The sequence below is a fragment of the Variovorax beijingensis genome (assembly GCF_003951285.1).
GTDB classification, from domain to species: Bacteria; Pseudomonadota; Gammaproteobacteria; order Burkholderiales; family Burkholderiaceae_C; genus Variovorax; species Variovorax beijingensis.
In genome coordinates this window covers 55,573-97,513 of record NZ_RXFQ01000024.1, presented here as the reverse complement: position 1 = coordinate 97,513, position 41,941 = coordinate 55,573, and the positions used below count along the sequence as shown (strand labels likewise).

General features: G+C 63.7%; 41 protein-coding genes (1 of these 41 cut by a window edge). 34 read left to right on the top strand and 7 right to left on the bottom strand.

Annotated features, from left to right (window positions below; all coding sequences use genetic code 11):
• Positions 1-44: 44 nt before the first annotated feature.
• The gene (locus tag EJO66_RS32715) at positions 45-365 is read right to left on the bottom strand and encodes a hypothetical protein (protein ID WP_164547935.1); all 321 of its coding nucleotides are present in this window, start codon (positions 363-365) and stop codon (positions 45-47) included.
• A 78-nt stretch (positions 366-443) separates the two neighbouring features.
• Positions 444-782 carry a hypothetical protein gene (locus EJO66_RS32710; protein WP_164547934.1) on the bottom strand — a complete coding sequence of 113 codons (339 nt, stop codon included), beginning with the start codon at positions 780-782 and terminating at the stop codon, positions 444-446.
• A 31-nt stretch (positions 783-813) separates the two neighbouring features.
• Here EJO66_RS32710 and EJO66_RS29100 point away from each other — a divergent pair, with 31 nt between their 5' ends.
• From EJO66_RS29100 to EJO66_RS29090, 3 genes are all read left to right on the top strand, one after another.
• Positions 814-1,557, top strand: coding sequence for a phosphatase PAP2 family protein (locus EJO66_RS29100; protein ID WP_240648870.1), 744 nt, complete (start codon positions 814-816; stop codon positions 1,555-1,557).
• A gap of 82 nt (positions 1,558-1,639) precedes the next feature.
• Positions 1,640-2,314, top strand: coding sequence for a response regulator transcription factor (locus EJO66_RS29095; RefSeq protein ID WP_125966817.1), 675 nt, complete (start codon positions 1,640-1,642; stop codon positions 2,312-2,314).
• A complete protein-coding gene (locus tag EJO66_RS29090; RefSeq protein WP_125966816.1) occupies positions 2,311-3,660 on the top strand; it encodes a sensor histidine kinase in 1,350 nt (449 codons plus the stop codon). Before EJO66_RS29095 ends, EJO66_RS29090 begins: the two co-directional genes overlap by 4 nt.
• Before the next feature lie 92 nt (positions 3,661-3,752).
• Here the strand turns inward: EJO66_RS29090 and EJO66_RS29085 are convergent, their stop codons facing one another.
• Positions 3,753-4,610 carry an AraC family transcriptional regulator gene (locus EJO66_RS29085; protein ID WP_125966815.1) on the bottom strand — a complete coding sequence of 286 codons (858 nt, stop codon included), beginning with the start codon at positions 4,608-4,610 and terminating at the stop codon, positions 3,753-3,755.
• A gap of 223 nt (positions 4,611-4,833) precedes the next feature.
• Here EJO66_RS29085 and EJO66_RS29080 point away from each other — a divergent pair, with 223 nt between their 5' ends.
• The 3 genes from EJO66_RS29080 to EJO66_RS29070 all read left to right on the top strand — a co-directional run bounded on the left by EJO66_RS29080 (position 4,834) and on the right by EJO66_RS29070 (position 7,899).
• On the top strand, positions 4,834-5,703 hold the full coding sequence (locus tag EJO66_RS29080; RefSeq protein ID WP_125966814.1) for a fumarylacetoacetate hydrolase family protein: 870 nt from the start codon (positions 4,834-4,836) through the stop codon (positions 5,701-5,703).
• An 8-nt stretch (positions 5,704-5,711) separates the two neighbouring features.
• Positions 5,712-6,494: an alpha/beta fold hydrolase gene (locus EJO66_RS29075; RefSeq protein ID WP_125966813.1), complete on the top strand. Its 783-nt coding sequence runs from the start codon at positions 5,712-5,714 to the stop codon at positions 6,492-6,494.
• Between the two features lie 64 nt (positions 6,495-6,558).
• On the top strand, positions 6,559-7,899 hold the full coding sequence (locus tag EJO66_RS29070) for a metal-dependent hydrolase family protein (protein WP_125966812.1): 1,341 nt from the start codon (positions 6,559-6,561) through the stop codon (positions 7,897-7,899).
• A gap of 89 nt (positions 7,900-7,988) precedes the next feature.
• Here EJO66_RS29070 and EJO66_RS29065 read toward each other — a convergent pair whose 3' ends face one another.
• The gene (locus EJO66_RS29065; protein WP_125966811.1) at positions 7,989-9,530 is read right to left on the bottom strand and encodes a short-chain fatty acyl-CoA regulator family protein; all 1,542 of its coding nucleotides are present in this window, start codon (positions 9,528-9,530) and stop codon (positions 7,989-7,991) included.
• A gap of 134 nt (positions 9,531-9,664) precedes the next feature.
• On the opposite strand from EJO66_RS29065, the gene prpC reads away from it, so the two are divergent.
• The 6 genes from prpC (at position 9,665) to coaD (ending at position 16,644) form a co-directional block, all read left to right on the top strand.
• Positions 9,665-10,819 (top strand): bifunctional 2-methylcitrate synthase/citrate synthase, encoded by a 1,155-nt coding sequence (gene prpC, locus EJO66_RS29060; protein WP_125966810.1) that lies wholly within the window; start codon positions 9,665-9,667, stop codon positions 10,817-10,819.
• A gap of 78 nt (positions 10,820-10,897) precedes the next feature.
• The gene (gene acnD / locus EJO66_RS29055; protein ID WP_125966809.1) at positions 10,898-13,525 is read left to right on the top strand and encodes a Fe/S-dependent 2-methylisocitrate dehydratase AcnD; all 2,628 of its coding nucleotides are present in this window, start codon (positions 10,898-10,900) and stop codon (positions 13,523-13,525) included.
• 11 nt (positions 13,526-13,536) lie between these two features.
• Complete coding sequence (prpF, locus tag EJO66_RS29050) at positions 13,537-14,724, top strand: 2-methylaconitate cis-trans isomerase PrpF (protein WP_125966825.1); 1,188 nt, start codon at positions 13,537-13,539, stop codon at positions 14,722-14,724.
• 15 nt (positions 14,725-14,739) lie between these two features.
• Entirely contained in the window at positions 14,740-15,600 is an 861-nt protein-coding gene (locus EJO66_RS29045; RefSeq protein WP_125966808.1) for an isocitrate lyase/PEP mutase family protein, read from the top strand.
• A gap of 67 nt (positions 15,601-15,667) precedes the next feature.
• A complete protein-coding gene (locus EJO66_RS29040) occupies positions 15,668-15,892 on the top strand; it encodes a hypothetical protein (RefSeq protein ID WP_125966807.1) in 225 nt (74 codons plus the stop codon).
• Positions 15,893-16,137: 245 nt separating this feature from the next.
• Positions 16,138-16,644: a pantetheine-phosphate adenylyltransferase gene (gene coaD / locus EJO66_RS29035; RefSeq protein WP_125966806.1), complete on the top strand. Its 507-nt coding sequence runs from the start codon at positions 16,138-16,140 to the stop codon at positions 16,642-16,644.
• Between the two features lie 94 nt (positions 16,645-16,738).
• On the opposite strand, the gene panD is transcribed toward coaD, so the two are convergent.
• Complete coding sequence (gene panD / locus EJO66_RS29030) at positions 16,739-17,119, bottom strand: aspartate 1-decarboxylase (protein WP_125966805.1); 381 nt, start codon at positions 17,117-17,119, stop codon at positions 16,739-16,741.
• 295 nt (positions 17,120-17,414) lie between these two features.
• Here panD and EJO66_RS29025 point away from each other — a divergent pair, with 295 nt between their 5' ends.
• From EJO66_RS29025 to EJO66_RS29000, 6 genes are all read left to right on the top strand, one after another.
• Entirely contained in the window at positions 17,415-18,095 is a 681-nt protein-coding gene (locus EJO66_RS29025; RefSeq protein ID WP_125966824.1) for a nitroreductase, read from the top strand.
• A 274-nt stretch (positions 18,096-18,369) separates the two neighbouring features.
• On the top strand, positions 18,370-19,158 hold the full coding sequence (locus EJO66_RS29020) for an enoyl-CoA hydratase/isomerase family protein (protein ID WP_125966804.1): 789 nt from the start codon (positions 18,370-18,372) through the stop codon (positions 19,156-19,158).
• 11 nt (positions 19,159-19,169) lie between these two features.
• A complete protein-coding gene (locus tag EJO66_RS29015) occupies positions 19,170-20,339 on the top strand; it encodes a thiolase family protein (RefSeq protein WP_206168902.1) in 1,170 nt (389 codons plus the stop codon).
• A 1-nt stretch (position 20,340) separates the two neighbouring features.
• Positions 20,341-20,772: a Zn-ribbon domain-containing OB-fold protein gene (locus tag EJO66_RS29010; RefSeq protein ID WP_125966803.1), complete on the top strand. Its 432-nt coding sequence runs from the start codon at positions 20,341-20,343 to the stop codon at positions 20,770-20,772.
• Positions 20,773-20,781: 9 nt separating this feature from the next.
• A complete protein-coding gene (locus EJO66_RS29005) occupies positions 20,782-22,326 on the top strand; it encodes a class I adenylate-forming enzyme family protein (RefSeq protein WP_125966802.1) in 1,545 nt (514 codons plus the stop codon).
• Positions 22,327-22,373: 47 nt separating this feature from the next.
• On the top strand, positions 22,374-23,504 hold the full coding sequence (locus EJO66_RS29000) for an acyl-CoA dehydrogenase family protein (protein WP_420856709.1): 1,131 nt from the start codon (positions 22,374-22,376) through the stop codon (positions 23,502-23,504).
• Positions 23,505-23,511: 7 nt separating this feature from the next.
• On the opposite strand, the gene EJO66_RS28995 is transcribed toward EJO66_RS29000, so the two are convergent.
• Positions 23,512-24,129, bottom strand: a complete 618-nt coding sequence (locus EJO66_RS28995) for a TetR/AcrR family transcriptional regulator (RefSeq protein WP_164547933.1) — start codon at positions 24,127-24,129, stop codon at positions 23,512-23,514.
• Between the two features lie 118 nt (positions 24,130-24,247).
• Here EJO66_RS28995 and EJO66_RS28990 point away from each other — a divergent pair, with 118 nt between their 5' ends.
• From EJO66_RS28990 to EJO66_RS28965, 6 genes are all read left to right on the top strand, one after another.
• Entirely contained in the window at positions 24,248-25,741 is a 1,494-nt protein-coding gene (locus EJO66_RS28990; protein ID WP_125966799.1) for an NAD-dependent succinate-semialdehyde dehydrogenase, read from the top strand.
• A gap of 390 nt (positions 25,742-26,131) precedes the next feature.
• The gene (locus EJO66_RS28985) at positions 26,132-27,247 is read left to right on the top strand and encodes a thiolase family protein (protein WP_125966798.1); all 1,116 of its coding nucleotides are present in this window, start codon (positions 26,132-26,134) and stop codon (positions 27,245-27,247) included.
• Positions 27,248-27,251: 4 nt separating this feature from the next.
• Positions 27,252-27,686, top strand: a complete 435-nt coding sequence (locus EJO66_RS28980; RefSeq protein WP_125966797.1) for a Zn-ribbon domain-containing OB-fold protein — start codon at positions 27,252-27,254, stop codon at positions 27,684-27,686.
• Entirely contained in the window at positions 27,683-28,447 is a 765-nt protein-coding gene (locus EJO66_RS28975; protein WP_125966796.1) for an enoyl-CoA hydratase/isomerase family protein, read from the top strand. Before EJO66_RS28980 ends, EJO66_RS28975 begins: the two co-directional genes overlap by 4 nt.
• Positions 28,444-29,550 (top strand): CoA transferase, encoded by a 1,107-nt coding sequence (locus tag EJO66_RS28970; RefSeq protein WP_125966795.1) that lies wholly within the window; start codon positions 28,444-28,446, stop codon positions 29,548-29,550. The genes EJO66_RS28975 and EJO66_RS28970 overlap by 4 nt, the downstream gene beginning before the upstream one ends.
• A complete protein-coding gene (locus EJO66_RS28965; RefSeq protein WP_125966794.1) occupies positions 29,547-30,683 on the top strand; it encodes a CaiB/BaiF CoA transferase family protein in 1,137 nt (378 codons plus the stop codon). The genes EJO66_RS28970 and EJO66_RS28965 overlap by 4 nt, the downstream gene beginning before the upstream one ends.
• 11 nt (positions 30,684-30,694) lie before the next feature.
• On the opposite strand, the gene EJO66_RS28960 is transcribed toward EJO66_RS28965, so the two are convergent.
• Positions 30,695-31,633: a LysR family transcriptional regulator gene (locus tag EJO66_RS28960; protein WP_125966793.1), complete on the bottom strand. Its 939-nt coding sequence runs from the start codon at positions 31,631-31,633 to the stop codon at positions 30,695-30,697.
• A gap of 114 nt (positions 31,634-31,747) precedes the next feature.
• Between EJO66_RS28960 and EJO66_RS28955 the strand changes: the two genes are divergently transcribed.
• The 10 genes from EJO66_RS28955 to EJO66_RS28910 form a co-directional block, all read left to right on the top strand.
• Positions 31,748-32,734: a Bug family tripartite tricarboxylate transporter substrate binding protein gene (locus EJO66_RS28955; RefSeq protein WP_125966792.1), complete on the top strand. Its 987-nt coding sequence runs from the start codon at positions 31,748-31,750 to the stop codon at positions 32,732-32,734.
• A 7-nt stretch (positions 32,735-32,741) separates the two neighbouring features.
• Complete coding sequence (locus tag EJO66_RS28950) at positions 32,742-33,938, top strand: PrpF domain-containing protein (protein WP_125966791.1); 1,197 nt, start codon at positions 32,742-32,744, stop codon at positions 33,936-33,938.
• 161 nt (positions 33,939-34,099) lie between these two features.
• Positions 34,100-34,423, top strand: coding sequence for a 2Fe-2S iron-sulfur cluster-binding protein (locus EJO66_RS28945; RefSeq protein ID WP_125966790.1), 324 nt, complete (start codon positions 34,100-34,102; stop codon positions 34,421-34,423).
• Positions 34,420-35,727, top strand: a complete 1,308-nt coding sequence (locus tag EJO66_RS28940; RefSeq protein WP_125966789.1) for an NAD(P)/FAD-dependent oxidoreductase — start codon at positions 34,420-34,422, stop codon at positions 35,725-35,727. Before EJO66_RS28945 ends, EJO66_RS28940 begins: the two co-directional genes overlap by 4 nt.
• A complete protein-coding gene (locus tag EJO66_RS28935) occupies positions 35,724-37,241 on the top strand; it encodes an aldehyde dehydrogenase (RefSeq protein WP_125966788.1) in 1,518 nt (505 codons plus the stop codon). The genes EJO66_RS28940 and EJO66_RS28935 overlap by 4 nt, the downstream gene beginning before the upstream one ends.
• 85 nt (positions 37,242-37,326) lie before the next feature.
• On the top strand, positions 37,327-38,472 hold the full coding sequence (locus EJO66_RS28930) for a cytochrome P450 (protein WP_164547932.1): 1,146 nt from the start codon (positions 37,327-37,329) through the stop codon (positions 38,470-38,472).
• A 3-nt stretch (positions 38,473-38,475) separates the two neighbouring features.
• Positions 38,476-39,333 carry an SDR family NAD(P)-dependent oxidoreductase gene (locus EJO66_RS28925; RefSeq protein WP_125966786.1) on the top strand — a complete coding sequence of 286 codons (858 nt, stop codon included), beginning with the start codon at positions 38,476-38,478 and terminating at the stop codon, positions 39,331-39,333.
• A 19-nt stretch (positions 39,334-39,352) separates the two neighbouring features.
• Positions 39,353-40,189: an SDR family oxidoreductase gene (locus EJO66_RS28920; RefSeq protein WP_125966785.1), complete on the top strand. Its 837-nt coding sequence runs from the start codon at positions 39,353-39,355 to the stop codon at positions 40,187-40,189.
• A 39-nt stretch (positions 40,190-40,228) separates the two neighbouring features.
• Entirely contained in the window at positions 40,229-41,431 is a 1,203-nt protein-coding gene (locus EJO66_RS28915) for an ABC transporter substrate-binding protein (RefSeq protein ID WP_125966784.1), read from the top strand.
• A gap of 10 nt (positions 41,432-41,441) precedes the next feature.
• Positions 41,442-41,941: the beginning of a thiolase C-terminal domain-containing protein gene (locus EJO66_RS28910; protein WP_125966783.1), read on the top strand. Its footprint extends 595 nt past the window's final position; the window shows 500 of its 1,095 coding nt (coding positions 1-500); it begins with the start codon at positions 41,442-41,444; the stop codon falls past the right edge of the window.

Genomic DNA, 41,941 nt, shown 5'->3' with positions numbered 1-41,941 from the left:
GTTCGAACTGCGCTGACTGTTGGGTTCAGGTCAACTCAATTCAATTAGCGGTAGCCGTCGGGAACATAGCGCCGCTGGCCGTAGTCGTCCTGCCAGTACCGGCGACCTCTGTCGTTGTAGACGCGGCGTTCGCGCCCTTCATGAGTTATGACACCTACAGCAGCACCACCAGCCGCTCCGATCGCAGCGCCTGCAGCCACATCTCCGCCTGTCATTGCGCTGATCGCTGCGCCTCCAGCTGCACCAATCAGAGCTCCCTTGATTGCCGCGCGTTGTTCATGTCGATCCACCGCACAGCCTGTCAACGTGAGCGTCGACGCCGCTACAACTGCAAGCACTAGAAGATTGCCCTTCAACTTCATCATTCAGCTCCTTATAAGATCGCCGCGCGATCCGCGATCTGCGAATCGGTTGGAGACAGACGAGAAGACTACCTATGAGGGTTACGCGAGCATTGCGAGAAGGGTCGCCTCCTTATGGGTGGCCGATCGGTCGATCTGAGTCTTGGCGCCTTTCGCGATGCGCTCGTAGTCTTTGTCGATGTACGTGGAAATTTCGGCGGGAGTGCTTGTGGATGGCACAAAGCCGCGAAGTCCGCGGCGCTCGGCCGCGAACGGAGACCGCCGGCCTTGGCAAGCTCCGCTAAAGTCGCTCGAGAATCGCTGCACACCGCTTTGGCGGTGCCACACCACGATGCTGAAGACGGGGTCGCGTCGATGATTACGCAGATCCGCCCGCTTCTGCCCGCCGATCTGCGTAATGTTCGCGCAATCTCGGTCCATAGGATGGTCCTCCGACCCCTGTGGACCTCAGATGAAATACATCCAACCTGCGCACGTGCCTTTTTCCTGGACCGGAGCCCTCTGGTTTCGAATCCGGACACTCTGGTTCCTGAAAATGATCGGTACGGTCACGGGTATCGCCGCATTCTTCGCTGTGTACTTCTGGACCATGGAAGAGACGGCGGGCCGGGCGATCACGATGCCGATGACGTGGATCGATCAGTGGATCGGCGTCAACGAGTTTGCGTTCGTACCTTACGTATCGCTTTGGGTTTACGTGTCACTTGCCCCCGCTTTCGCGTTGAACGCAGGCGCGCTGCGCGCCTACGCCGCGGGAGCCTTGGCCATTGCTCTCCTGGGCATCGCATCATTCTGGCTCTTTCCCACCGTCACACCGCCGTTCAGCGTTGACTGGTCCCAGGTTCCGATGCTCCGCCTTCTGAAAGAGTCCGACGCCAGCGGAAACGCATTCCCCTCGCTGCACGTGGCATTCGCCGTGTACAGCGCGTACATCATTTCGAGCCAGCTGAAGAGCATTCGCTCGCCGCACTGGGTCCGAGCTTTCAACTGGTTCTGGTGTCTCGCTATCATCTATTCGACGCTTGCGACCCGCCAGCATGTCTTCATCGACGTGGCCGGCGGCATACTCGTGGCCTGCTTGGCGCGGGGCGCGGCGTGGAGCCCGTGGGGGCGCGCGATATGGAAACGTCCCACGGGGCTGGCTCGCTCCAGACGTCCGGCGGAGCAGTTGGATGGCCGGCGACTCGCGGACTGACGTTCGATCGGGCAAACGGCTTCCGGTTTGCCTAGATGGGGTTCGATAGCCTGCCCCGTTTGACCCAAAGTATGGTTCGCCCTTGAAAATCCTTGTAGTTGAAGACGATTCCGATCTGGCGCAGGCGCTGGCGTCCGCCCTGCATGACCACTCGATGGTGGTGGACATCGCTTCGTCATTGCGTGAAGCCATGCATCTCGCAATCGATGCGGACCACGATATATTCATCGTGGACAGGGGCCTGCCCGATGGCGACGGCCTTGCCCTCATTGAATTTCTTCGAAGCTCCGGCCGGTCAACGCCAGCGCTGGTCTTGACCGCGATGGGCGAGGTAACGGAGCGGGTTCGCAGCCTGGACCGTGGCGCGGATGACTACCTGGCCAAGCCGTTCTCCATCGACGAACTGATGGCCCGGATTCGGGCTCTCGCGCGCCGGCCCGTTGTGCGTGCGCAGCAGATCAGCGTCGCCGGGCGGCTGCATTTTGACCACGAATCACGCCAGTTCCAAGTCGGGAACGAACCGCTTGCCTTGACGCGACGCGAGCTTCTGGTGCTCGAAACCCTTCTCCTGTCGACAGGCCGTACAGTATTTCGGCAGCGGCTGCTGGAGCGCATTTATGGAGATGCGGATGACATACGCTCGAACTCCTTGGACGCCCACGTATCCAGAGTTCGATCCAAGCTGGAGCGATCGGGCGCAGGCGTGGAAATACACGCCATTCGTGGGGTCGGCTATCTACTGAAAACTTCCGCATGAAACCAAGATCCCTGCGCTGGCGACTGGTCGGAAATCTCGTCCTCCTGCAGGTTGTCGCAAGCTTGCTGGCGCTTCTCGGCGTGATCGCGATTTTCGGCGCGGTAGGAAGACTCGTGGACGAAGGCGGGGAGCGTACGGCGCAGATCATCGGCAGGTCGATTCGGCACACTCCCGACGGAAAGCTTGTGCTGGGAACGGCCTCGGAAGTGCAGCGGTTGTTGGGCGCTGCACCGAACCTCTGGTTTGCAGTGCGCAATTCGCAGGGATACGAGTTGCGGCATGGTGATGTCCCTCCTCGCTATGTCGAGTTGCTTCGAGTCCTGGATGGCGAGGAACGGTCGGCGTTGGATCTCGCCGAAACTGTCGGCCGGCCTGTGGCTCGTTTCGAGCGGATCGATACGGATGAAGGAGCTGTCAACGTCATAGTGCAGGCTGGTGCGCCGCTGGCTTTGGTAGACAAGTTCAAATGGATAGCGACGGCCTACCTCGTACTGGTAGCTCCCACCATGCTTGTGACGGCACTGGTGGTGCTTGTGGCTACGCCATTTGTCATCCGTCGCGGATTGGCGGGAACGGTGGCTACTGCGGCCAAGGCAGAACATATCGACATAGATCGCCTTGAAACGCGCTTGCCAATGACTGAAGTGGCCACCGAGATCCAGCCGCTCGTGGCGGCTGTCAACCGAGCCTTCGACCGTCTCGACGAGGGTTACAAGCGCCACGAAAGATTTTTGGCGGACGCGGCACATGAGCTGCGAACGCCCATTGCAACGCTGCGCATACAGATCGAATCCTTGCCCAATGAAACCAGGGATAAGGCGCGGTTGGTTCGGTCTACAACGCGGTTGACGACACTGGCTGAGCAACTGCTTGATCTTCAAAGGCTTACACGCGAACCAGCATCCATCGATTCCGTCGACCTTCGGCTGCTCTGTGAGCGGGTGGTCGGTGATCTTGCCCCTCTGGTAATTATGAATGGCTGTTCGGTTGCGGTCGATGCTCCCGATGCCGTACGCGTCCGCGCCGACGTGACTTCTATTGAGCGCGCGGTGGCGAACCTGATTCAGAACGCCATTGAACACGGTGGCGAAGGATGCGAGATTCGTGTCGGCGTCTACCCACCCGCGACGATCGAGGTGTCCGATTCCGGGCCCGGCATTCCGGAGGATCAACGCGGGCGGATCGTCGAGCCTTTCTACCGGCTTCGAGCCCGCGGGAGCGGAGCCGGCCTTGGTTTGCACCTCGTCTCCGAAGTGGCCCGCATCCATCAAGGGCGACTCGAAATTGGGTCATCCGACCTTGGAGGGGCAAGCATGCGTCTGGAGTTGGGCGAGCTTGGGACTTGAGAGCGACGGCCGAAGAGCAAGACTTGCGGAAGGGTGATGTCTTGGCTGGAGCGGCGGGGCAACCTGCCCCAGCGTGATGCGCACGCATGCAGCTAGATTTTTGGCTCCCGCGGAATTCCAGTCACGGTTACTGGCATAGGCTCTCGCGCTGCCCGCTTGAAGATCGATGGCGAGACCCCGGTGTGCTCCTTGAAGAAGCGAGAAAAGTTTCCAGGCGCAGAGAAGCCGAGATCCAGCGCCACTTGGGTCAAAGCGCTGCCTTCGGCCACGCGACGCATAGCTTCCTCGACGCGCACGCCGCTCCAGAAGACCTGCGGCGTCGTGTTGAGCTGGTCCCGGAACAGGGCGAAGAAGTGACCGCGCGAGAGCCCCACCTTGGCGGCGATCTCGTCAATGGTGGTGATCTCGGAGACATGCTCTCGCATATATGAGATCGCTCGGCGTAGCCGCTGGTCGAGCATCATGACGCCGGCAGGCGTGTCGTCGGCGCCGGCGGCCGAAGTCGCAATCGCCGCCTCCAGCAGCCGTTCCACCTCGCTGTCCACTGCCGAATGGGCCTCTTGCGCGGAGATGATCAGGTCGAGCACACGCCAGCACGAGCGGCGAAGCACGCCGTTGATTGGAACGCGAGGCGACGGAAACCGAAAGCTTCGTCCCTTTGCGTTTCCAAGATCGTCCAGCCATTGCCGCGAGATCATGAAGACCAGGAAGAGGCAGGAGCCGCCGCTGCTTTCCATGACCATGTCGTGCGCTTCGAAGGCATTGACGCCGAGCGCGACGTCTTCGCCATAGGGCACGACTTCGCTACCCACGTGGGCGACGGCGCGCGTGCCGCCGAGCCACAGTGCAAGCTGCGATTCTGAATGCGCGTGCGCGACCAGGTTCGCACGTGATTCCAGAACGATCGCCGTACCGAACGCCCCTTCGTGCAGTGCGTATGCCTCCGACATCTTTCGGGTCCTTGAATCATGGGTCAAAGGCGCAATTGTTCGTCCGGACCGGTCTGGCAGGGAGCCGTCCCCGGGTAACTCCCTAGCACTTCACCTGACTCCCCGATACGTCGCCGGATGCTTCGATAAGCCCTCGAAGGCTCTTTTTTCTACAGTTGATCCGTCCCTGCGGCACGTCCATCGGCGCCGCGGCCAGCAAGGCAAATCCCAGGAGCAAACCGAAATGCGCATCGCAACCTTCATCATCGACGGCACCCGGAAAGTGGGCGTGGTTTCCGGCGACGGACTGTCAATCCAGCCCCTCGACCTATCGTCCGCGCAGTCGGATGCGGGCATCTTGAGCATCATCGAAACAGTGGCCGGGGGCGGCGCGCTGCCTTCGTCGAGCGGCCCCAAAGTCAAGATGGCCGAAGTAACGCTCGACGCGCCGCTGCCCAAGCCGCGCCGCAATCTCTGGTGTGTTGGGCGCAACTATCACGCGCACGCCAAGGAACTCTCGGCCTCGGTCTTCAAGGACAACAGCGCCAAGACCGACGAGTGGCCGATCGTTTTCACCAAGGTACCGGAATGCGTGGTCGGTCCGCATGACGACGTGCTGGTTCCCGCCGAGGTCTCGACCCAGATCGACTACGAGGCCGAGCTCGCCGTCATCATCGGCAAGGGCGGCAAGAACATCACGCGTGCTGCGGCGATGGACCATGTCTTCGGCTACACGGTGATCAACGACGTGACGGCGCGCGACGTGCAGATCCGTCACGGGCAGTGGGACCTCGGCAAGTCCTTCGACACCTTCTGCCCGATGGGGCCTTGGGTCGCGACAGCGGACGAATTCGACGGCACCAAGACGCGCGTGCGCTGCTGGGTCAACGGTGAGTTGCGTCAGGATGGCCCCACGGAGAACATGATCTTCGACATTCCGACGCTGATCGAAACCATTTCGCGCGGCATCATGCTGTATCCGGGCGACGTGATCGCCACCGGCACGCCGGCAGGAGTCGGCATGGGAATGACGCCGCCGCAGTACTTGAAGTCTGGTGATGTGGTGCGCGTCGAGATCGATGGCCTCGGCATCATCGAGAACAAGTTCGTCTGAGCCGCACCATGGCGACACAACTCATCCGTGGTCTGGCCGTCGAGATCGATGGCGACGGTGATGCACTGCTGTGCATCCACGGGCTCGGCGGCTCGTCGAACACTTGGACGCCGCTTCTTGCAGCGTTGTCAGATTTCAAGGTGATCCGGCCGGACTTGCCCGGCAGTGCCCGCTCACCGCTCTTGCAGGAGCCGCTCTCGATCGAAGGCTACGCATTGCAGCTCGAAGCCTTGCTCTCGGCGCTTGGCATCAAGACGGTGCATGTCGCCGCGCACTCGCTCGGGACCATCGTTGCACAGCACCTCGCAGTTCGCAATCCCGCCAAGGTCAAGTCGCTGGCGCTTTTCGGCCCACTGGTTGCGCCGCCTGACGCGGCCAGGCCGAACATCCTGGCGCGCGCGGCGGCCGCGCGTGGCGGGGTGGCGGCGATGCAGGAGATTGCCGATGCCATCGTGAAAGGAGCCACCAGCCGGGAGACGAAGGCCGGGCAGCCCGCAGTGCTCGCGTTGGTGCGTGAAAGCGTGATGCGTCAGCCTCCCGAGGGATATGCGCAAAGCTGCGAGGCGCTGGCTGCCGCGCAGTCGGCGGAGATCGAACAGATCGGCGTACCCGCCTTGCTCGTGACCGGCGATCAGGACGGCGTCGCACCGCCAGCCAATGTCGCTGTGATGGCTGCACGCATTGCCGGATCGCGACAGGTGGTCTTCGACGGCTGCGGCCACTGGACGACCTTCGAGAAGCCGCAACGCTGCATGCAGGAACTCGAACGGTTCCATGCATCGTTGCGTTGATTTTTTTCCAGGTTCTTAGGTTTCATCCACCATTTCCGGCATCCACGACCGGAGGAGACATGTCATGACCCGCACTGCATTCACCAATGTCCGCATCTTCGATGGCACCGGCGAGGACCCCTATGTGGGCGATGTTCTTGTCGAAGGAAAGCGCATCCTCGAAGTTGCGCGCGCACCGCAGAAAGTCAGCACCGACGACGCCCGAGTGATCGAGGGCAGGGGCCGCTTCCTCATGCCCGGCATGACCGAGGCGCACACGCATTTCTCATGGAATGACCAGCCTTCGCTCGCCGCGATCCAATTCATGCCGCCCGAGGAGCACATGCTCTGGTGTGTACGGGTAGCCAAGCGCTATCTGGACATGGGCTGGACTTCCGCCATCGGCGCGGCGGCCGCCAAGCCGCGGCTCGACGTGGTGCTGCGCAATGCCATCGACGCCGGGGAGTTTCCCGGCCCGCGCTATCTCGCGGGCAGCCAGGAAATCACGACGATCGGCGCGCTCGGGGACAACACGCTGCCGCACATGAAGTTCGAGGAGCTGAGCTTCGGCAGCGTCTGCAGCGGACCCGAGGAAATCCGCAGATCGGCGCGTACTTTCATCAAGTATGGCGTCGACCATTTGAAGATCAACCTTTCCGGTGAGTACATCGCGGGCCTGCCGGCGGAGATGTCCCCGTTTGCTGAGGACGAGGTGGCAATGCTGGCGCAGGAGGCCAAGCGCTATGGCAAGCGCATGGCAGCGCACGCCCGGTCCAGCGAATCGGTCAAGCAGTGCGTGCGCCACGGCATCGAAATGGTCTACCACGCCAGTTTTGCTGATGCCGAGGCGCTGGACATGCTCGAAGCCGCGAAGGACAAGCACTTTGTCGCACCGGGCATCGGTTGGTTGATCCGTACCACTTACAACGCCGCCGAATACGGAATTACCGAGGCCGTGGCCACGCAGATGGGCTACAAGCGGGAACTGGAAATTGCGTCAGCCTCGCTGCGCGAAATGCACAAGCGCGGAATCCGCATCCTTCCGGGCGGCGACTATGGCTTTGCATGGATGCCGCACGGCACCAATGCCAACGATCTCCAGTACTTTGTCGACTACATCGGCATGACGCCCAAGGAGGCCTTGCTCGCTGCAACTCAGCTCGGCGGCCAGATCATGCAAAGGCCCGACGAACTCGGCCAACTGAAAGCGGGCTGCTTGGCCGACATCGTTCTGGTGGATGGCGATCCCCTCAAGAATCTCGCGCTGTTGACGGACCCGGCGAAGATTCAGCTCGTGATGAAGGATGGGGTCATCCACAAGGACTGCGCAACGCCGGTGCCTTCCGACGCGGCGCTGCATCGGAACGGCGCGGACTCTCCGTTGCGGGAGCAAGGTGTCAGTGAAGCGCTTGCGGAGCTGACCTGAGGCGAGCGGTAGGAGCGTGCGCGGCATCCAATCTCCCGGGCACTTGCAGAGAGCAAGGAGCAGACTTTGGAGCAATCCAGTCGTGCTTCTCAGGTGCGTTGCCTGCGTGCAAGTGGCTCCGGTCGCACCGTGCGCATCGCTTTGGGCTCTGTCTGAGGCGCGTTGGCATACGGTGCGAACTGGCGCACGTTCTCGTTGACCTGAAGCTCTCGGCCGATGGCTGGGAACGCCCTCTGGGCACAGTCCTCGCGCTCACAGACCTTGCAGCCGGCACCGATCGGCGTTGCGGCTGTAGGATCTCGGAGGTCGAGTCCGGTTGCGTACACGAGCCGGTGAGCGTGCCGCACGTCGCATCCCAACGCGACGGCAAAGGTGCGCGCGGGCGCTGCGAACCCCCCTCGCCGGCGTGATATGCACCGCGCGATCCACAAGTAGGTACGCCCGTCGGGCATCTGCGCGAGTTGCGTCAGGATCTCACCGGGCTGGGCGAATGCCTGGTACACATTCCACAGTGGGCAGGTGCCGCCCGTGCGCGAGAAGTGGAAGTCCGTGGCGGATTGGCGCTTGGAGATGTTGCCGGCGCGGTCCACGCGCACGAAGAAGAACGGAATTCCCTTCGCGTCCGGTCGCTGCATGGTTGAGAGGCGGTGGCACACGGTTTCAAAGCTCACTCTGAAGTGCTGGCTGAGCAGGTCGATGTCATAGCGCAAGGCTTCCGCCTCGGCCAGGAAGCGGCGATAGGGCAGCAGCAGGGCGCCCGCAAAGTAGCTGGCAAAGCCGATGCGGGCCAGCGCGCGGGCTTCGTCGCTGCCAAAGCTTTCATGGGTTGCGAACGATTCGATCAGATCGGCCGCATCGAGTCGCGCGATCTGTGTGGCGAGTTGAAATGCCCGTTGGCCTGGCTCTATGTCGGCCGAGAGGCTCAAGGTGCGGCTTGAAGGGTCAAATGCACGGACGACCTCGGCGTCGTTGCCGCTACGGCGTGCGTTGATTGTGGAGACGCCATGCCGTTTGGACAGGTGCCGTTCCAGCAACGCGACCAAGTCGCCTCCGGCGATGGGAGCGCCTTCGTCGGTGATTTTGCTCGCTCGCTCGGCGTTGGCATCGCGGTGCAATTGTTCGAACAGCTGCTCTGCGCGTTCGTCTAGCACCGCCATATGGTTGTGCCGTTCATAGAAGAAATCGCGCACCTCTTCGTAGGGCTGCAACGGCATCGCGGAGCGCTGGGGATTGTGATCGCCGTCAATGCCGTCGGCCAGGAGCATCAGGCGTTCCTCGGCATTCCGGCAACGCTTGTGCAGACGCACCAGGACCTGCGCCATGGCTGGCAATTGACCGACCATGGCTTGCACCTCGGCCATGGAAACAGGCTCTTGCGCACCAGCCTCGGCCACCACTTCCCGTAGTTCCGAGATGAGGCGGGCCTCTTCATCTTCCGAGAAGAACTGCAGGTCGACCCCAAGGCTTGATTGCAGCCGCAGCAATACCGGCACCGTCAGGGGCCGTTGGTTGTTCTCGATCTGATTCAAGTAGCTGGGTGACAGGCCAAGTGTCTGCGCCAGGGCGGCCTGTGTCAGTCCGCGCTGCTCCCGCAGAGTCTTGAGGCGCACGCCCATGAATGTCTTGTGCATCGTGAGTGGTACTTCGCAAACATTGCAACTTGGCTGAAAGGCTTTCACAAATCTACGCCAATTCAACACTAGTCAGCCTCATTGTCCGCTGCGAAGATTGCAAACACAACACGAGATCGAAAGTGAGCCTTGCGATGACCGAAGCCCCTACCGCGTCCTTCAAGCCGAAGAAATCCGTCGCTCTGTCCGGCGTGACGGCAGGCAATACCGCGCTCTGTACCGTCGGGCGCACCGGCAATGACCTGCACTACCGCGGTTACGACATCCTCGACATCGCGGAAGTCTGCGAATTCGAAGAGATCGCGCACTTGCTCGTGCACGGCAAGCTTCCGAGCGGCCCGGAACTCAAGGCCTATAGGGCAAGGTTGCGCGCCATGCGCGGTTTGCCTGCCAGCGTGAAGGAGGCACTCGAGAAACTACCCGCCGGCGCACAACCCATGGACGTGATGCGAACCGGCGTTTCGGCGCTGGGCTGCATCCTGCCGGAGAAGGATGACCACAGCCTGCCCGGTGCGCGTGACATCGCCGATCGCCTGATGGCGTCGCTGGGATCCATGCTGCTGTACTGGTATCACTGGAGCACCCAGGGCAAACGCATCGAGGTGGAGACCGAAGACGATTCGATCGGCGGCCATTTCCTGCACCTGCTGCACGGCGTGAAGCCCGCACAGGCGTGGGTGCGCGCGATGCATACCTCGCTGAACCTGTACGCCGAGCATGAGTTCAACGCCTCAACCTTCACGGCGCGTGTGATTGCCGGCACCGGCAGCGACATGTACTCGGCCGTCGCCGGCGCGATCGGTGCGCTGCGCGGGCCAAAGCATGGAGGCGCCAACGAGGTGGCGTTCGAGATTCAGAAGCGCTACGACAACCCCGACGAGGCAGAGGCCGACATCCGCCGGCGCGTTGAAGCCAAGGAAGTCGTGATTGGTTTCGGCCATCCGGTCTACACCGTGAGCGATCCCCGCAACGTGATCATCAAGGGCGTGGCCAGGCAACTGTCGGAGGAAGCCGGTTCGACCAAGATGTACAACATCGCCGACCGACTGGAATCGGTGATGTGGGAGGTCAAGAAGATGTTCCCCAACCTGGACTGGTTCAGCGCCGTGAGCTATCACATGATGGGCGTGCCAACCGCGATGTTCACGCCACTCTTCGTGATCGCCCGTACCAGCGGCTGGGCCGCCCACGTGATCGAACAGCGCATCGACAACAAGATCATCCGTCCGAGCGCCAACTACACAGGTCCCGAGGACCAAAAGTTCGTGCCGATCGAGGATCGGCGCTGAGCTTCCGTTTTGGCCCGAAAGCGATCGGGCTGTCATGCATCCACAGGCCTTAACCGCCGCCATGTTTCCTCTCGCCCCATGAACACACCCTACAGAAGACGCCTCTCCGACACGGCGCTGGATTACATCGACGCGCGCGCGGCCGTCGATGCGCTGCGCCCCGGCGCGTGGAACGGTCTGTCCTACACCGCGCGAGTGCATGCCGAAAACTTGGTTCGTCGTTGCGAGCCCGATATCCTGGACGAGTGCCTGCTGCAGATCATCGAGCGGCGGCGCGACCGAGACTTCCCGTGGTATCCGGTTCGGGTGGTGTGCCACGACATCCTGGGCCAGACGGCCCTGGTGGACCTGGCGGGCCTTCGTGATGCGATCGCGGCCCAGGGCGGCGACCCGGCGCAGGTCAACCCCGTGGTGCCGGTGCAACTGATCGTGGACCACTCGCTGGCCGTGGAATGCGGCGGCTTCGAGCCTGATGCCTTCGCCAGGAACCGGGCGATCGAGGACCGACGCAACGAGGATCGCTTTCATTTCATCGACTGGACGAAGCGGGCTTTCGCGAACGTCGAGGTGATCCCGGCGGGCAACGGCATCATGCACCAGATCAACCTGGAGAAGATGTCACCCGTGGTGTACGTGCAGGATGGCCTGGCGTTTCCCGATACCTGTGTGGGCACGGACAGCCACACGCCGCATGTCGATGCGCTCGGCGTCATCGCCGTGGGGGTCGGCGGCCTGGAAGCGGAGAACGTGATGTTGGGCCGCGCCTCGTGGATGCGTCTGCCCGACATCGTTGGTGTGGAACTGAGCGGGCGGCGGCAGCCGGGGGTGACCGCGACTGACATCGTGCTGGCACTGACGGAGTTCCTGCGCAAGGAAAAGGTGGTTGGGGCCTATCTCGAGTTCTTCGGCGAGGGTGCACGCAGCCTGACCATCGGCGATCGTGCGACCATCTCCAACATGTGCCCCGAGTACGGCGCGACGGCCGCGCTGTTCTACATCGACGAGCAGACGCTCGAATACCTACGCCTGACGGGCCGCGAGGAGGCACAAGTCCAACTGGTCGAGAGCTACGCCAGGTTGGCGGGCCTTTGGGCCGACACGCTGCGGGATGTTTCGTACGAGCGAGTGCTGCAGTTCGACCTCTCGACCGTCGTGCGCGCCATGGCGGGCCCTTCCAATCCGCATCGGCGCCTGCCCACCTCCGACCTGGCTGAGCGCGGCATCGCCGTCGGCCTGGACGAGGCGCGCGCGCAGGAGGCCGAGGGCCTGATGCCAGACGGTGCCGTGATCATCGCGGCCATCACCAGTTGCACCAACACCAGCAACCCGCGCAACGTGATCGCGGCGGGCCTGCTGGCGCGCAACGCCAACCGGCTGGGGCTCGTTCGCAAGCCCTGGGTGAAGTCCTCACTGGCGCCCGGTTCGAAAACCGTGGAGCTCTATCTGAAAGAGGCCGGCCTGCTGCTTGAACTGGAGAAGCTCGGCTTTGGCATCGTGGCCTTTGCGTGCACGACCTGCAATGGCATGTCGGGCGCGTTGGATCCGGAGATCCAGCAGGAGATCATCGACCGCGATCTGTACGCGACCGCCGTGCTGTCCGGCAACCGCAACTTCGACGGCCGCATTCACCCCTACGCGAAGCAGGCCTTCCTGGCATCGCCGCCTCTGGTCGTGGCCTACGCCATTGCAGGCACGATGCGCTTCGACATCGAGCGAGACGTGCTGGGCGTTGTAGACGGCCGGGAGATCCGGCTGAAGGACCTCTGGCCGGCCGATGAGGAGATCGATGCCGTGGTCCGGGCCAGTGTGAAGCCCGCGATGTTCCGTCAGGTCTACGAACCCATGTTCGCCATTCGCGCCGATGGCGGCGAAGCGGTGAGCGCCCAGTACGATTGGCGGCCGATGTCTACTTATATCCGCCGTCCTCCCTACTGGGATACCGAGGGCGTCGGGGCACTCGCGGCGAACCCGCGGACCCTCCAGGGAATGCGTCCGCTGGCCCTTTTGTCGGACAACATCACAACCGACCACCTGTCGCCCTCCAACGCCATCCTGCCCGACTCGGCCGCCGGCGAGTACCTGGAAAGGATGGGCTTGCCCGAGGAAGACTTCAATTCCTACGCGACCCATCGCGGCGATCACCTCACCGCGATGCGTGCCACCTTCGCCAACCCCACGCTCAGAAATGAGATGGTGCGCGACGCGAAAGGGCAGGTGAGGTCCGGTTCGCTTGCCCGCGTTGAGCCTGAAGGCAAGGTCGTGCGCATGTGGGAGGCTATCGAAACCTACATGGATCGACAGCAACCGCTGATCGTCATTGCAGGCGCCGACTATGGCCAAGGCTCGTCGCGCGACTGGGCCGCCAAGGGCGTGCGTCTGGCCGGCGTAGAGACGGTGGTGGCCGAGGGCTTCGAGCGCATCCACCGCACCAACCTGATCGGCATGGGCGTGCTGCCGCTGGAGTTCAAACCCGGCATCAGCCGGTTGACGCTGGGGCTGGACGGCACTGAGACCTACGACGTGATTGGCCAACGCGCGCCGCGAGCCGAGTTGACTCTCGTCATCCACCGAGCGAAGGGCGAATCGCTGCGAGTTTCCGTCAGCTGCAGGCTGGACACTGCCGAGGAAGTCTCGATCTACGAGGCAGGGGGCGTGCTGCAGCGCTTCGCTCAGGATTTTCTGGCCGAGCGCAAGCCGGCCGCGTGAGGAGCATCGCCATGTCATTCCAACCCCAGATCAGGATTCCCGCCACTTATCTTCGCGGCGGCACCAGCAAGGGCGTGTTCTTCCGCCTGCAGGACCTGCCCGAGGTCGCGCAACGCCCCGGCCCGGCACGTGACAAGCTGCTCCTGCGCGTGATCGGCAGCCCCGATCCCTATGGCAAGCAGATCGACGGCATGGGCGGGGCGACCTCATCCACCTCCAAGACGGTCATCGTGGCGGCATCCTCGCGACTCGATCACGACGTGGACTATCTGTTCGGCCAGGTGTCTGTCGACAGCGCTTTCGTGGACTGGTCAGGCAACTGTGGAAACTTGTCGGCCGCCGTAGGCCCGTTCGCGATCGCCAACGGCCTGCTGCCGCCCGGACGCATTCCCGAGAACGGGTTGTGCACGGTTCGCATCTGGCAGGCCAACATCGGCAAAACGATCGTCGCCCATGTGCCCATCACCGACGGAATGGTGCAGGAGACTGGCGATTTTGAACTCGACGGAGTGACTTTTCCTGCTGCCGAAGTGCAATTGGAGTTCCTCGACCCCGCCGAAGGGGACGATGGCGGAGGGGCGATGTTCCCGACCGGTCGCCTGGTGGACGACCTGGAAGTCCCCGGCGTCGGCACCTTCAAGGCGACGCTGATCAACGCCGGCATCCCGACCATCTTCGTCAACGCGACGGACATCGGCTACACCGGCGCCGAGCTGCAGGATGCGATCAATGGCGACGCCAAGGCGCTGGTGCGATTCGAGCTCATCCGCGTCCACGGTGCCATGAAGATGGAGTTGATCCGGGACCCTGGCGAAGCCCTGAAGCGGCAGCACACACCCAAGATCGCCTTCGTTGCACAGCCTTCCGACTACGTTGCCTCGAGCGGCAAGGCCGTGAAGGCCGAGGAAGTCGACTTGCTCGTGCGTGCGCTCTCCATGGGCAAGCTGCACCACGCGATGATGGGCACGGCGGCCGTGGCCATCGCGACGGCCGCTGCCATTCCCGGCACCTTGGTCAACATCGCTGCCGGCGGAGGCACTCGTCAAGCGGTGCGCTTCGGCCACCCTTCGGGCACGCTGCGCGTGGGCGCCCATGCCGAGCAGATCGACGGCCAATGGAAAGTGACCAAGGCTTTGATGGGCCGCAGTGCGCGAGTACTGATGGAAGGCTGGGTCCGTGTGCCCGGCGACAGCTTCTGAACACAGAGAAACAAAATGTCAACTCGCAAACAACTCAAGTCCCTGGTCGAAGCTCGACGTGGGATGCTGGTGCCGGGCGCTTTCAATGCCCTGTCTGCCAAGGTGATCGAGGATCTGGGCTTCGAGGCCATCTACGTCACCGGCGCCGGTGTCACCAACATGTGGTTCGGCATGCCGGACCAGGGTTTCATGGGATTGTCGGAAATTGCCGATCACACAGCGCGCATCCGCGATGCCGTGTCGGTGCCGTTGATCGTCGATGCCGATACAGGATTCGGCAACGCGCTCAACGTGCATCACACGGTGCGCACACTGGAGCGTGCCGGCGCGGACTGCATCCAGTTCGAGGACCAGGTCGCCCCTAAGCGCTGCGGCCATTTTTCGGGCAAGGAGGTGATCTCGACCGAAGAGGCAGTAAGCAAGATCAAGGCTGCTGTCGATGCGCGCCGGGACTCCGATCTCATGATCATGGCCCGAACGGATGCGGCTGCCACCCACGGCTTCGAGGCCGCTGTGGAGCGTGCCCAGAGATTCGCGGAAGCCGGCGCAGATATTCTGTTCGTCGAGGCCGTAACCACAGCGGCCGAGATTCGCGCGCTGCCACTGCGGCTGGGCAGTCCCCAACTGATGAACATGGTGATCGGGGGCAAGACTCCGATCTTCAATGCGAACGAACTAGCCGAGATGGGCTATGGCATCGTGCTGTACGCGAATGCGGCGCTTCAGGGAGCCCTGGCCGGGATGCAGAAGGCGTTGGCTGTGCTGCGGGATGAGAAGGAAGTGCAGGAGTCCAGCGGACTCGTGACGCCATTTGCCGAGCGCCAGAGACTGGTGGATAAGCCGCACTGGGACACGCTCGAGAAGCGCTACAGCTGAAGTTTTCATTTGGCGTCTGCTGTGTGAAATCACTCGCAAGCGGGTGGTTCGGCGGAAAAATTAACCGATGACTCAACTCGGCGAACTTTCCGATGCCGACCTGCAGGAGCGGGCGCGCGCGTGGCGTCGGCTGGCCTTGCAGGGTGTGCTGCATGCCAGGGGCTATGCCCATGAGCACGAGACAGAGCTTCGTCGCCGCAATCGAGGACCGATGCCGTTGAGCGACCGACTGGGGACACCCTTGGCTACATCACCTGCTCTGCGGCGCTGGTGGCGCTTCTGGCAAGGCTGAATGCTACGGGCGGATCACTCCTGGCTTGTCGTGAGCCTTCATCCCCGTGAGTGAATTTCATACTTTGCGGGCGCGTGCTTCCTCCTGAACGATGGGATCTCGCCGTGAGAGATTTACTCACACCCCTGAGCAGGTAAAGTCCGGTCGACCAGACTTGCCTTCGCCTTGCGCACAGCGACGCGGCAGTGGTTTGCCGATGATCGACGCGAAACGTCGGTTCGCCGGCTGCACATCGGAAATGCACCATGACCAGATCCTGCCCCCTGATCGCCGTCTACCCCGGCACCTTTGATCCCATGACGCTCGGGCATGAGGACGTGGTGCGTCGCGCGACCCAATTGTTCGACCGGGTGATCGTCGCTGTGGCCGCCGGCCACCACAAGAATGCGATGTTTACGCTACCGGAGCGCATCGATATGGCCCGCCAAATGGCAGAGAGCTATCCGCAGGTGGAGGTGGAGAGCTTCTCCGGGCTGTTGCGGGATTTTGTCGTCGCGTGCGGTGGCAAGGCAATGGTTCGGGGCTTGCGCGCGGTAACTGACTTCGACTACGAGTTCCAGCTGGCTGGGATGAACCGGTGCTTGATGCCTGAGGTAGAGACCGTCTTCCTTACCCCCAGCGACAAGTATCAATTCATTAGCAGCACGTTTGTGCGAGAGGCGGCGATGCTTGGCGGTGAGGTCGACAAGTTCGTTTCGCCAGAGGTCCAGCTGTGGCTCTCCGCAAAAGTGCAAGGCCTGCAGAACTCCTAGCTTCGGTCCCTGTTCGCCACTGTCGCGGGTGCCGCGAGTGCGGCCTGCGCGCGGTATGGATGTTGAGCGTGTCGCGCTCGTGGCCCGTCCGTAGTCATTGCTGCTGAACGGGAACGAATTGCCGCTCGCCAACCTGGCGGTTCGCCTCGTCCACGAACACCAGTCTAGGCTTGTGCGCTGGTGCGTCTGTTTCGCTGACCTGTGCGAAGGTGGCGATGATGATCAGGTCGCCAACTGCTGCCCGTCGCGCGGCGGAGCCGTTCACCGAGATCATTCCGGAGCCACGCTGGCCCTTTATCGCGTAGGTGACGAAGCGCTCGCCATTGTCGATGTTCCAGACGTGGATCTGCTCATTCTCGACAATGCCTGCGGCTTCCAGAAGGTTCTCGTCGATTGCACAGGATCCTTCGTAGTGCAACTCGCAGTGTGTCACTGTGACCCGGTGGATCTTGGAATTCAAAAGGGTACGCAACATTCGTCATCCTTCAAAGGCGAATTGAGTGGGGCAGCGAGGTACGAGGCACGCCTACATGCCACCAAATGTCGGTCACCGAGCCATGCAGAGCATCTTGATTCGAGCATGTCCGCGAGCAAGAAATCCCCATTGGAACAGCAGGCAGCAATGCCGGGACAGTTGAGCGCGTCAAGAAATCTCATGCTCCATGAGTCTTTCTTGTCGCGCGTTCGGCGCAAACTCGATTCGCTCTGAACGAAGCTGGCTGTTCTCTTGAAAAATGAGCAAACGAATCCGCATGCATGACTCCTCCGTTTTGTCCGTAGCGCAGGCCGTCCGCTCGCGCAGGAGCGTTCGCGCTTTCCTCGACCAGGATGTGCCGCGGCCGCTCCTCGAGGAGGTGCTGACCTTGGCGGCCAGAGCCCCTTCGGGCGGAAACCTACAGCCCTGGCGATTGCGCCTCCTTTCCGGCGAGGCGATGTGCGCCTTCAAGGCGGTGATGCGGTCGCGCGTGCGCGAAGCGCCGGAAGGCGAGGCTCCGTTCGAGTACGAGATCTATCCGAAGGGGCTTGGCGAGCCTTACCGCACCAGCCGTTTCGACATCGGCGAGCGCCTGTACGCATCCATCGGGGTGGCGCGGGACGACGCCCCCGGCCGACGCGGGCAATTCGTGCGCAACTTCGATTTCTTCGGCGCCCCTGCCGCCGTGCTCTGCTTCGTGGACAGGCAAATGGGCCCGCCGCAGTGGGCCGACCTTGGCGTGTATCTGCAGACGGTGATGCTGCTCTTGCGTGAGCACGGCTTGCACAGCTGTCCGCAGGAGGCTTGGTCGCTCTACCACCGCACGGTGCGCGCCTTCGTGTCCGCGCCCACCGAGTGGCTGTTGTTCTGCGGAATGGCGATCGGCTACGAGGACCCCGCAGCCCCGGTCAATGCGATCGAATCGCCGCGTCTCGCCTTCGAGGAATTTGCGGCCTGGGTTCCGCCTCCGGTGTGAATTTGCCGGCATTTTGAGTTGGCCGTGCAGCTGCGCATGTCGACGAAGGAGCGCCCGTTCAGGTGCCGATCGGCTGCTGCGGCACCGAAAACTCATGCCGCGACGTGATCGCAGGTTTCACGAGTTTGTATTGGACGGCTGTATCGCGGCGGTCGACGATTCACCCCATCAAGAAAACTCACGCCGCGCGAATCTTTCTCATCGCACGTTCGTGCGATTGAGACTTAAAGTTCGGCCGACGCTTCAAGTGCAACCGAACCCGTAAAGGAATCCCATGCAAGACATCATCGTCGAGCGCAACGAGCAGTGGCTCGAAATCACCATCAACCGTCCCGACAAGCTCAATGCCATCCGCGAGCAGACCGCCGTCGAAATCCTGGAGCAGATCGAGCTGGCGGAGGCCGACCGTAGCTGCCGCGCAATCCTGATCAAGGGTCTGGAGAAGGCCTTCTGCACCGGCGTGGACACGAGCGAGCAGAAGCTGAACCCCGACGAGATCTACGAGCTCTGGCGTCGCCGCAAGCGCAATCGCAAGGTAAATCAGATGTTCCGCGCGCTGCCGGAAGTCACCAAGCCAGTCATCGCGGTCGTCGAGGGCTTCGCACTGGGTGGGGGGTTCGAGCTGGCGCTCCTGTGCGACATCGTCGTTGCTGCGGAGGGCGCACAGTTCGGCCTTCCGGAAGCCAAACTGGGTCTGATGCCCGGCGGTGCTGGAACGCAAACGCTCCCGCGCCTGGTGGGAAAACCGTTGGCCAAGGAGCTGATGTGGACGGGGCGCCGCCTCTCCGCGCAGGAAGCGCTGGGCCTTCGCATCGTCAACCACGTTGCGGAAAAGGGCAAGGCCATCGAGAAGGCGCGTGAACTCGCCAAGTCCATTGCGGCCCAGGCACCGCTGTCCGTGATGTTCAGCAAGCAGGCCGTCGAGCGGGGCTTTGACGCAGCGCTTTCGGAAGGCATGAACATCGAAGCCGACTCCTTTTTCGCTCTGGCGTTCTCGACCGACAAGGAAGAGGGTCTGGCCGCGTTCAAGGACAGGCGCGTCGCCAACTTCGTCGGCCGTTGAAGGAGCAAATCATGGCAAAGAAGAAGGATGTCGCAATCGTCGGCTACGGCGAAACGCCCATCGTGCTGCGCGGAGGGCGCAGCTCGTACGACTTGGCGAGCGAAGTGCTTGAGCAGATCTTGAACCAGACCGGTGTCGAGAAGTCCGAGATCGACGGGATCTGCGTGTCCGAGACCATGAGCGAGACGAGCAACCCGTTCTGGGCGGTGTTCCTCGCTGAGCATCTCGGCCTGCAGACGAACTGGACTCAGATCAACGGTATGGGCGGTGCGTCGACCGCGGCCGGCATCATCCGTGCCGCCTCCGCCATTCGCGACGGCCTGTGCACAACCGTGCTGGTGGTCGCTTCCGACGCGCAGTCCAGCTACCCTCCGACAGAGCAGGGTGGGCCGCGCTGGGAGTTCCAGTACCCCGTCGGCCTGCGCGGGCCCACCGGCGTGTTTGGCATGCTGATGCAGCGCTATGAGCATCAGTATGGGCTGAAGTACGAAGCGCTGGCGAAGCTCGCCGTCACCCAGCGCAACCATGGGCTGATGAATCCGAACGCCACCGCAAAGCTCAAGGCGCCGCTGACGGAGAAGGAGTATCTCGATTCGAAGTTCGTTTCTACCCCGTTGCGCGTTCTGGACAGCGTGATGGTGTGCGACGGCGCCAATGGCGTGCTCGTGACGTCCACGGAGAACGCGAAACGCCTGGGCTTGAAGAAGGCCGTCTATCCGGTGGGTTACGGCGAGGTCACCAACTACAAGGTGGACGACCTACTGGCCGACATCACGGAGAGCGGCTTCACGGTGGCAGGCCCACGCGCGCTGGCTCAAGCCGGCATGACTCCCCAGGATGTCCGGATGTTCCACCCTTACGACGACTTCCTGATTGCCATCATGCTGCAGCTCGAGCAGATCGGCTTTTGCGGCAAGGGCGAGGGATCGGACTTCATTCTGAATACCGACTTGAGCCACAAGGGCAAGCTGCCCCTGAATACGGGCGGCGGCCAGATCTCGGCAGGACAACCGGGTCTCGCGGGCGGCGGCCTCAACCTGGTTGAAGCCGTCCGGCAGATGTTCGGCGAGGCGGGCGAACGCCAGGTGAGCGACCCGCGCAATGCGATGGTGACTGGCATCGGTTCGATTCCGTATGCCAAGAACTGGAGCTGTTCCAACGTGCTGATCCTGGAGCAATGACATGAGCGAAGCGAAGACAGAACCCAAGAAGCCCGTGCGCCCACTGCCGCGGCCCGACATCTACACGAAGACGACGCCGTTCTGGGAGGCGGCCAACGAGGGAAAGCTGCTGTTGCAATACTGCAAGGACAGCGGAAAGTACCAGTGGTTTCCCCGCGCAGGCAGCATCTACAGCGGCAAGCGCAACGTCGAGTGGCGCCAGGCCTCGGGTCGCGGTACGGTGTATTCGTACACCGTGAGCGTCGCTGCGTGGCCGGGCCACGAAGACCGTGTTCCGTACATCTGCGCTTATGTGGAGTTGGAGGAGGGCGTCCGCATCCTCGCCAATCTGTTCAACGTGAAAGGCGAGGACGTGAAGGTCGGCATGCCCGTCAAGCTGATGTTCGAGCGCCTTTCGGAAAAGTTCAACTATCCGGCCTTCGAACCGGCCTGAAGGCGCACCATGAAGTTCGCTTCATTCCTCGCCTCGCATGCCGCAACCATGGGTGGCAAGGATGCCGTGGTCTGCGGTACGGAGCGATTGAGCTTCGCAGAGTTGGACAAACAGACCACCCGACTGGCCCAGGCACTGCGTGATCAGGCGAACGTGACGCCAGGACAGCGGGTGGCGATCTACTTGCCCAATAGCGTCGCTTTCGTACGGGCTTTCATTGCGGTGATCAAGGCGGGCGGTATCGCCGTGCCTGTGAACCTTCCGCTTTCGGTGCCGGAGGTCGCGCACATCCTCTCCGATTGCGCACCTCAGGCCGTCTTCATCAGCGAAGCCACGCGGGTCAACTTCGCCCGCGCTGCCGAGGCAGGGCCGCACATCCTCTCCATCGCATGCGGTCCGGGTTGCGAAGCAGACTTGCGGCAGGATGAACTGTTGGATGCCGGCGAGCCGCGAGCACCGCTCGACATCCCTTTCGATGCCGATGCCTGCATGGTGGGCTACACCTCTGGGACGACGGGTCGTGCGAAGGGCGTGGTGCTCACCCAGTCCAACTACGCGTTCGTCAACGGATACCTGAATGGCTGGCATTGGCATCTGACCTCCAATGACCGGCACCTGTGCACCACGCCGCTGGCGCATCGCACCGGGATGGCGCGCCTGATGAACATGATCCTGCATGGCAGCACCCTGGTGGTGATGCCGCGCTTCGACGCATCGGAAGCGGCCCGACTGGTTCGGGAAGAACGCATCACGGTCCTCGGTATGGTGCCGACCGTCGGGCGGATGATGCTCCAAGAGGTCGAGGCGCGGCCCGAGGATTTCGCGTCGCTGCGCGTTGCCCTGGTGACTGGTGAGGCGTTTCCCCTGGTCGTGAAGCGTCGGCTTTGCGATGCGTTGCCGCACGTGCGCTTCTACTCGTTCTACGCCATGACCGAGGCGGGGGCCATTGCCTGGCTCGATAGCGATGAGCAATTCACTCACCCTGACTCGGTCGGGCGCGTGTGGCCCGGAGTGGATGTCAAACTCGTTGGCGACACCGGCGAGCAGGTCCGGGTAGGCCAAGTCGGAGAGATCTGGGTAAGAAGCGGGGAGCCGGGCTGCTTCTCAACGATGCGCGAATACTTCCATCGTCCGGAAGACACAGCCAAGACCTTGCGCAACGGATGGGTGGCCACGGGCGACATGGGCCGGTTCGACGAGGGCGGCTATCTGTACCTGATGGACCGCAAGAAGGACATGGTGCTTTCTGGCGGCTACAACATCTATTCGAAAGAAGTCGAGCAGGCGATCCAGACCCATCCAGCCGTTCGCGACGCTGCAGTGATCGGCGTTCCCGATCATTTGTTCGGCGAAGCCGTCGCCGCCTACGTGGAGCTGGACGATGGCGCTCATCTGGACGCCCAGGGCGTCATCGACCATTGCAGGGAACGCATTGCGAGCTACAAGAAGCCCAAGTACGTTTTCTTCGTTCCGGCGCTGCCTCGCAACAGCACCGGAAAAGTGATGAAGACCCAATTGCGCGAGCTCTATCACTCCGAAACCACCGCCGCCTGAAAGCGGCCCCCACGCAATCCATACACATGTCTTACGTATCCCCCTGGATGACCCCCGAGCTCGAAATGCTGCGGGATGCCGCTCATCGCTTCTTCGAGGCTGAGTTCGTTCCCAACGAGGAGCGCTGGGCCAAGGATTTGCTGATGGACCGCGATGCCTGGAACAAGGCCGGCGCCATGGGTCTTCTGTGCGCGAGCATTCCGGAGGAATACGGCGGAGGCGGCGGAACGCTGGCCCACGACATCGTGGTATTCAGCGAGCAGGCGCGCAGCATCATCGGGAGCTTCAGCAATACGGTCCACAGCGGCATCGTGGCGCACTACCTCCTGCACTACGGGACAGAGGAACAGAAGCTGCGCTGGCTGCCCAAGATGGCGAGCGGCGAGTATGTAGGTGCCATTGCCATGTCCGAGCCCGATGCGGGGTCCGATCTGCAATCGATCAAGACCCGTGCTCGTCGCGATGGCGACGCGTATGTCATTGATGGTGCCAAGACGTTCATCACGAATGGCTATCACGCCAATCTGGTCTGCGTCGTGGTCAAGACCGACCCGGGCCAGGGCGCGAAGGGAATTTCGATCGTCGTCGCCGAGACCGAAGGGCTGGAGGGCTTCCGTCGCGGCCGCGTACTGGAGAAGATGGGTAACAAAGGATCGGACACCGCGGAGTTGTTTTTTGACGGATGCCGGGTTCCCGTCGAGAACCTGCTTGGCCCAACCGAAGGAATCGGCTTCTCGCAACTCATGGCTCAGCTTCCCGTGGAGCGTCTCTACATCGCGATGAATGCGGTGGCGCAAATGGAGCGGGCGGTGGCCCTGACGGCGGACTACGTCCGTTCGCGGCGCGTCTTCGGCAAGAACCTGTCTGAACTCCAGAACACTCGCTTCAAGCTGGCCGAGTGCCAGACCGAAGCCACAGTCGCACGGGCGTACGTCGATAATTGCGTGGTGCAGGCCCTCAGTGGAGACCTGGACAATTCCGGCGCCGCGATGGCCAAGTTGTGGGCCACGCAGAAGTGCGTGGAAGTGGTGGATCGCTGCCTGCAAATGCACGGTGGCAACGGTTTCATGATGGAGTATCCGATTGCCCGCATGTACACGAACGTGCGGGTTGGCCCGATCTACGGCGGGTCCAACGAGATCATGAAAGAGATCATCGCGCGCGCGCTGCTGAAGTGACTGCTACTCACCGACGGAAGCTGTCGAGGCGCGCACCGAGCAGTGCCCGGGCTTCGGCGCGGACTTCCGCTTGCGGATTCACCAGCTGGCGAACCAGCAGCCCATGTGCCAGCGGCAACAGCTGTTCCGCCTCGTGGCGCGGATCGAGAGAGGCCTTGAATTCTCCAGCAAGGATGGCATCGCGAATCAGGTGGGCCCAGAAGCGCTCCTGCCGCAGATAGCGGGTCCTTTGGTGCGCCGACATCTCCTCGTTGCGCGTGCTGGCCGCTAGATAGTTGATCCAGAATCGCCAGAAGCGGTCTCTCGATGTGCGGCACACATAGCCGAGCACGAGCCGCCGCAACTGCGTCGCAGGCGAGCCGCGGTATTGTTCCCAGTCGGACGGCAGCTCGTAGGCACTTTCGAGCGCCGCGATGAGCAGGCTCTCCTTGTTGCCGAAATGGTAGTTGATCGTGCCCGTGGAGAGGCCGGCCACATCCGCGACCTGCCTCATGCTGATGCCTTCGATGCCATGTTCGGAAATCAGCTCATAAACCGTCTCGAGCACGTGTCGGCGCGTCGTTTCCTGACCAGGTCGTGGCCGGGATCGCCTTGCGGCAATTGCATCGTTCGCTTGGCTGTTCACGGTGCGATTGTCAGTGCGCACGCCGGTGGCAGAGGCGGCGCAAACGTGAGATTGTCTGGTGCGACGTGAGTATTCGTCGATTGAGCGCTCACGGGCTCTGCGGAGAATGCGTCGAGCCATGACGCTCAAAATATCCCAATTCCAAACCCTCGCAGATCGACTCGCCGACAAGACGCTGCTGCGGCAGCTCAATCTGATCGATGGCGAATGGCGCAGCGCCGCCTCCGGCGAACTGCATCCGGTCGTCAATCCCGCAAACGCCGCCCGGTTGGCACACGTGCCTGCTTCGGGCGCGCAGGATGCCACCGCGGCTGTCGAAGCGGCGCACCGCGCCTTGCCAGCCTGGTCCGCGCTTACCGCGAAGGAACGTGCGGCTGTCCTGCGGCGTTGGTTTGAATTGATCCTTGCGCACCGAGAAGATCTCGGCCTCATCCTTGCCAGCGAGCAGGGCAAGCCATTGGCCGAGGCCATTGGTGAGGTGGTCTATGGCGCGGGCTTCGTCGAGTGGTTCGCAGAGGAATCCAAGCGCGTGTACGGCGATGTCATCCCGCCGCACGTTCGTGACCGCCGCCTCGTCGTCGTGAAGCAGGCCGTCGGCGTCGCGGCGATGGTCACACCCTGGAACTTCCCCAGCGCCATGATCACCCGCAAGGCGGGGCCCGCCCTGGCGGCTGGATGCACGGTGGTGCTCAAGCCTGCGGAGGACACGCCGTTGTCGGCGCTGGCGCTCGGTGAGTTGGCGCTGCGCGCGGGGGTACCGGCGGGTGTGTTCAACATCGTGACCACGGCAAAGCCGGCACCGGTAGGCGAGGTCTTTACTACGCACCCTGCGGTGCGCAAGCTGTCCTTCACCGGCTCCACACGTGTGGGCAAGCTGCTCATGTCGCAATGCGCAGGTACAGTCAAAAAGGTGTCGCTCGAACTGGGCGGCAATGCGGCCTTCATCGTGTTCGACGACGCCGATCTGGACGCCGCACTGGCGGGCCTGATGGCAGTGAAATTCCGCAACACGGGGCAGACCTGCGTCAGCGCCAACCGCATCTTCGTGCAAGCCGGCGTGTTCGACCGTTTCTGCAGTATGCTGAGCGAGGCGGTCGCCGGCATGAAGACTGGCGATCCACTCACGCCGGGCATCCAGCAAGGTCCGCTGATCAACCAGGCCGCCCTGGAAAAGGTGCAAGTGCTGGTGGGCGATGCCTTGGCCCGCGGTGCCAAGGTGGAAACCGGCGGCACCGTGCATCAACTCGGTGGGCTCTTCTTTCGGCCGACGGTGCTCTCCGGAATCACGGGCGATATGCGCATGTGCCACGAAGAGATATTTGGGCCGGTGGCACCCCTGCAACGTTTCGAGCATGAAGCCGAGGTTGTCGCCCAAGCCAATGACACGCCTTACGGCCTGGCGGGCTACTTCTACAGCCGGGACGTCGGCCGCGCATGGCGGGTTGCCGAGGCCCTGGAGGTCGGCATGGTGGGTGTGAACGAGGGCGGCATATCCACCGAACTTGCTCCATTCGGAGGCGTGAAGGAATCCGGCATCGGGCGCGAAGGCTCGAAGTACGGGATCGAAGAGTACGTCGAGACGAAGTACATCTGCTTCGGCGGCATCGCTTGAGGCCCGATCGTAGGGGCTATTCTCTCCAGACTTGATGCGCACGAGCTGATCCCACTTGCTCGTGGAGACGGAGTGTCGACATCGGTCGGCACTGGATCCGCTCATGCCAATCCGAGGATGTCGAAATGATCCCCGCGTCGGCATCGCGCGGCCTTGCAGTGGCGCATCCGAAGGGCAGCTGAAGTCACCCCACGGACGGGGGCGCTGTCTGCCGTTCAAGCAATCTCTGCATTCGGCGAGATGGACGTCCGCCGGTCTTGACGAGTCGATCTCCGGCGGCCCTATTCCGTTCGGTTATGCGGCTCCTCAAGCCTTTCTATTGGACTGCGAAAGAGCCCTGAGCCACGATTCCCTTGTACGCCATCCGGCGTTCAACCTGAGAGGAATCAAATGTCAGACTGGTCGCTTCGCGACAGGGCCTGTGTCGTCGGCGTAGGAACGACGGCCTATGGATCCTTCCCCGAATCGGATGCCTATGGGCTGGGCGCGGACGCGCTCCAGCGTGCCGTTGAAGACGCCGGCCTGAAGCCGGAACAGATCGACGGGCTGATCGTCAGCCGCATCCCATCGTTCGAGCGCTTCGCCGAAGTCGCAGGGCTCAATCCGCGCTTCACCATGCAGACGCCTGTGCATGGCCGCTTCGCCTCGATCTCGCTCGAGCTGGCGGCCAACGCGCTTGCCTGCGGCGAGGCCAACTACGTCGCCCTGGTGTATGGAAACAACGGGCGCTCGCAGCGGATGAACTATGGCGGTGGCGACGCCACCTGGTCGCCCTGGGGGATGACCTCGCCGGGCGCGCTGCACGCGATGATGTGGCGCCATCACATGAACCGGTACGGCTCACGTTCAGAAGACCTGGCCCACGTGGCGGTGGCGTTCCGCAAGCACGCCATACTGAACCCGGACGCCGTGATGCGGGAGCCCCTGACCGTGGAGCAGCACCAGGCAGGGCGCTTCATTGCGGATCCGCTGCGGCTGAATGACTATTGCCTGATCAACGACGGTGGCGTGGCCTGGATCATGACCACGCCCGAGCGGGCCCGCGATCTGCGGTGCAAACCTGTGTTCGTGAGCGGCTATGCCCGCCGCGACACCTACGACAACAGCTCCACCTTCCACCCGGACCTGTGGCATCCGGCCCTGCAGGAGGTTTCCCGGGAGGTGCATGCGCGTTCGGGAATCTCGCGCGACGACCTGAGCGGCCTGATGATCTACGACAACTTCACGCCCACCGTGCTTTTCGCGCTCGAGGGCATGGGCTTCTGCGAACGCGGCGAGGGCGGCGCATTCGTGCGTGACGGCATGCTCGAACTCGGGCGCGGCCGCTGGCCCACCAACACCAGTGGCGGCCACCTGTCGGAGTCATACATGCAGGGCTGGGCATTGATCGCCGAGGCCGTACGTCAGCTGCGCGGCAGCGCGGGCGAGCGGCAGATCCCGGATTGCAAGGCCCTCCAGTACATCTGCGCGACCAACTGCGCCACTTCCATCATCTTCAGGAACTGAGTCCATGAGCGAAACATCGACTCTCTACCGCAAGCCGCTCCCCGTCGTCGACGTCTGGAGCAGGCCCTTCTGGAATGCCTGCCGCGAGCATCGCCTGCTGATGCAGCGCGACAAGGCGACCGGCGAGTTCTGGTTTCCGCCTTCGCCGGTCGCGCCGCGCACGCTCTCCAAGGAATGGGAATGGGCGGAGCTCTCTGGCCTTGGCACCGTCACGTCGTGGGTGGTCTTCCATCAAAAATACTATGCCGGCTTCGCTGACGAGCTGCCGTACAACGTGGCAATGGTCCAACTGGACGAAGGGCCGTTCATCTTCACCAACCTGGTCGGCATTGCGAACGACGAGATCCGCATCGGCCAACGTGTTCGCGTGACGTTCCGCGACGCCAACGAGCAGGTTTCGATCCCGGTGTTCGAGCCGGTGGGGGAGGACGCTCGATGAGCACGCCGCAAGAACCTGTTCTGCTGGAAGATCGTGGCGACTACGGACTGATCCGGCTGAACCGCCCGGCCCAGCGCAACGCCATGAACAGCGCGGCCCGTAAAGGACTGCTTCAGTGCCTCGAACGGGCTCGCAGCGCACACAAGGTCTTGGTCATCACGGGGCAGGACGGCAGCTTTTGCAGCGGCGTGGACTTGAAGGAGGTCGCATCTGCCACCCAGCGCGAACGGGAGCTGGCTCCGCGCGAGTGGGTGGAGGTGTTGCTGGCGATCCGGCGTCATCCAGCCGTCTTCATCGCGGCCATCGGAGGCTATGCACTGGGCGGCGGCGTGTCGTTGATCAACGTGTGCGACCTCGCGATTGCCGCACACGAAGCGCAGATCGGCATGCCCGAGCTCGGCTTTGGCATGTATCCCGCAATGGCAGGGCCTTCTACGCAGATGATGCTGCCATCAAAGCGCGCGGCCTGGATGGTGTTGACGGCTGATCGCATCGACGGCCGCACGGCCGCCCAGTGGGGACTGGTGAACGAGAGTGTGCCGTTGCCCGAACTGGAGGGCGCCGCGGACGCTCTGGCGAAACATATTGCCCGGCATGACGCCATCGCACTCTCCGAGAGCAAGCGCGCGCTCGAGATGATCCCGAAGCGAATCACCGAACTGGAACCGGCGTTCGACTACGCGATGGCCCTCAACGTCGGGATTCGGACGCGCACGACGGCCCAGACCGAAGGCATCGCAGCGTTCAAGGACAAAGCATGACGAAGCTGCTCCAAGGCCGTGTTGTGCTCGAGGCCGTTTCGCCGCGCAGCAGTTGGGGTGTGCGGCTCGCTGCGGCTTTCGCGGGTCGAATCGCTGCCGACCTCGGCGCGCAGGTTGTCTGCCTGCAACCTGCCGGCGAGGCCGCGCTGCCGGATACGAACGCTGCGATCGAAGAGGCCTCGGCGCTCCATTCGTTCCTTTCTGCAGGCAAAAACGTTGTGACGGGCGTCGGGGGCGACGCGGCCTCGACACTGGCGCGAGAAATCGCAGGCGGTGCGAATGCCTTGCTCGGGGACGATTGGCTGCGCAATGCCGCGGCCGAAGCGCTCGGCCAGAAGCTGGCTGCCGGTGCTCCGCGCGCTATCGTCCAGGTGGGCATGCTGCCCCGCCAGCGAGGACACGAACCGCCGGCCAGCGAGTTCACCGTCGAAGCGGAGAGCGGCTTGCTGGATCTGGTCGGCGATGCATGTCGCGAGCCCGTGCGCCTTGCCGGCCACCAGGTCGCTTACTCCGCCGGGCTGGCGGCGTATACCGGCATGGTGGCGGCGTTCTGTCGCCGCGGGCCGCAGCCGCCAGTCGTTCGGGTGAGCCTGCTGGAAACGGCACTGTGGCTGAACTGGAAGAACCTGGCAACGGTTTCCATTGGCGAGACGCCTGCCACGCGGTCCGGCCAGGCGATGAGCTGGCCGGTGGTGCGGTGTGCGGACGGCTGGGTGGCGGTGGTCTATCAACCCCACGAGTGGGAGACGCTGCGCGACACGTTGGGTGATCCGCGCCTGCGAGATCCCCGGTTCGGTACCCCCGCGGGCCGTGCTTCGCACGCGTCCGAACTTGCGGCGCTGTTCGAAGGTTCGCTGGCCAGATTGACGCGGGGCGAGGTGAACGCGCTCGCCGCGCGACACCGGTTGCCTCTGGGGGTCGTGCAAAGCGCCGGTGAGCTGGCGGACGATCCGCACTACCGCGCGCGGAGCTTCGTGCGCTCCGTCGCGTCGGATGCAGGCAGTGTGTCCGTGCCGCGCCTTCCAGTTCTCTGGAGTGGTGAGCTGTTCGCGCCGGGGCGAATTCCGGCGCGAGGCATGCAGGAAGAGGAGACTTTGGCATGACCGGTCCTCTCGCAGGCTGCAGGGTCCTGGACCTGGGCATCATCACCGCTGGCGCGGCGACCTCGGCCATGCTCGCCGACCTCGGGGCCGATGTGATCAAGGTGGAATCGCCGGGCTACCACGATCCGTTCCGTCGCTGGAGCGGACCCGGTGGCGCTGACGATTCGCCATTCTTCCGGTTCACCAACCGCAACAAGCAGGGAATCGGTATCGACATTAAACGGCCTGAAGGCAGGGCGGTGTTCATGCGCCTGGTCGCCCGTTCCGACGTGGTGGTGGAGAACTTCCGGCGCGGCGTGCTGGCCAAGCTAGGCATCGACTACCCGCAACTGCGCGCAGTGCGGCCTTCCATCATCCTGGCCTCATTGTCCAGCCATGGCGAGTTCGGCCCGGACGCCGACCGCGTATCGTTCGGCACGACGCTCGAAGCGATGTCGGGTCTTGCGGCGGAGACAGGGTACGTGGGCGGAACGCCGACGGTGAGCGGCCGTGACCTGAACTATCCCGACCAGGTCGTCGCGATCTTCGCGGCGGGCATGGTGATCACAGCCTGGCATGCAGCCCAGGGCCGCCAGGGAGTGCACCTGGACCTGTCTCAGCGCGAGCTGACGAGCTTCCTGCTTGGTGAGCGCTTCGTGCAGGGCGCTTCGGGCCGGCCCCGGGGCAATGCGGATCCGCTCTATGCGCTCCAGGATTGCTATGCGTCTCGGGACAACGTGTGGATTGCCGTCAGCGTGGAGCAGCGGCAGCTGCCGATGCTGGCCGGACTGGTGGCCGATTCAGCCATCGGACGGATCCAGGACCGCCTGGAGCGGTGGATGGCCACTCGCACGGCTGAAGAGGCCGTCGAAGCACTGGCCGCGCTGGGCATGGCCTCTGCGCCCGTGCGGGACGGGAAGGAAGCCGCCCAGGGGCGGGGTGTCTCCTGGTGGGAAGCCGTCGGGACCCTGCCTGATGGCTCTCTCGCCAAGGGCTTCCCGTTTCAATTCGAGGACGAGCCGATGCAATTGACTCGGCCCGCACCCTCGATCGGGCAGGATACCGCGCAGGTCTTGCAAGATCTCGGCGGCTACACGCCGCAGGAGATCTCGGCCCTGCGCAAGGACGGCGTGATCGAATGCGCCGACGCCTGATTCCGTTCGCGTCAGTCTTCGCCGATCCAGGTGGCACCCACCCAGCGGCCTTCCTGGATCAGGGTGCGGGTGAGTGCGTTCAGTTCATTGGCAACGGCGCGAACCGCCAGGGAGTTGCGGCGCATCATCGACACGGCAATTCCGGTGCGGCGCTGCAGCTCCTCGTTGGCCAGCGGCGTGAACTTCAGTTGCCCGCTGGCCGCTTCCGCGGCGACGATGTTGATGGGCAGAACCGCGTAGCCGAGGTTCAAGTGCAACATCTCCTTCTGCACCCGCGTGTCGTTCGTTTCGGCGATGACGTTGAGCTTGACGCCCTGGGCCTCGCTCGCGTGGTCGAGGATCAGGCGCAGCCCCCGGTAGAAGGTCGGCAGGATCAAGGGCAGGCTCACCAGGCGCTGCAGACCAATGGGCTCGCGTCCATGGTCTTCCAAGGCCGGGCCGCCAACCAGGCACAGCTGTTCCGCAAAGAGAGGCTGCATGTCCAGCTGGCTCGACTGCTTGTAGTCGGTCAACATCGCGAGGCCGACGTCGCCCGATTCCAGCCACTCGCGCAGCCGGTCCGAATAGCTCGTGAATATGCGCAGCAGCAGGTCCGGATGGCTGGTCCGCAACGCGGCCACCAGCGGGGCGGCAATCATTTCGCTCTGGCTCGTCAGGAGCCCCAATTCCACCGTGCCGCGCACCGCACCCGGACTGGCGGCAAGGATGTCCGTGCGTGCGCCGTCGATTTCCCGAAGTGCCCGCCGCGCCCGGTCGATCAGGCGCGCGCCGGCGTCCGTGAGGTCCATGCCGCGCGGGGTGCGCTCGAACAGCGTGGTGCCCAGTTCGTCCTCGAGCATGCGCAGCTGGCGCGAGAGCGCGGGCTGCACCAGGTGCAATGTTTCGGAGGCGCGGGTGATGCTTCCCGTATCGGCGATGGCCAGGAATGCGCGCAGCTGCTTGATGTCCACCTCGTGTCTCCTCGCCGCGAAACTTCGTCGCGTTCGTACTGGATTCTAAGCAGCGGAGTACCTGGGAGAACCTGTCCAACTTGCGGCAATCCCCAATAACGTTGAATATTTGAAATGGAGACAAAGATCATGATGAACCGACGTACAACACTCGTTGCGCTTGGGGCCTCCGTGCTGGCGCGTATGGCGCAGGCACAGTCCTACCCCGGCCGCCCCATCAAGCTGGTGGTACCTACGTCCGCGGGAGGCATCGCGGACTTCATTGGCCGCAGCGCGGGCGAAATCATGGCCCGAAGCCTGGGCCAGCCTCTCGTGCTGGAGAATCGTCCAGGGGGGGCCTCGACGCTCGCCGCCAATCTGGTTGCGCACGCACCGCCCGATGGGTACACGGTGCTCATGAGCACCGAGTTCAACATGGCCACGGCGGCCCTGTTGCGCAAGGACCTCAGCTACGACCCACGCAAGGATCTCGCACCCGTCGGCGTACTCGCCCGGTTCCCACTGGGCCTGATCGTGAATGCCAAGTTGCCGGTGCGCACCGTGCGTGAACTCGTGGCCTATCTGAAAGCGCGCCCTGGCGCCGTGAACTACGCGTCGGCGGGCGCGGGCACCGCCTATCACCTGGCTGCCGAGATGTTCATGGCCCAGAACGATGTTCAGATGGTGCACGTGCCATATCCTGGCGGGTCGCCGATGGCAACCTCGCTCGTACGGCGCGACACGGAGGTGGCGTTTGCCGCGCTCAATACCTACCTGCCGCACATCCGATCCGGTGACCTGCGGGTGCTCGCGGTTGCCAACGAGAAGCGCATTGCGGCGTTGCCTGACGTACCCACGTTTGCTGAAGCAGGATTTCCCGCCTTCGACGCGGAGATGCACGTCGGGCTGGCAGTGCCCAGTGGCGTGGCGCCGGACGTCATCCAGAAACTCCACGCCGCGCTTTCCAAGGTATGGGCGGACGAGGCCTTGCGCACGCGCATGGCAACCTCCGGTGTGGAAGTCGCGTCGCAGCACACGCCGCAGGATTACGCCGAGCGGCTCGCTCGCGAGGGGCGACGCTGGCAGGGGCTGATCGCCAAGAACAAGCTGCGCATGGAATGAGGAGGGCATGATGGAACAGTTCGCAACCGCATACGCCTACTACAGGGGCGGCACCAGCAAGGCCGCCATCGTGAAGCGCTCCGACCTGCCGCCGATGCGAAGCGATTTGGACCTGGACGCCTGGGTGCTCGCGGTGATGGGATCTCCAGATCGCCGTCAGATCGACGGTCTCGGGGGCGCGGACCCGCTGACGAGCAAGTTCGCGATCGTGGGCCCTCCCACACGTCCCGGCGCGGACGTTGATTACACATTCCTGCAAGTCATCCCCGAGCGGGCGACCGTCACCCAGGACATCAACTGCGGCAACATCTCCGCGGCCATCGGTCCGTTCGCCATCGACGAAGGCCTTGTGGCGTCCCGCGGACCCATCACCTCGGTGCGAATTCACGCCACCAACATGGGCCAGATCATCCACGCCGACGTGGAGGTCGGCGAGGACGGCAAGGCTCGTGTGCTGGGCTCGCAGCGCATCGATGGCGTACCCGGCACCGGTGCGCCCGTGCGGCTGGATTTCAGGGAGCTGGTGGGAGGCGCGACGGGGCGGTTGCTTCCGACGGGTCGTGTCCGCGATCGACTGGTCGTCGATGGCAGAGAGATCGAGATCTCCATTGTCGACCTCGCGAACCTGGTCTGCTATGTACGCGCCGAGGACCTGGGCTTGGTGGGGACCGAAGACCCGCTCGCGATGCAGGCGAACCGCGAGCTGATGCAGCTGTGCGAGCGGGTGCGGCTGGAAGCTGCACTGCTCGCCGGCGTCGCGAAGGATATGGAGTCGGCCACCCGACAGCCACCTTCGACGCCGTGGCTGGCGCTCGTCAGCGCCCCGCGTCCTTGGTGCGATCATGCAACAGGCGAGCAGCATGAGGCGCACGAGTGCGACATCGGCGCGCGTCTCTACGCGAGGGGCGGCAATGTGCACAAGGCCTATCCTGGGACGGGAAGCGCCTGCCTGGGCGTTGCTTCCATGTTGGAGGGAAGCGTGGCTCACGACCTTGTCAGCGCGGATGCGCACGCGAGCGGCACGATACGAATTGGGCATCCGTGCGGAGTGCTGGACGTCGCCGCCGCGATAGAAAACCAAGCGGGAGCCGATCCGCTGGTGCGCCGTGCGGCGTTCGTTCGAACGGCCCGCCGGATTGCAGATGGGCGGGTCTACACAGCGGTGGATCGACTGCCCTGGTTGTCGGATTCTGCTGCGCGCTGAGCCTGCGGACGGGCCATACCGAACCCGTATCCGAGACCTCGCATCTTTCTATTGGACGCTATCGGCCGAGGGCGTCAGCATCCCTGCCATTCAATGTGTGAATCGGCAGGAGACATATCCATGAACTTCCAGCAACCCGCCAAACGCGCAGGACGGTCCGTATGCCCGCGGTGACCTTCGTGCAGGCCTCGGGCGAGCGCAGGACCGTACAAGGGCTCGACGGCGAATCGGTGATGCAGGTGGCACGCCGTCACGGTTTGCCAGGCATCGTTGCAGACTGCGGTGGCGAACTCTCGTGCGCCACCTGCCATGTGATGGTGGACGAGCAATGGCTCGAGGCGGTGCCCGTCCGCTCCCCCGACGAGGAAGAGATGCTCGAGTGCACGGCGGAGATGCCCACGGCGTGCAGTCGCCTCGCGTGCCAGGTGCGTCTTACGCCGGCCCTCGAGGGCCTCGTCGTCCACGTGCCTCGCTCGCAGAAATGAACGCCGCGCAAGCCCCGGAGTACGGGGCCGTCGTGATCGTCGGAGCCGGCCAGGCCGGCGCCGAGGTTGCCACGGAACTGCGTGCCTGCGGCTATACCGGCACGCTCACGCTCGTTCATGAAGAGAAGGGCGTGCCCTATGCACGGCCGCCACTCTCCAAGGCCTACCTTCTAGGCGCAGCGACCGAAGCCGACCTGGCGATCCGGCCGGCCAGCGTGTATGTCGAGCAGCGCATCGAAATCCTGTCGGGCACGGTTGACTCCATTGACCGCGATAACAGGAGAGTCCGCCTGCATGACGGGCGCGAACTCCCTTACGACGCAGTGATCCTCGCAACCGGTGGGCAGCCACGGCGTCTTGCCGGCTGCGACATCGAGCGTGCATCGAACGTCCACTACCTCAAGACACTGGCTGACGCCACTGCGCTCAAGAAAAGCCTGCGGACCAGTTCCAAGCTGGTGATTGTGGGCGGTGGCTACATCGGCCTGGAGGCGGCGGCCGCTGCGCGCCAGCTCGGACTGCAGGTCACTGTGCTCGAAGCGCAGCCACGCTTGCTGGCCCGCGTTACCTCCGAGCCGGTGTCGGACTTCTACCGGCGTCTGCATGAATCTCGTGGCGTCGACATCCGACTGGCGTCCCAGATTGCCTCGTTCGAGTTCGGAGCAGGCGGGCACGTGACGGCCGTCACGCTTGCGGACGGAGAGCGCGTCGCGTGCGACGTCCTTCTGGTGGGGATCGGCCAGCAGCCGCGAACAGAGCTGGCCGAGAGGGCTGGACTCGCCGTAACAGAGGGCGTCCTCGTGGACTTGACATGCCGCTCCAGCGACCACCGCATCCTGGCCATCGGGGACTGCGCACGGCAGCCATGTGGCGCGGACCGGACGCTGCGCCGAATCGAGTCGGTAGACAACGCCTTGCAGCAGGCGCGTATCGCCGCAGCCGCGCTCACCGGAAAGCCGCTACCTGTTCGTGTGGCGCCGTGGTTCTGGTCGAATCAGTTCGATGCGCGGCTGCAGAGCGTGGGCATCTACACGCCGGATTGCGAACGTGTGGTGCGCGGCGACCCACAGACCAACAGCAGCTTCAGTGTGTGGTACCTCAGCGCGGGCGCCCTGATTGCTGCCGACGTCGTGTCGAGCCCGCGGGACTTTGCTGCCGCGCGCAGGCTCGTCGGCGGTGGCGTGAGTTCCATTGCGTCGAAGCTGGCCGACACCTCCGTGCCACTGAACCATCTGGCGGCCAGCGTTATCTGCGCGGCATCGCAAGTTCCATCCAATTCCAACTCCATTCAGGTATCCGTATGAGCGAACCCTCCCAAGCCCCCACACGATTCGACCCCAGCACGGATCGCGACTACCGGATGCTGATCGACGGCGAGTGGGTCGCTGCGCAAAGTGGTGAGACCTTCCGTTGTGTCGATCCCTACGAAGACCGCGAATGGGGCCGCGTCCCCTCCGCACAAGCGGGAGACGTGGACCGCGCCGTATGCGCCGCCCGCCGGGCGTTCGATACAGACGGCTGGCCGCAGACGCCTCCAGGGCAACGGGCCGCGTTGCTGCGCCGGCTGGGAGACCTTATCGAACAGAACGCCGACGAGCTCGCGAGGATCCAGATCCAGGAGAACGGCAAGCTGCTTGGAGAGATGAGCCGCGGCACCTTCGTGCTGGGAGCCCATGCCCGCTATGTTGCCGGGCTGGTGGAAAACATGCACGGCGAGACCGTCGACACCGGTTTTCCCAACATGAGCACCAGCACGGTTCGGGAACCGTTGGGCGTCGTCGCGGCTGTGACCCCTTGGAACACGCCGCTGGGGCTGCTCGCCTGGAAGCTGTTCCCGGCATTGGGTGCCGGTTGCACGCTGGTGATCAAGCCCTCCGAGGTGACGCCCACCTCTACCTTGCGCCTGGCGGAGCTCTGTGTGCAGGCCGGTTTCCCAGCGGGCGTGGTGAACGTGGTCACCGGCTATGGGCAGACGGCCGGCGCCGCACTCGTAGCCCATCCCGGGGCGGACAAGATTGCTTTCACAGGTTCGACGCAGGGCGGTCGCGCGATGCTGAAGGCCGCGGCGGATCGCATCGGACGGGTAACGCTCGAACTTGGCGGGAAGTCGCCCAACATCGTCTTTGCCGATGCCGACGTGGACAACGCCGTGCACGGGGCGATGGCGGGCATCTTCGCGGCCACCGGACAGACCTGCATGGGCGGCTCGCGGCTCCTGGTGGAGGACGGCATCTACGACGAGTTCACCCGTCGTCTGGCCGCCGCCGCCGAGTCCCTGCGGCTCGGCGACCCCCTCGACCCCGCGACCGAAGTCGGTCCCCTGGCCTGCAGTGCGCAATTGCGCAAGGTGCTGGAGTACATCGACATCGGCAAATCCGAGGGAGCCCGGCTGCTGGCTGGCGGCGTACGCGATGAAGCGCAAGCCACGCGGCGCGGATTCTTCGTTCGGCCCACCGTGTTCGCCGATGTCGCCAACAGCTCCCGCCTCGCGCAGGAAGAGGTATTCGGTCCTGTTGTGGCGGTGATCCGCTTCAAGGGCGAGGAGGACGCGCTGGCCCTTGCCAATGATGTGGACTTCGGGCTCGCGGCGGCGGTCTGGACGCGCGATTCGGCGCGGGCCCAGCGGATGGTGCGCCGTCTGCGCGCCGGAACAGTGTGGGTCAACACCTACCGCATGGTCCACCACACGATGCCGTTCGGCGGCTTCAAGCAGAGCGGACTGGGCCGTGAACTCGGCTCCCATGCCCTCGACGAGTACACCGAGACCAAGTCGATCTGGGTCGACCTGGGCAATCGCCAGACTTTCGGCCGCCGTTGAGGCGCCTTCCATCGCAAAAGGAGAGACAAGCATGAGCGCAGTGGCCGCAACACAGATCCCCAACCTGGCCAGCCAGGATACCTTCGTGGGCGGCGTGCCGCACGAAGCTTTCGATGCCCTTCGGGCCATGCCCGGCCTCTATTGGCAGCCGGTCGAGCGCGGCACGCTCAGCGGCGGCTTCTGGGCCGTCACAAGGGCCAAGGACATCGCCGCGATCGAGAGCGATCCGGCGACCTTCACGTCCAATCATGGACCCTACTTTCCGCTGCCGGGGAAGAATCCAGAGAACATTTTGTGGAACGATCCGCCCAAGCACGGCGAGTTGCGCCGAGGCGTGGCGAAGACTTTCGGGCCTCGGGTGGTTGCGAACTTCGACGGATGGGTTCGACCGATCGTGACCGAAGCGCTGGACGCCTACATAGCCAAGGGCGGCGGCGACTTCGTACCCGAAGTGGCGGCGATGATCCCCTCGCGCGTCATGGCCCGGGTGATCGGCGTTCCCCGCAACGAGGAATTGCGCGTGGTGAAGTGGACGTTCGACATCTTTGCCGCAATGCAGGTGCCCGACGGCGGCAAGACTTTCTGGACGGTCAACAACCCGATCCGCGACTACATGTGGGAATTGCGGGCCGCCAAGCTGCGCGAACCGGCGGATGACATGGCCACGGCGCTTGCGCAGGCACACGAGCGCGGAGAGTTGAGCGAGGGCGAGTACCGCTCGTTCACGAGCGTGCTGCTGCTGGCCGGTTTTGAAACCACGCACACCGTGATGGCCCAGGCGATGCGGATGATCGCGGAAGACGAGGCGATTGCGCAAATGGCCAATGAAGCGGTGGCGGCCGGCACGACCGATGCACTGATCGATGAGTTCCTCCGCTACATCACGCCGGCCATGAACATGGTGCGGGTGGCCACGCGGGACCTGGAGTTTGCCGGCACGAAGATCCGCGAAGGCGATGTGATGCAGCTGTACTTTGTCTCGGCCAACCGAGACTCCGAAATCTTCGAGGAGCCGCACCGCTTCAACCCGGCACGTCCGAAGAACAACCACATGGCCTTTGGCGGCGGTTGCCACGCTTGCCTGGGCGCGCCCCTCGCGAAGCTCGAACTGCGCATCCTGTTCGAGGAGATGCACCGGCGCGGCATTCGCGTGCGGCCCGACGGCGAGCCCAGGCGTGGCCGCAACACCATGATCAACCAGTTGCTGTCGCTGCCGCTGGCAGTTGCCTGAGCCATGAAGACGCTGGACAACACCGTCATCGTCGTTACCGGTGGAGCAGCCGGGATCGGTCGCGCGCTTGCGCTCGAAGCGGCGGCCCGCGGGGCGGCAGTGATCATCGGCGATGTGCAGGATGCCCAACCCACGGTGGATGCGATTGCCGCCGCGGGCGGCCGGGCTGAATGGCGCCCGTGCGACATGACGCAGTACCCGGACGTCGCCGCCCTGGCGGAGCACGCCGTCGAGCGATTCGGCGGCATCAACGTGCTATGCAACAACGCCGGCCGGGGCGTGCCGGGGCCGCTGCATGCGACGGACCCTTCTCTGGCCCGCCAGGTGCTGGATCTCAATGTGCTCGGCCTGTTTCATGGCATTCATGCATTCACGCCGCACCTGCAGGCGGCTGCCGCGGCTGGCCGGCCCGCTTTCATCCTGAACACCGGGTCCGAACATTCGTTGGGCGTGCCGCCGCATGTCGGGCCGATGAGCATTTACACGGCCAGCAAATTCGCAGCACTGGGCCTGACGGAAACAGCGGCAAGGGACCTCGCTCCGCTCGGTATCAAGGTGTCGCTTCTGACTCCCGGGTGGGTGCGCACCGAGCGCGTCACAGCCTTGATCGGCGCGTCAGCCGAGGCCGCGGCGCGCATAGAACCCTACGCACAGGACTCCGCGGAGGTCGCTGCAAAGGCGTTCGATGGCCTCGCTGCCGGGCACCTGATCATTGCGACGAATCCCGCCAGCCGTGAGTTCGCGATGGCCCATGCCCGCCAGCTGATGGCAGAAGTCCAGCGCCTGCCGCAGCAGGCAGAACAAGAACCGGCAACAACGACAAGTGGAGGGCGTTGCCCTTTCATGCACGGCAATCCCTGAAACCCGAATGAACACGCAAATGAACAAGACCTGGCTGATCACCGGAACCAGCGGCGGCTTCGGACGCGCGATGGCAGAACAGCTTCTGGCCCGTGGTGATCGCGTGGCTGCCACCACGCGCAGGCTGACCTCGCTCGATGACCTTGCAGCTCGTTTCGGAGAGCGTCTCTGGCGCAGCGAACTCGACGTCACCAACAACGCCGACATCGTGCGCGTCATCGGAAAGGCGGTTGCAGATCTTGGCCGCATCGATGTGGTCGTGAGCAACGCTGGCTACGGGCTCTTCGGCGCGGCCGAGGAAGTCAGCGACGAGCAACTGGTCCGCCAACTCGACGTGAACCTGCTGGGCTCGATGCGCTTGGTGCGAGCGGTCTTGCCGCATCTGAGGGCGCATGGCGGCGGGCGCATCCTGCAGGTATCCAGCGTGGGCGGGCAGGTCGCGTACCCCACCCTCGGGGTGTACCACGCCAGCAAGTGGGGCATCGAAGGCTTCATTGAAGCGCTCATTCCCGAGGTCGCGCCCTTTGGCATTCAAGCCACGCTGGTGGAGCCAGGCGGCGCGCGTACGGATTGGGCAGGATCGAACGCCGAGCGCGCACAACCGCTATCCGCCTACGAAGAGTCGACCGTCGGCGCGATGCGGCGCCGCATGGCCGCCGCCGGTTTGCAGGCCTTCCGCGGCGATCCGCAGAAGATCGCGAAGGCCATGATTGCCTGCGCAGACGAGCCAGAGGCGCCGCGTCGTCTGGCCCTGGGCAGCGATGCCTACGAAGCCCTGCATTCGACGCTGACGGCACGCCTCGCAGCACTCGAGGCGCAGCAGGCGATCGCGTTCTCCACGGACGTGGACGCCTAGCCGAACTGCGACCTGAATCTAACCCACCGAGGAGACAAGATGACTATTACCCGATTCGCGGCCTGGGCCGCGGTCATGGCCCTGGCCGCCCATCCGACAGCTTTCGCCCAGAAAAAGTACGACCCCGGCGCGTCGGACACGGAGATCAAGATTGGCAACACCGCCCCTTATTCCGGAGCACTCTCAAGTGCCAGCTCCGGTCCGAAGGCGATGAAGGCGTACTTCGACAAGATCAACGACGAAGGCGGCATCAATGGCCGCAAGATCGTCTTCGTCTCGCTGGACGATGGCTACAACCCGCCCAAGACGGTGGAGCAAACCCGCAAACTGGTGGAGCAAGAGCAGGCGCTGATGATCGTCGCGTCAATCGGCAGCCCGACCAGCGCGGCAGTGCAGAAGTACATGAATGCGAAGAAGGTGCCGCAGCTGTTCGTTGCCTCCGGCACGCGCAAGTGGGGGGATCCGAAGGCCTTCCCCTACTCGATGGGCTTCACGCCCGACTACTACAGCGAGGCCCGCATCTTTGCGCAGTACCTCCTGGAGAACAAACCGGCGGCAAAGATCGCGGTGTTTCACCAGAACGACGACGTGGGAAAGGAGTTCCTGGCAGGTCTGGAGGAGGGACTCGGTGCCAAGGCCAAGTCCATGATCGTAGGCCGCGCCAGCTACGAATTCACCGACCCGACCATCGACAGCCAGATCATCGCCCTGAAGGCCTCGGGAGCGGACACGCTGCTGAACGTCTCTTTTGGCAAGTTCGCCTCACAAGCCATCCGCAAGACGGCGGAACTGGGATGGAAACCGACCCACTATCTGATCAATGCGTCGAGTTCGATTGGTGGCGTCTTGCAGCCCGCCGGCCTCGACAGCGCCGTCGGCCTCATCAGCGCGAACTTCTTCCGGGATGCTTCCGATCCGCAGTGGCAGAAGGGCAAGGAGTACGAAGACTTCGTGGCCTGGGCGCGCAAGTACAACCCTAGCGCCGATCTGAAGGACTGGCTGGTGGTATGGGGCTACACCGTTGCGCAGGCCTCGGTGCAGGTGATCCGCCAGGCGGGCGACAACCTCACACACGAGAACATCATGAAGCAGGCTGCCAGCCTCGATGTCGCCCTGCCCATGCTGCTGCCCGGCATCAGCGTGACGACGAGTGCGGACGACTACTTTCCGCTGGAGCGCATGAAGATGATGCGCTTCAACGGCACCTACTGGGAGCTGTTCGGGAAGGTCTACGGGCGCTGACAGAGCTGCGATGGCCATGAACCGCGGCGTGCATGTGGTCGGTGTGGGGCGGGGGCCCTTCACCGCTCCGCAACCAGACACCAATGCGGCCGTACTTGGCGCGCAGGCAGCACGTGCGGCGATCGCCGATGCCGCGCTCGACGGCAATCTGGTGCAGCACGCATTCTTGGCCTCGACCATCCAGGAGCCGAACTGGGCTTCCAGCGCGGTCTGTGCCACGGAGATGGCCGGAATCCCGGCGTTCCGGGTGAGCACGGACGATCTCGGTGGTGCCCACGCGCTGCATCGGGCCCGCGAGGCAGTGGCGAACTTTTCGGTGGAGTGCGCGCTCATCCTGGGCATCCATGCGGGTGCCGCCTGCTCGAAGAATGGCGAGGCGCGCGACGAGGCCCGATGTCGTATCGCGCGCACTTGCACGAGCCTGTACGGGACCCGACCGGAGACATTCGCACGCATCGCGGTGAAAGCCCGGCGGCATGCTGCGCGCAATCCGCTTGCGACCGACCGACG

Bases quoted from the DNA above. Each gene is read 5' to 3' on its own strand.
- EJO66_RS32715 (WP_164547935.1), bottom strand. From the start codon at position 365: ATGATGAAGTTGAAGGGCAATCTTCTAGTGCTTGCAGTTGTAGCGGCG.
- EJO66_RS32710 (WP_164547934.1), bottom strand. From the start codon at position 782: ATGGACCGAGATTGCGCGAACATTACGCAGATCGGCGGGCAGAAGCGG.
- EJO66_RS29100 (WP_240648870.1), top strand. From the start codon at position 814: ATGAAATACATCCAACCTGCGCACGTGCCTTTTTCCTGGACCGGAGCC.
- EJO66_RS29090 (WP_125966816.1), top strand. From the start codon at position 2,311: ATGAAACCAAGATCCCTGCGCTGGCGACTGGTCGGAAATCTCGTCCTC.
- EJO66_RS29085 (WP_125966815.1), bottom strand. From the start codon at position 4,610: ATGTCGGAGGCATACGCACTGCACGAAGGGGCGTTCGGTACGGCGATC.
- EJO66_RS29080 (WP_125966814.1), top strand. From the start codon at position 4,834: ATGCGCATCGCAACCTTCATCATCGACGGCACCCGGAAAGTGGGCGTG.
- EJO66_RS29075 (WP_125966813.1), top strand. From the start codon at position 5,712: ATGGCGACACAACTCATCCGTGGTCTGGCCGTCGAGATCGATGGCGAC.
- EJO66_RS29070 (WP_125966812.1), top strand. From the start codon at position 6,559: ATGACCCGCACTGCATTCACCAATGTCCGCATCTTCGATGGCACCGGC.
- EJO66_RS29065 (WP_125966811.1), bottom strand. From the start codon at position 9,530: ATGCACAAGACATTCATGGGCGTGCGCCTCAAGACTCTGCGGGAGCAG.
- prpC (WP_125966810.1), top strand. From the start codon at position 9,665: ATGACCGAAGCCCCTACCGCGTCCTTCAAGCCGAAGAAATCCGTCGCT.
- acnD (WP_125966809.1), top strand. From the start codon at position 10,898: ATGAACACACCCTACAGAAGACGCCTCTCCGACACGGCGCTGGATTAC.
- prpF (WP_125966825.1), top strand. From the start codon at position 13,537: ATGTCATTCCAACCCCAGATCAGGATTCCCGCCACTTATCTTCGCGGC.
- EJO66_RS29045 (WP_125966808.1), top strand. From the start codon at position 14,740: ATGTCAACTCGCAAACAACTCAAGTCCCTGGTCGAAGCTCGACGTGGG.
- EJO66_RS29040 (WP_125966807.1), top strand. From the start codon at position 15,668: ATGACTCAACTCGGCGAACTTTCCGATGCCGACCTGCAGGAGCGGGCG.
- coaD (WP_125966806.1), top strand. From the start codon at position 16,138: ATGACCAGATCCTGCCCCCTGATCGCCGTCTACCCCGGCACCTTTGAT.
- panD (WP_125966805.1), bottom strand. From the start codon at position 17,119: ATGTTGCGTACCCTTTTGAATTCCAAGATCCACCGGGTCACAGTGACA.
- EJO66_RS29020 (WP_125966804.1), top strand. From the start codon at position 18,370: ATGCAAGACATCATCGTCGAGCGCAACGAGCAGTGGCTCGAAATCACC.
- EJO66_RS29015 (WP_206168902.1), top strand. From the start codon at position 19,170: ATGGCAAAGAAGAAGGATGTCGCAATCGTCGGCTACGGCGAAACGCCC.
- EJO66_RS29010 (WP_125966803.1), top strand. From the start codon at position 20,341: ATGAGCGAAGCGAAGACAGAACCCAAGAAGCCCGTGCGCCCACTGCCG.
- EJO66_RS29005 (WP_125966802.1), top strand. From the start codon at position 20,782: ATGAAGTTCGCTTCATTCCTCGCCTCGCATGCCGCAACCATGGGTGGC.
- EJO66_RS29000 (WP_420856709.1), top strand. From the start codon at position 22,374: ATGACCCCCGAGCTCGAAATGCTGCGGGATGCCGCTCATCGCTTCTTC.
- EJO66_RS28990 (WP_125966799.1), top strand. From the start codon at position 24,248: ATGACGCTCAAAATATCCCAATTCCAAACCCTCGCAGATCGACTCGCC.
- EJO66_RS28985 (WP_125966798.1), top strand. From the start codon at position 26,132: ATGTCAGACTGGTCGCTTCGCGACAGGGCCTGTGTCGTCGGCGTAGGA.
- EJO66_RS28980 (WP_125966797.1), top strand. From the start codon at position 27,252: ATGAGCGAAACATCGACTCTCTACCGCAAGCCGCTCCCCGTCGTCGAC.
- EJO66_RS28975 (WP_125966796.1), top strand. From the start codon at position 27,683: ATGAGCACGCCGCAAGAACCTGTTCTGCTGGAAGATCGTGGCGACTAC.
- EJO66_RS28970 (WP_125966795.1), top strand. From the start codon at position 28,444: ATGACGAAGCTGCTCCAAGGCCGTGTTGTGCTCGAGGCCGTTTCGCCG.
- EJO66_RS28965 (WP_125966794.1), top strand. From the start codon at position 29,547: ATGACCGGTCCTCTCGCAGGCTGCAGGGTCCTGGACCTGGGCATCATC.
- EJO66_RS28955 (WP_125966792.1), top strand. From the start codon at position 31,748: ATGGAGACAAAGATCATGATGAACCGACGTACAACACTCGTTGCGCTT.
- EJO66_RS28950 (WP_125966791.1), top strand. From the start codon at position 32,742: ATGATGGAACAGTTCGCAACCGCATACGCCTACTACAGGGGCGGCACC.
- EJO66_RS28945 (WP_125966790.1), top strand. From the start codon at position 34,100: ATGCCCGCGGTGACCTTCGTGCAGGCCTCGGGCGAGCGCAGGACCGTA.
- EJO66_RS28940 (WP_125966789.1), top strand. From the start codon at position 34,420: ATGAACGCCGCGCAAGCCCCGGAGTACGGGGCCGTCGTGATCGTCGGA.
- EJO66_RS28935 (WP_125966788.1), top strand. From the start codon at position 35,724: ATGAGCGAACCCTCCCAAGCCCCCACACGATTCGACCCCAGCACGGAT.
- EJO66_RS28925 (WP_125966786.1), top strand. From the start codon at position 38,476: ATGAAGACGCTGGACAACACCGTCATCGTCGTTACCGGTGGAGCAGCC.
- EJO66_RS28920 (WP_125966785.1), top strand. From the start codon at position 39,353: ATGAACAAGACCTGGCTGATCACCGGAACCAGCGGCGGCTTCGGACGC.
- EJO66_RS28915 (WP_125966784.1), top strand. From the start codon at position 40,229: ATGACTATTACCCGATTCGCGGCCTGGGCCGCGGTCATGGCCCTGGCC.